The sequence below is a fragment of the Paenibacillus sp. FSL H7-0714 genome (assembly GCF_038003765.1).
GTDB lineage: Bacteria > Bacillota > Bacilli > Paenibacillales > Paenibacillaceae > Paenibacillus_AQ.
In genome coordinates this window covers 4094329-4151999 of sequence record NZ_JBBOPT010000001.1, presented here as the reverse complement: position 1 = coordinate 4151999, position 57671 = coordinate 4094329, and the positions used below count along the sequence as shown (strand labels likewise).

46 protein-coding genes and 2 pseudogenes (2 of these 48 only partly in view) are annotated in these 57671 nt (G+C 42.7%); 38 read left to right on the top strand and 10 right to left on the bottom strand.

The window, feature by feature from the left end:
• A protein-coding gene (locus NST34_RS18505) for a glycoside hydrolase family 2 protein (RefSeq protein ID WP_341128507.1) crosses the window boundary here: on the top strand, positions 1–104 show its 3' end. 2650 nt of this gene lie to the left of the window's left edge; the window shows 104 of its 2754 coding nt (coding positions 2651–2754); its start codon lies off the left edge, out of view; its stop codon occupies positions 102–104.
• A gap of 96 nt (positions 105–200) precedes the next feature.
• On the opposite strand, the gene NST34_RS18500 is transcribed toward NST34_RS18505, so the two are convergent.
• Positions 201–1895, bottom strand: coding sequence for a M3 family oligoendopeptidase (locus NST34_RS18500; RefSeq protein WP_341128506.1), 1695 nt, complete (start codon positions 1893–1895; stop codon positions 201–203).
• A gap of 299 nt (positions 1896–2194) precedes the next feature.
• Here NST34_RS18500 and NST34_RS18495 point away from each other — a divergent pair, with 299 nt between their 5' ends.
• From NST34_RS18495 to NST34_RS18460, 8 genes and pseudogenes are all read left to right on the top strand, one after another.
• Positions 2195–2617 carry a VOC family protein gene (locus NST34_RS18495; RefSeq protein ID WP_341128505.1) on the top strand — a complete coding sequence of 141 codons (423 nt, stop codon included), beginning with the start codon at positions 2195–2197 and terminating at the stop codon, positions 2615–2617.
• Between the two features lie 226 nt (positions 2618–2843).
• Positions 2844–4028, top strand: a complete 1185-nt coding sequence (locus NST34_RS18490) for a GntR family transcriptional regulator (RefSeq protein WP_341128504.1) — start codon at positions 2844–2846, stop codon at positions 4026–4028.
• A gap of 234 nt (positions 4029–4262) precedes the next feature.
• Positions 4263–5478, top strand: a pseudogene (locus tag NST34_RS18485) (glycoside hydrolase family 125 protein).
• Between the two features lie 43 nt (positions 5479–5521).
• Positions 5522–6826, top strand: a complete 1305-nt coding sequence (locus tag NST34_RS18480) for an ABC transporter substrate-binding protein (RefSeq protein WP_341128503.1) — start codon at positions 5522–5524, stop codon at positions 6824–6826.
• A 65-nt stretch (positions 6827–6891) separates the two neighbouring features.
• Complete coding sequence (locus tag NST34_RS18475; protein WP_076283453.1) at positions 6892–7779, top strand: carbohydrate ABC transporter permease; 888 nt, start codon at positions 6892–6894, stop codon at positions 7777–7779.
• Positions 7780–7812: 33 nt separating this feature from the next.
• The gene (locus tag NST34_RS18470) at positions 7813–8700 is read left to right on the top strand and encodes a carbohydrate ABC transporter permease (RefSeq protein WP_341128502.1); all 888 of its coding nucleotides are present in this window, start codon (positions 7813–7815) and stop codon (positions 8698–8700) included.
• A gap of 33 nt (positions 8701–8733) precedes the next feature.
• The gene (locus NST34_RS18465) at positions 8734–9789 is read left to right on the top strand and encodes a glycoside hydrolase family 76 protein (RefSeq protein ID WP_341128501.1); all 1056 of its coding nucleotides are present in this window, start codon (positions 8734–8736) and stop codon (positions 9787–9789) included.
• A 12-nt stretch (positions 9790–9801) separates the two neighbouring features.
• Positions 9802–10863 (top strand): glycoside hydrolase family 76 protein, encoded by a 1062-nt coding sequence (locus NST34_RS18460; protein ID WP_341128500.1) that lies wholly within the window; start codon positions 9802–9804, stop codon positions 10861–10863.
• A gap of 103 nt (positions 10864–10966) precedes the next feature.
• Here NST34_RS18460 and NST34_RS18455 read toward each other — a convergent pair.
• The 4 genes and pseudogenes from NST34_RS18455 to NST34_RS18440 all read right to left on the bottom strand — a co-directional run.
• Positions 10967–11749: pseudogene (locus tag NST34_RS18455) on the bottom strand (glycoside hydrolase family 88 protein); the annotation flags it as partial.
• Between the two features lie 18 nt (positions 11750–11767).
• Positions 11768–12325, bottom strand: coding sequence for an AraC family ligand binding domain-containing protein (locus NST34_RS18450; protein ID WP_076298814.1), 558 nt, complete (start codon positions 12323–12325; stop codon positions 11768–11770).
• 365 nt (positions 12326–12690) lie between these two features.
• Positions 12691–13083 carry a hypothetical protein gene (locus NST34_RS18445; RefSeq protein WP_305953475.1) on the bottom strand — a complete coding sequence of 131 codons (393 nt, stop codon included), beginning with the start codon at positions 13081–13083 and terminating at the stop codon, positions 12691–12693.
• A gap of 38 nt (positions 13084–13121) precedes the next feature.
• A complete protein-coding gene (locus NST34_RS18440; RefSeq protein ID WP_305953476.1) occupies positions 13122–13358 on the bottom strand; it encodes a hypothetical protein in 237 nt (78 codons plus the stop codon).
• Positions 13359–13653: 295 nt separating this feature from the next.
• Here NST34_RS18440 and NST34_RS18435 point away from each other — a divergent pair, with 295 nt between their 5' ends.
• Positions 13654–14031, top strand: coding sequence for a DUF1304 domain-containing protein (locus tag NST34_RS18435; RefSeq protein ID WP_042188986.1), 378 nt, complete (start codon positions 13654–13656; stop codon positions 14029–14031).
• Between the two features lie 145 nt (positions 14032–14176).
• On the opposite strand, the gene NST34_RS18430 is transcribed toward NST34_RS18435, so the two are convergent.
• Positions 14177–15064: a fructose bisphosphate aldolase gene (locus NST34_RS18430; protein ID WP_076298815.1), complete on the bottom strand. Its 888-nt coding sequence runs from the start codon at positions 15062–15064 to the stop codon at positions 14177–14179.
• 771 nt (positions 15065–15835) lie between these two features.
• Between NST34_RS18430 and zwf the strand changes: the two genes are divergently transcribed.
• The 3 genes from zwf to NST34_RS18415 all read left to right on the top strand — a co-directional run bounded on the left by zwf (position 15836) and on the right by NST34_RS18415 (position 19148).
• Positions 15836–17371, top strand: a complete 1536-nt coding sequence (gene zwf / locus NST34_RS18425) for a glucose-6-phosphate dehydrogenase (RefSeq protein WP_339796281.1) — start codon at positions 15836–15838, stop codon at positions 17369–17371.
• A 72-nt stretch (positions 17372–17443) separates the two neighbouring features.
• Positions 17444–18337 (top strand): phosphogluconate dehydrogenase (NAD(+)-dependent, decarboxylating), encoded by an 894-nt coding sequence (gene gnd / locus NST34_RS18420; protein ID WP_042188983.1) that lies wholly within the window; start codon positions 17444–17446, stop codon positions 18335–18337.
• Between the two features lie 166 nt (positions 18338–18503).
• Positions 18504–19148 (top strand): class I SAM-dependent methyltransferase, encoded by a 645-nt coding sequence (locus NST34_RS18415; protein WP_076298818.1) that lies wholly within the window; start codon positions 18504–18506, stop codon positions 19146–19148.
• 86 nt (positions 19149–19234) lie between these two features.
• Here the strand turns inward: NST34_RS18415 and NST34_RS18410 are convergent, their stop codons facing one another.
• Positions 19235–19990, bottom strand: a complete 756-nt coding sequence (locus tag NST34_RS18410) for a DeoR/GlpR family DNA-binding transcription regulator (RefSeq protein WP_042194054.1) — start codon at positions 19988–19990, stop codon at positions 19235–19237.
• Between the two features lie 319 nt (positions 19991–20309).
• Here NST34_RS18410 and NST34_RS18405 point away from each other — a divergent pair, with 319 nt between their 5' ends.
• From NST34_RS18405 to NST34_RS18330, 16 genes are all read left to right on the top strand, one after another.
• Positions 20310–21461: an iron-containing alcohol dehydrogenase gene (locus tag NST34_RS18405; protein WP_076298819.1), complete on the top strand. Its 1152-nt coding sequence runs from the start codon at positions 20310–20312 to the stop codon at positions 21459–21461.
• Positions 21462–21488: 27 nt separating this feature from the next.
• On the top strand, positions 21489–22955 hold the full coding sequence (gene rhaB / locus NST34_RS18400; RefSeq protein WP_341128499.1) for a rhamnulokinase: 1467 nt from the start codon (positions 21489–21491) through the stop codon (positions 22953–22955).
• A gap of 38 nt (positions 22956–22993) precedes the next feature.
• Positions 22994–24250 (top strand): L-rhamnose isomerase, encoded by a 1257-nt coding sequence (gene rhaA / locus NST34_RS18395; protein ID WP_076298821.1) that lies wholly within the window; start codon positions 22994–22996, stop codon positions 24248–24250.
• A gap of 49 nt (positions 24251–24299) precedes the next feature.
• Positions 24300–25145, top strand: coding sequence for a rhamnulose-1-phosphate aldolase (rhaD, locus tag NST34_RS18390; protein WP_341061037.1), 846 nt, complete (start codon positions 24300–24302; stop codon positions 25143–25145).
• 163 nt (positions 25146–25308) lie between these two features.
• Positions 25309–26403 carry an NADH:flavin oxidoreductase gene (locus NST34_RS18385; RefSeq protein WP_042188971.1) on the top strand — a complete coding sequence of 365 codons (1095 nt, stop codon included), beginning with the start codon at positions 25309–25311 and terminating at the stop codon, positions 26401–26403.
• 107 nt (positions 26404–26510) lie between these two features.
• Complete coding sequence (locus tag NST34_RS18380) at positions 26511–27950, top strand: SWIM zinc finger family protein (RefSeq protein WP_341061036.1); 1440 nt, start codon at positions 26511–26513, stop codon at positions 27948–27950.
• 48 nt (positions 27951–27998) lie between these two features.
• Positions 27999–29876, top strand: coding sequence for a HEAT repeat domain-containing protein (locus NST34_RS18375; RefSeq protein ID WP_341061035.1), 1878 nt, complete (start codon positions 27999–28001; stop codon positions 29874–29876).
• Positions 29877–29882: 6 nt separating this feature from the next.
• Positions 29883–30977 carry an ATP-binding protein gene (locus tag NST34_RS18370; protein WP_341061034.1) on the top strand — a complete coding sequence of 365 codons (1095 nt, stop codon included), beginning with the start codon at positions 29883–29885 and terminating at the stop codon, positions 30975–30977.
• Positions 30977–33316, top strand: a complete 2340-nt coding sequence (locus NST34_RS18365; protein WP_341128498.1) for a DUF5682 family protein — start codon at positions 30977–30979, stop codon at positions 33314–33316. Before NST34_RS18370 ends, NST34_RS18365 begins: the two co-directional genes overlap by 1 nt.
• Before the next feature lie 2 nt (positions 33317–33318).
• Positions 33319–34539 carry a VWA domain-containing protein gene (locus NST34_RS18360; protein ID WP_341128497.1) on the top strand — a complete coding sequence of 407 codons (1221 nt, stop codon included), beginning with the start codon at positions 33319–33321 and terminating at the stop codon, positions 34537–34539.
• A gap of 403 nt (positions 34540–34942) precedes the next feature.
• The gene (miaB, locus tag NST34_RS18355) at positions 34943–36529 is read left to right on the top strand and encodes a tRNA (N6-isopentenyl adenosine(37)-C2)-methylthiotransferase MiaB (RefSeq protein ID WP_042188958.1); all 1587 of its coding nucleotides are present in this window, start codon (positions 34943–34945) and stop codon (positions 36527–36529) included.
• Between the two features lie 13 nt (positions 36530–36542).
• Positions 36543–37007, top strand: a complete 465-nt coding sequence (locus NST34_RS18350; RefSeq protein ID WP_445667671.1) for a RicAFT regulatory complex protein RicA family protein — start codon at positions 36543–36545, stop codon at positions 37005–37007.
• Between the two features lie 165 nt (positions 37008–37172).
• Entirely contained in the window at positions 37173–37943 is a 771-nt protein-coding gene (locus NST34_RS18345; RefSeq protein ID WP_042128449.1) for an NUDIX domain-containing protein, read from the top strand.
• Positions 37944–37973: 30 nt separating this feature from the next.
• Positions 37974–38513: a cysteine hydrolase family protein gene (locus NST34_RS18340; protein WP_341061031.1), complete on the top strand. Its 540-nt coding sequence runs from the start codon at positions 37974–37976 to the stop codon at positions 38511–38513.
• Between the two features lie 52 nt (positions 38514–38565).
• Positions 38566–40017 (top strand): nicotinate phosphoribosyltransferase, encoded by a 1452-nt coding sequence (locus NST34_RS18335; protein WP_076283476.1) that lies wholly within the window; start codon positions 38566–38568, stop codon positions 40015–40017.
• A gap of 101 nt (positions 40018–40118) precedes the next feature.
• On the top strand, positions 40119–40808 hold the full coding sequence (locus NST34_RS18330; RefSeq protein WP_341128496.1) for a DUF6273 domain-containing protein: 690 nt from the start codon (positions 40119–40121) through the stop codon (positions 40806–40808).
• 104 nt (positions 40809–40912) lie between these two features.
• On the opposite strand, the gene NST34_RS18325 is transcribed toward NST34_RS18330, so the two are convergent.
• Positions 40913–42256 (bottom strand): amino acid permease, encoded by a 1344-nt coding sequence (locus tag NST34_RS18325; RefSeq protein ID WP_076283478.1) that lies wholly within the window; start codon positions 42254–42256, stop codon positions 40913–40915.
• A gap of 322 nt (positions 42257–42578) precedes the next feature.
• Here NST34_RS18325 and NST34_RS18320 point away from each other — a divergent pair, with 322 nt between their 5' ends.
• The 9 genes from NST34_RS18320 (at position 42579) to NST34_RS18280 (ending at position 55955) form a co-directional block, all read left to right on the top strand.
• Positions 42579–43589 (top strand): 2-oxoacid:acceptor oxidoreductase family protein, encoded by a 1011-nt coding sequence (locus tag NST34_RS18320; RefSeq protein WP_341128495.1) that lies wholly within the window; start codon positions 42579–42581, stop codon positions 43587–43589.
• A 25-nt stretch (positions 43590–43614) separates the two neighbouring features.
• A complete protein-coding gene (locus NST34_RS18315; protein ID WP_341128494.1) occupies positions 43615–45921 on the top strand; it encodes a thiamine pyrophosphate-dependent enzyme in 2307 nt (768 codons plus the stop codon).
• A 78-nt stretch (positions 45922–45999) separates the two neighbouring features.
• Positions 46000–46704: a hypothetical protein gene (locus tag NST34_RS18310; RefSeq protein WP_341128493.1), complete on the top strand. Its 705-nt coding sequence runs from the start codon at positions 46000–46002 to the stop codon at positions 46702–46704.
• Between the two features lie 787 nt (positions 46705–47491).
• Positions 47492–48232 (top strand): LytR/AlgR family response regulator transcription factor, encoded by a 741-nt coding sequence (locus tag NST34_RS18305; RefSeq protein WP_076283482.1) that lies wholly within the window; start codon positions 47492–47494, stop codon positions 48230–48232.
• 1 nt (position 48233) lies between these two features.
• Entirely contained in the window at positions 48234–49520 is a 1287-nt protein-coding gene (locus NST34_RS18300; RefSeq protein ID WP_076283483.1) for an ATP-binding protein, read from the top strand.
• 121 nt (positions 49521–49641) lie between these two features.
• Positions 49642–51696: a serine hydrolase domain-containing protein gene (locus tag NST34_RS18295; protein WP_341128492.1), complete on the top strand. Its 2055-nt coding sequence runs from the start codon at positions 49642–49644 to the stop codon at positions 51694–51696.
• A gap of 76 nt (positions 51697–51772) precedes the next feature.
• Entirely contained in the window at positions 51773–52942 is a 1170-nt protein-coding gene (locus NST34_RS18290; RefSeq protein ID WP_341128491.1) for a serine hydrolase domain-containing protein, read from the top strand.
• Positions 52943–53060: 118 nt separating this feature from the next.
• Positions 53061–53615: a DUF1700 domain-containing protein gene (locus NST34_RS18285; RefSeq protein WP_340970423.1), complete on the top strand. Its 555-nt coding sequence runs from the start codon at positions 53061–53063 to the stop codon at positions 53613–53615.
• A 270-nt stretch (positions 53616–53885) separates the two neighbouring features.
• A complete protein-coding gene (locus NST34_RS18280; RefSeq protein WP_341128490.1) occupies positions 53886–55955 on the top strand; it encodes a serine hydrolase in 2070 nt (689 codons plus the stop codon).
• 1050 nt (positions 55956–57005) lie between these two features.
• Here NST34_RS18280 and NST34_RS18275 read toward each other — a convergent pair.
• Positions 57006–57218, bottom strand: coding sequence for a hypothetical protein (locus tag NST34_RS18275; RefSeq protein ID WP_076283489.1), 213 nt, complete (start codon positions 57216–57218; stop codon positions 57006–57008).
• A 99-nt stretch (positions 57219–57317) separates the two neighbouring features.
• Positions 57318–57671: the 3' portion of a MogA/MoaB family molybdenum cofactor biosynthesis protein gene (locus NST34_RS18270; protein ID WP_081393012.1), read on the bottom strand. Its footprint extends 159 nt past the window's final position; the window shows 354 of its 513 coding nt (coding positions 160–513); its start codon lies off the right edge, out of view; its stop codon occupies positions 57318–57320.

The following is a 57671-nucleotide window of genomic DNA, read 5'->3' as shown; positions in this document are numbered from 1 at the left end:
ATCGTACTTTCCGTTTGGAGCTTCAAGCAGAGGGTGGAGGCTTAGCCTTATATGGTCGCAATGCGGGTCGTTACCCTATAGATTTATTGATTCGTTATCGATAACATACATGGGTGAAGTTGGATCATTCAATTTTAAAAAGCAATCCAAGCCATAAGGCAAGGATTGCTTTTTTTGTGATGAGCTTATCAGAGTATGGATTAAAGCTCTTTATCATTAATGCTGTTCAGCCAACCTTCAATATCCCCAATAACGGAGCTAATGCAGCCATCTTCAAATGGTGAAGTCAGACCCGCTAGTTCAACCAGTTTAATAAAGGACTTGCTTCCACCAGCTTGGCATAGCTCCAAATAATCGCTCCAAGCAGATTTGAAATCTTCGTTCGAACGTTTCCAGAATTGGAAGGCACATAGCTGTGCTAGTGTGTAGTCAATGTAGTAGAACGGTGAGGCAAAGATGTGGCCTTGTTTATGCCAGAAGCCCCCTTGTTCCAGATAAGTGTTACCTTCATAATTACGATGTGGTAAGTATTTCTTCTCGATGTCTCTCCAAGCTTGCTTGCGTTCAGCAGGAGTTGCTTCAGGGTTGCTATAAACAAAATGTTGGAATTCATCGACAGATACCCCGTAAGGAATAAACTGAAGGCTATCAGATAAGTGATTAAAGCGGTATTTATCTGCATCTTCTTCAAAGAACAAATTCATCCAAGGCCAAGCGAAAAATTCCATACTCATGGAATGAATCTCACATGCTTCATAGGTTGGAAAGGCATATTCTGGCACATTAATATTGCGGCTTTCATAAACCTGGAACGCATGACCCACTTCGTGAGTTAAGACATCAATATCCCCAGAGGTTCCGTTGAAATTTGAGAAAATAAAAGGGGCTTGGTATTGGCTGAAATAGGTGCAATATCCGCCGCCTTGTTTTCCTTTTTTGCTTACTAAATCCACCAGATTATTGCCCAGCATGAAGCTGAAAAATTCATCCGTTTCAGGGGAGAGTTCTTTGTACATCTTCTTACCGTTAGCTACAATCCAGTCTGGATCCCCTTTAGGGGTAGCGTTCCCGGTCTTAAAGCTAAAGTTCTCGTCGTAATATTTCAATTCGTCTAGACCCAGTCGTTCAGTCTGACGTTTCTTTAACTGCTGGGAGACAGGTACGATATATTCAAGAACTTGTTTGCGGAAATTAGCAACCATTTCAGCATTATAGTCGGTACGCATCATACGGTCATAACCTAGCTGAACAAAGTTACTGTACCCAAGCTTTTTAGCTATGCGGTCACGGACCTTTACGAGCTCGTCATAAATGCGGTCAAATTCAGTCTCGTGTTTGGACATAAAACCAAAACGAGCTTCAGAAGCACTTTTACGCATATCACGGTCTGTAGACAATTCGAAAGGTGCGAGTTGAGGCAGTGTACGCTCTTCACCTTCGAAAAGAATCTTGGCAGATGCGATAAGCTGGGAGTATTCAGTTGATAGTTTGTTCTCCAATTGTAAATCTTCAATGATTTCCGGACTAAACGTCCGCAGCGATATTTCAGCAAGCTGGAGTAACTGCGCACCCCATTCCTTTTCAAACTCGGCTCTATATTTGGAATGTACGAGTGCTTTGTAGTAGTCAGTTATGTATTCCTGAACGACAGGCCCGATTTCGTCCATGAATTCTTGTTCGGCTTTGTAAAATTCATCTGTCGTGTTGATAGAATGACGAACGCTAACCAATGTCTGCATCGTGTCAAACTCATTGCGAAGCTTGTTAATGGCAGTGACGGAAGCTTTTTGCACCTCTAGTGGTGATGTGTCGTTGAGATCTTTCAGCAGGGCGTTAAAGTCTTGCTTGAATTTCTCTACATCCGGTCGCTCATAGCGGTAATCATCAAATTTCATAAAAAAATCAACTTCCTTTCTATACCAGATAGTCTCTATTATATAATCTGAACAGCCATTTACGATAGACCTGTGTAAGCTTTTTATGGTCGAAAAAAGAACAAATGTACAAAAGTGTAAAAACTTGTTAAGCGGAATGTGGTTTGATATTATCTATGAATATAGTAGATCTTATCAAGAAAAAATGGTCCATCCGGATATGCGAGAGCAGATGAAGATGCATTGGGAAGAAGTACTGAACACAATTAATGAGCGCACTCGTACAATTTAACGAAGCGAAAATAGGAGGCTTGATATAGATGAAACCCCGAATTACAGTAATAACACTAGGCGTGGATAATTTGGAGAGAGCTTTGGTTTTTTACAGGGATGGATTAGGATTTCCCACCGAAGGGATCATTGGCAAAGAATTTGAACATGGAGCGGTTGCCTTCTTTGATTTGCAGGCAGGCTTGAAGCTGGCACTTTGGAATCGGAAAGATATGGCCTATGAGGCAAAGGTTCCATTATCCCCAGCCAGTTCAACAGAAATAACGATTGGCCACAATGTAGGAAGTAAAAAGGAAGCAGATCAGGTTATGGAGCTAGCTCAAAAGGCTGGTGCGAAGATCGTTGACCCTTTACATGATACCTTTTGGGGAGGGTATTCCGGTCACTTTATGGACCCCGATGGGCATTTGTGGGAAGTCGCATGGAATCCCGACTGGGAGCTCGAGAATTAAAGGAGTCCATTCAGAGCTTTGTTACTTAGCCTCTCTTAAACCGTATTCTCAGAATACGGTTTATCTCTGTTTCCATACGAATCTTAGAATTTTTTCGCTTTACACTCTAAACCCTTCCTCCCTCTTTTTTCAACTGCTTCAGTACAAATGTCGACAAACTTAATATATCATGATATATTATTATGTATAAAGATGAAAAAATTAGAGTCAGGAGATAACGAAAGTTATGAATGAGACAACGTCATCCAAACCGATGTATGAAAAAATATTTGATGAAGTGAAGCAGCTTATTGTAAATAAATCCTATGGACAAGGGGAGCGAGTTCCTTCAGAAAAAGAACTGGCCGAAACCTATAATGTAAGTCGGATTACGAGTAAAAAAGCTCTGGAAATGCTAGCCGCCGAGCATTTGATTGTGAGAAAACCGGGAAGAGGTTCGTTTGTGACTGATCCGGCAGTTGACTACATAGATTCAGCTATGTCTCCTGAGACGACCTCCGACGGGACTGTTTTTATTTCCTTTAACCATGAGGAAAAGACGATTGGTCTGATTATTACCGACTTTGGCAACAGTTATGGAACAGGCTTGATTTATGGGATGGAACAGGCTTCCCGTGATAATGATTGCTTCCTCGTTCTACGAAGAACATTTGGCGTACCAGAGAACGAAGAACAGTCTATTCAGAAGTTGCTTAGCTTGGGTGTAGATGGTCTGATTGTTTTTCCAGCTCAAGGCGAATTTTTTAATGCTGAGATTCTAAAATTGGTGATCGGGCGTTTCCCATTAGTTCTGGTAGATCGCCATCTGAAAGGAGTAGCGGCTGCTTCGATCGGCACGGATAACTTAAAGGCTGCACTTAAAGGGACGGAGTACTTATTTGATCTCGGGCATACTCATATCTCTTTCCTCTCTCCACCTCCAGCGGATACGACGGCTCTTGAGGAGCGGGTGGAGGGATTTATACAAGCACATGCGGAGCGGGGGATAGCAGTAGATAAGGGGTTGTGGGTTAGTGATTTAACCTCAACATTACCAAATTCCTTTAATGATGAGAATATTGAACACGATATCTCACGGCTAGTTTCTCATTTACAAGAGAATCCAACAATAACGGCGCTTTTTGCCGTGGAATATAATATTGCCCTGCTGGCAAGAACTGCGGTTGAACGACTTGGGCTGCGGATTCCAGAGGATATTTCGATCATTTGCTTTGATAGTCCACCTACTCCACTCGGATCGGGTTATGCGTTCACTCATTTGCGGCAGAATGAAGAAGAAATGGGGCGACTGGCAGTTGAGAATGTCCTGCAAATTATGAACGGCCAGACTGTATCGAATAAGATAATGTTGGAAGCTGAGTTGATTTCTGGTGAATCTACGGGTTCTGCTAAACCATCTAATTCTAATTAATTTTATGCGATTATCCATAAATTAGTTGTTATAAAAACCTATCTCTTTGGATGGGTTTTTTTGTTTGTTTTAGATAGATGTTTAACATTATAGAAGTATTGATATATCATTATCAATAAATAAACATATTGACATACTAACCACATGACAATATACTAATTTGTGAAAGCGCTTCAAAGGAAAAAGAAAAAGGGGGTATTATAACTGAAAGCAACCAGAGAAATCCCTGAATCAATGAAGATACTGGCATCTAATGTAAAAGCACAGCTGAGTGATCGTCCAAAATTAGCCGAAATGTTCGAGAAATGTATGGCTAACACCTGGAATACAACCTTAAAAAGAATGACGAATGGCACTACTTTTGTCATTACCGGAGATATTCCAGCGATGTGGTTGCGGGACTCGGCCGCTCAGGTTAGACCCTTTCTGATCCTTGCCTCCGAGGATGAAGAAATTGCGGACATGATTGAGGGAATTGTACAAAGACAATTCGCCTGCATCCAGCTTGACCCTTATGCGAATGCTTTCAATGAAGAAGTTAATGGAAATGGCCATCAGGAGGATCTTACAGAGATGAGCCCAGGAGTATGGGAAAGAAAATATGAGATTGATTCATTATGCTATCCGATCCAACTGGGTTATCTGCTCTGGAAGAATTCGGGCCGAACTAGTCAGTTTAATGATTCATTTGTTAAGGGTGTAGAAAGAATTATTGCATTATGGACTACTGAACAGAAACATGAGAGCGATTCCAATTATCTTTTTCAACGGATGAACTGTCCACCTACGGATACATTAGCGCGTGAAGGCAAAGGAACGTTGACAGCATATACAGGAATGACTTGGTCTGGATTTCGTCCTAGCGATGATGCCTGTGAATACGGGTATTTGGTTCCTGCAAATATGTTCGCTGTGGTTGTTTTAGAGTATGTGTGTGAAATTGCCCGAGAAATCCTAAGGGATCAGGAACTGGAATTGAAAGCTAGAAGACTTTCTGAACAGATTAATGAGGGAATACGCCAGTATGGAATCGTAGATCACCCAGAGTTTGGGTCAGTCTATGCATATGAAGTAGATGGCCGTGGACAGGTGAATTTGATGGATGATGCAAATGTGCCGAGTCTGCTCTCAATCCCTTATTTGGGTTATGTGTGTACCGAGGATCCTATCTACAAAAATACCCGAAAGCTTATTCTAAGTAGCAATAATCCTTATTTCTTCGCTGGAAAGGAGGCTTCTGGTATTGGTAGTCCACATACGCCTAGTCGTTATATCTGGCCTATAGCTTTAGCGATCCAGGGTATGACATCTACCAGCAATGAGGAACAGGAATCCTTGCTTAATCTGCTGGAGAAGACGCGAATTTACACGTCCATGGTTCTCATGGGCAAATATGATGTTCTGCGAGCTGGTGCTTATGTGCTGCGGGTTACAAGTTAAGCGAGGTTAATGTCTACAAGTTTTTTTAATCGACTCTAAAGGGGATAGAGAACATGAAAAAATGGCTGGTTACCACACTTGCTTTGGTTATGACAGCTTCACTTGCATCGGGCTGTGGTGGCAATAATGGGTCTACCGGTAAAGAGTCCGGAACTGCAAGTAAACCTGGAAGCAGTGATGGGAAAAAGACGGAGCTTACCTTCTGGGGGGATTGGGGCGGTGAGGGGCAGAAGCAATTTGAGACCATGGTTGATGCCTTTAATAAATCGCAGGATAAGATTCATGTAAAGTATGTGCTGCAGCAGGATATGATCACAAAGTTCCTGACTTCCGCAACCAATGGCGGCACTCCTGATGTGCTGTTTTGGGATCGCTGGAGAACTTCATTGTATGCTCCAAAAAACGTCCTGCATCCGGTTGACGAATACTTAACACGGGACGGTATTTCCAAAGATGACTTCTACAGCGAATCCCTTCGTGAGCTTTCATACGATGACAAATTATATGGGCTGCCGCTTACCGTAGATGCTCGTGCTCTTTTCTATAATAAGAAGCTGCTCGCAGATGCAGGACTTCAGCCTCCAACAACATGGGATGAGCTAGAGACGGCTGCTACGAAGCTCACCAAATGGAACGGCAATAAATTGGAAACTGCAGGTTTTTCAATGGGGGATTTGGGGCTTTTTAATATGTATCTTCAACAGGCTGGCGGTACCATGCTTACGGAGGATGGAAAGACCAATTTTAATAATGATAAAGGCAAACAGGTGCTAGAGTTCTGGGATCGCCTGATGAACAAAGATAAGGTGTATAAAGTAGGGTTTGAGCTTGGACTTGGGGAAGGGCAAGATGCTTTTGTCACAGGCAAGGTTGCAATGTTGTATTCCGGTCCGTGGATGCTCAGCACTTATAACAAATATGGTAAAGATCTAGATTATGGAATCGTTCCCCCTCCAGCTGGACCAAACGGGGATAAAGGCAGTGTTATGGGCGGATTTGGTCTGGTGATTCCAGAAGGCTCCAAACATAAGGAAGAGGCGTGGGAGTTCATTAAATGGTGGACAGCAAACAAGAATAACGCATTGCTCTGGGCCAAGACCAGTCTGAATCTGCCTGGCTATAAGCCGTCTATGGAAGATCCATTCTTCAAAGATGATCCCAAGTGGCAGCCGTTTCTAGAAACACTGGAGTTCGCTAAGGTTCGTCCAAACCACCCTGGTTATTCCGTGATGGAAACCGACGCGTTGGCACCCAATTTGCAGCTAAACCAGCAGAACAAGCTGAGTATTGACGAAACCTTAAAGAAATCACAAGAAGAAGGCGACAAAATGCTTAAGGATAATGAGGTCGTGAAGTAATAAGTAAGACATTTGAAGTAAGGGGGAGGTCTTGCCTCCCTTTTGCTTAGGAGGGGGTAGCTGAAATGGCTTCCATCAGAAAGCTAGAGAAACATCAGGCGCGGACGGCTTATCTGTTTATTACACCCACGATATTGTTGTTTACAGTATTCACGGTCATCCCCGTGGTAATGGCGTTGTATTTAAGCTTTACCAATTACGATGTACTTAGTAGAAATGATTGGATCGGTTTTGATAACTATCGCCGTTTGATAGAAGATAGTTTGTTATGGAAAACATTCCGAAATGTATTTTTTTATTCGATCATTTTCGTTCCGCTAAATATCCTGATTTCGCTGCTCCTCGCGATTCTACTTTGTCGAAGCTGGCGTGGGGTGAAGCTGTTCCGCACTCTGAATTATCTGCCAACTCTTACATCCGCCGTTGCTGCTGCTACCGTTTGGATCTGGCTTTTGCATCCTGAATTTGGTTTGGTTAACGGATTGTTGTCCTATGTTGGGATTACAGGTCCAGCTTGGTTATCCGAGACCCGAACGGCGATGTTGTCCATTATTATGCTTACCCTCTGGCAGTCGGTAGGTTCTAATATGATTATCTACTTGGCAGGTCTGCAAGGTGTGCCTGACTATTTGTATGAATCCGCAAGGCTGGACGGTGCCAATAAACTGGATTGTTTCCGGTATATTACTTGGCCGCAGCTACGTCCTACGACCTTTCTAGTCAGCACGATGGCAATCATTGGTGCGTTACAGTTGTTTGACCAAGCTTTTGTGCTGACGCAGGGTGGTCCAGCGAATATGACGAAAACTCCAGTTTATCTGATCTATCAACAGGGCTTTAATCAATTGCAAATGGGGTATGCGTCTGCACAAGCTTTTGTGCTTGCTGTGGCGATTCTTATATTTTCACTTATAAACATGCGGATCACAAAGGCGGAGGAGTCCATTGTATAAGCCGGGCTTGTCATGCAGAAAGGGGATAGAGGTATGGATATTAGTGGAAGTTCGTTATTAAAAAGAAGCTTAAGTAAATCTATTTATTATATAGTGTGCATTGTTATTGCAATCGTAATGTTTTTACCTTTCTATTGGAGTGTTCTTACATCTTTGAAGCCTGACGAAGAGATATTCGCCATGCCCATTCGGTGGTTTCCTTCACATTTGACCTTAGAGCATTATCGTAAGGCGTTTACAACGGTTCCATTTGCCCTCTTTTTCTGGAATTCACTTGTGCTTGCTGTAGCGGGTGTACTGGCGAATCTGTTTTTTGGTTCGATCAGTGGCTACGCATTCGCTAAGTTGAATTTTAAGCTCAATAAGCCAATATTCCGCGTGCTGCTAGCGGCGATGATGATACCGGGTATAGTGACGATGATCCCTACAGTTTATGTCATGCGTCATATTCCATTTTTCGGTGGTAACGATATTTTTGGCAGTGGTGGGAACGGGTTGATGAACTCCTTCTGGGGGATTATTCTTCCGGGAGCTTCAGGAACTTTTGCTGTGTTCTTTATGCGGCAATTCTTTCTTACCCTACCTAGTGACATGATGGAAATGGCCCGCATCGAAGGCTGTGGAGAGTTTAAGATATTTTGGCGCATTTATTTGCCGCTGACCAAACCAGCGCTGGCGACTTTAAGCATCTTTACTTTTCAAGCGGGCTGGAACAGCTTCCTATGGCCCATGATTGTACTGAATGACCCGGATAAAGCAACGATCCAGATGGGACTTCAAGCCTTCTCCTATAATTTCCAAACGGATTATGGTCCAATGATGGCTGGTGCGCTTGTTGCGATTCTGCCGATATTGGTGCTCTTTCTGGCACTTCAGCGTTATTTTGTGCAGGGGATTGCATTCAGTGGCATAAAAGGTTAATTCTATAAAAATCGAATCAGGGAGAGAGTTTATATGAACCAATTGGAGATCGGGATTTGGGAGGAACGGGCGAATCAAGCACAAGCTGCGCTGGATTCATTATTCTGGAATGACGCGATCAAAATGTACAATATAGAAACACCTTGTCCAAACGGTGAATGTAATACCATTTTTCATTATTGGTGGATGGCTCATGCTGTGGATGTATTGGTAGATGGATTACAGCGAACTAGAGAGGAATGGTATGCCGAACGGCTTTCCGCGCTTCATGAAGGTCTTTTGCGACGAAATGGGGGAGTGTGGCCCAACGAGTTGTATGATGATATGGAATGGATGGCTCTCGCGTGGCTCCGTGCCTATCAAGCAACAGGAGAGGAAGTTTATAAAGATACAGCCCTTCTTTTATGGGAAGACATTCAGACAGGCTGGAACGAGCATATGGGTGGTGGGATCGCTTGGCAGAAGTCACAGTTGGATTATAAAAACACACCTGCCAATGCACCGGCAGCTATACTGGCGGCTCGTTTGTATCAAGCCTTCGGTGAAGCTGAGAATCTAGAATGGGCGCTAAAAATTTATAGATGGCAAAAAGAGCATCTGGTAGACCCGACGACGGGTTTTGTATGGGATGGCATGAATCGCACGGGCAATGGCCAGATCGATAAGGATTGGAGATACTCCTATAACCAAGGTATCTATATTGGCGTAGCTGTAGAACTCTATCGTATCACTAAGGACCCATCCTATTTGGAGGATGCTCGATTAACTTTTTCCGCTGCTGCTCATGAGCTTGCTGAGGCTAAAGGCGGTGTACTTCCAGACGAAGGAAATGGAGATGCTGGATTGTTCAAAGGAATCCTGATTCGGTATACGGCAGAATGGGTCAAAGCTGATGTCGCAGCTGTTGAAGCTGTCGATTTTCTGCGTAGGAATGCTGAATCTCTCTGGGAGCAAGGAAAGTCAGAGGACGAAGCTTTGTTTGGCACAGATTGGACTTTGTCATCTACTGGTGTAATTCAGCTCAGCTCCCAACTTAGTGCAATGAAGTTATTGGAGAAGATGGCTGAATTAACTAAGGATCAGATTTGAGGTGAACTTTTAATGACACAAGCTAAAGAAGCCCTGGAAGCGCTTAACTGGCAGGGAAGGTCGGAGTGGTTCCAACAATGTCTAGAACGTAATTATTATAATGCGGAGACGGGGATCATGAATCAATGGTATCCCAGAGAGTATAACGTTGCAGGTGAGAATTTTTATTACTGGTGGCAGGCTCATGTCATTGATATTCTAGTGGATGGCTACGAGCGTAGCGGAGATCCTGTATATTCACTGAGAATCAAGGAATTGAGTGAACATCTCCAAGCTTATAACGGTGGGACTTTCAGGCATAATTACTATGACGATATGGAATGGACGGCATTGGCGCTGCTACGAGCTTATCGGGCAACTGGATATGAAGCCTACTTAGACGCTGTGCTAGATCTATGGGAGGATATAAAATCAGCTTGGAATGAACATTTTGGAGGCGGTTTGGCCTGGAAGAAGGATCAGCTCGATTATAAAAACACACCTGCCAATGCACCAGCCGTCATTCTAGCAGCTAGGTTATATGAACTTTTTCAAAAGCAGGAGGATCTGGAGTGGGCACTCCGTATCTATGAATGGAACAAAACATATTTAGTGGATCCTGCGACTGGTTTTGTGTGGGATGGAATGAACAGACTCGGGGATGGCCAGATCGATTTCGATTGGGAATTTACTTATTGTCAGGGAGTGTTTCTAGGTGCGGGCTTAGAGCTGTATAAGAATACGGGGGATGTCCATTACTTAGAAGATGCGAATCGAACTGCTAATACATGTATTGATCGTCTATGCGATCCGATGAATATGATGTTGCCTGATGAAGGCATCGATGATACTGGATTATTCAAAGGGATTCTGATTCGTTATCTGGTTCAACTTTGTGGAGAGGTTCCTGAGGCTAGCAGGATTCGTGAGGTAATCATGGCCAATGCTCAGCAGTTATGGGAACAAGGTCTGGATAAACAGTTGGGTCTTTGTAGTCCATCGTGGGAATTGAAACCGGAGCTTCCGGTTCAACTGAGCATTCAACTCAGTGGCTTGATGTTGCTGGAAGGGGCCGCTGTACTCATGGAGAAGTAACTTAAAGGCGTATAAAGAAGCTTCTCTTTTTAAATGGTGCATTGATCTTCCGTTTAAAAAAGAGAGGCTTCTTTTTTGTTATTTTAAATTAGTCGTTTATCTGTTAGAAAATCCGATGTTTCCAACCATTCAATTTAGCGACAGCTTCAATATAATAGTAGTCTCCATAGATTAGCGATACATCGATAAAGGAAGTGCCGCTGCCCGTTCCATGTAATAAAATCGCTTCATGCTCTGGCAGCTCCCAAGTCGCGTAATTTTCGGTCAGTGAGCGGAGAATTCGATCCACTGCATTAGCGTAGAGACTTTTTTCGCCTACAGGTACGATCGCTGCAAGCTCTAACAAACCTGAAGCGGCGATAGATGCCGCAGAGCTATCTTTGAACATCCGTTCGTCATCCGCTAGACGGAAATCCCAATAAGGAACTTGATCCTCAGGTAAAGCCGAGATGAAATAATGGGCAATCCGCTTAGCGGTGTTCAAGAACCGTTCATCTCCACTGTGGCGATAAGTATTGATAAAGCCGTACAGCCCCCAAGCCGTTCCACGGCTCCATGAGGATTCAGCCGAATAACCTTGACCGCCAAAATTCTCAATATATGCCCCGGTCTCCGCATCGAAAGATAGAATATGTTTGGTTGATCCATCCTCGCGAATACCATATTGCATCGTCGTCTCTGCATGGCTAATAGGAATATGCTTATACCGTGGATCACCAGTTACTTTGCTGGCCCAGAACAGTAGCGAGATATTCAACATACAGTCGATAATTACCCAGCCATATTTATCTTCATTCCATGCGCGGATGAATTTGCCTACAGGATTATAGCGGGCAGCGAGGAAATTCGCCGCTTCAATCCCCCTACGCAGGGCATCTTCGTCACCCGTAAGCTCATGATTTTTTCAGAATAGCGCAAGGTCCGCCGTTCTCCTGATTGGAATATCTGCTGATCTCCAGTCTTGATACTGCTCAATAATTGAAGGATTAACATCGAAATGTCTTCGGTATTTTCGCTTGGATTGCTTTTTTTTATTGTGATCATATTGCTCCAGAGTCCACTCCACAATCTCAACACGATCTTCAAGATTAATGGCGCAATGCGTATTTTCCCCTCGCCAAAGTGTTGTGAATAAAGCTTTTCTTTTCGAAAAGCCCACTAGCAGGTTCTCCGCAACATGTGGATCAATATAGAAGATGGATCTTTCAAAAGGACAAGCGGGAGAGACCTCAGAATAGATCCGGTGCAGCTGATAGGGCTGGAAAAAGAATAACATCCCCCTGCGGATATCGTACATCTGCTGATTGACAACAACATTTCCCTGACCGCCATGCACGAACATGATTTCACAGCATTGATGCCAGTGATAATAACCTTTGTAATAGTCGTCTGTATATATTTTGTAATCCCAAACTAAGGGCTTATGTTCTACAAAAACAACGGGTTCGAATAGCTGCTTCATAGGCCCTCCAAGATGACAAAATACAAACATTTTTTTATTCCATTATAACTTTAAGGGTTATGAAAGCGATACAATAAAATGAATTGAGTAATTCTATCGGGAGACAGGTCGCCATGTTAGATTACATAAACAGAAGGCCAGAATCCAGAATTCAAAATCTTAAAGCTGAACTCGACTTAAAAACTGCAAAAGTGCAGTTTTTATCAGTTAATTAGGTGTTGGTTAAGGATATTGCTGCAAATATACAGGAATATGACTCTAAATTAACCTTGGTTATCTATAAAATTAGTGAAAAACTGTATTTATGCAGGAAAACTCCTCCGTGGATGAATAAAGGACTTAAAAGATGTAAAATTGCAGGATTTCTACAAGCGGTTCATCGCGTTGGGCTGGAGTTCATACTTTACTACATATTTGCCTTCTGGTCCGGTTACAGGTGAGAGCACCCCTTTGGTGCAGAGGGAATGCAGCATTCGAACGGCTGATCGATGATTGATATTTAAATGAATCTCTACATCAATTGGGCGTAATGGGCGAGCAAGCGTATAGGCAAGTCGGATGATTTCCCGTTCCGCCACACTCTCCAGACTAACTGGAGAAGATTCTGACTGATATCGGCTAAGCAGCATTCGCAACAGTGTCATGCAAATCTCGGGACGACTAGCGACGTCGTCGTATGCAAATGAAATAACTTGAAATCCCATTGCAGATAAGAAGGTTTCTCTGTTCAATTCATTACAGTATTTATTTCTATCCATATCTCGAACATGTGGACCAAAACCTTTGATTTCGATGACTAGCTCACATACCGAGTGATGTATGCAAAGTCACAGAAATAGGATTGACCCCGCCAATCGAGCACTTCGAATTCTGGATGTAGATCGTCAAAATTCAATCGAAGAGACCACCAAACGTTGCGGCAAAATTGCTTCTCCGCTTCCCGATGTCCACGTTCCAAGCGACCTTTGCGTTCCCCTGATCTTTTTTGTAAATGGTATTGAATAAATGAAGCATGCGCCGTTTCGAAGTTCATCTTTAATCATTCCCCCTTAATCAACAAAAGAACGTCCCGATCCATTCAAAAAGGAATGAATCGGGACGTTCTTCGTCTCGTACATTTAATTATAGTTAAGATTCTATTAGTTGACCAGACGAATAGGACTTTAAAACTTCATAAATCAGTAGCTTGATTTCCGCATTCTTTTGTTGATTACTAAGAAGGGGATTTGAGTGGCTTTAATATGAAAATGATGATGGAATGTACAACTTTTATTTAATATGTGATACAATTAAATTGCACACAAATTAAATTAAGGGGAGTTAATTAAATGATCATAGCAGGTAATATCATGGTAGGTCTCGTTGCGTTAATACATATTTATATTGTCTATCTGGAAATGTTCGCTTGGTCAAAGCCCAAAGGGCTTCGAGTTTTTGGAATGACGCAGGAAGTTGCGGATGCTTCTAAAACTCTAGCAGCGAATCAAGGGTTGTATAATGGATTTTTAGCAGCTGGTTTAATTTGGGGACTGGTTCATCCGAATGTGAATTTCGGCCACCAAGTTGTAATCTTTTTCCTCTGCACTGTTATAGTGGCGGCGATTTATGGTGCACTGACGGTGAAAAAATCTATTTTGTTTATGCAAGGCCTTCCAGCTTTCATCGCTTTAATACTAGTAGTTTCGACTTATTTTCCTGTGACTTAAGCAGAAGTGGCAACTAACTGTTTGCGAGCAATACCCTTAAAAAAAGTTAATCCAAATTAAAAAAAAGGCTGTTTCCCGGCAGGTAATTACCTGTCAGGGAAACAGCCCTTTTTATGTCTTACGTCTTCACGAGGGGAAGAGCTACTTATTGAATAGAGGCAGCATAAATCGCTTCGACAGATTTGGAGAGGAGTGCGTTAAACTCTTCGTCTGACTGCCCGGAACTTAATCCTTGCGATAAAGCACGTGAGAAGCTGGCGATTAATCCTTGATTATGGGCGAGCTTATCGTTGGCCTCAGCTTGAGTGTAACCGCCGGACAAAGCGACAATTCTTAAAACGTGAGGATCGTCCATTAACTCGCGGTAGAAGTTATTCTCCGTGGGTATGGAGAGCTTAAGCATGACCTTTACGTCTTGGCCCAGCTTAGACAATTGAACTGAAAGTTCTTCTTTTAACAGCTTTTCCGACGCTGTTTTATCAGCAGAATGGATATCAACCTCAGGCTCGATAATCGGAACCAGTCCCGCTTCTAAAATTTGCTTGCCGACTTCAAACTGCTGTTCAACCACTTTTTTGATGCCGGAAGGATTGGCTTCTTTAATCACCGAGCGCATTTTCGTTCCAAAGATATTCCGTTCGTTGGCCCGCTTCAGAAGATCACTTAAGCCGGGAATTGGCTTCATGAGCTGTACCCCGTTTTCTGGCTCGGCAAGTCCTTTATCGATTTTCAGAAATGGGACAATGCCTTTTTCCTCCCACAGATAATCAGCAGTATATTTTCCGTCGATGAGACGGTCCATTGTGTTCTCAAATAAGATTGCACCCAGTATATTCTTCGAATCAAATGCAGGGCTTTTGATAATGCGCGTTCGCATCTCGTGAACCATTGCATACATTTGATCTTCATTGGAGTAGCTGTCCTCTTTAATGCCATATTGCAGCAGCGCTTTAGGTGTACTTCCACCACTTTGGTCCAAGGCAGCTATAAATCCCTGTCCCGTCCGAATTCGATCCCATTGCTTCATATTCATGAAAAAATCTCCTTCCTTTCGTAAACTGAATGGAAATTCATGCGTTCTTTAATTATAACACTTAAAATACTGGCCTTAAACAAGAGGCAGGGTGAACAAGGAGGTAACCGTCCTACATGAAGTGGTAGCAAGCAAAGAATTAAGGACTTCTGAGTCCGTTTCAACCAAGGAGATCAGCGCGAGTTGACGTAAAGGACTGCATTGCAGCTATTTGTTTAGTTGGCGCATTTTTGAGAGAAATCGGACTGTATAGCTCTTATCATCTCTCCGAAGCGTACTCTGATAATCTTCCTCGAAGATGACCTTTTTTATGCTTAAAAATCTAAGTTGAGATTAAAAGCAAGATCGATTTGTAATATTTTATGGACGTAGTCCATTTCAAAATGATCAATTACTTGAAGTTAGTTTGAAGATACGAGCGAGCACGAGTAAAGGTGACGACTGGAAATTTTATTCTTGTTACAAAGTGGCTGTTGTGATGATTTTCTAATCGGAGGGTGTGGATGGGATTTGGCTAAAGCCGTACTGGGATTGAGATTTTTCTTTAATCAACGTGAATATCCGAGTAATTTAATGCGAATGATCCAATACTATTTTCTTTGTGACATTAATCATAATTACCAATTCATAGCTTTGTGAAAATAATAACTTTTCGTAAATGTCGAAATGAGGTTGACGTATGAAAATATCAGTCGTATGATTGATTCTACTGAGTATGTTAGTAATTAAAAGTAAGTATATAAATAATGTATAACAACAGGAGGAATGAAAGTGGAATCATCAACATTTGTGCTATTCGGCGCTACAGGAGATTTGGCAAAACGTAAAATCTATCCTGCACTATATAACCTCTTTTTAGATGGTCAAATTTCAGGTCCTCTTTCTGTGATTGGATTAGGGAGAAGAGAAGTTTCGAACGAAGCCTTCCGTAAGCAAGTACTGCAATCCTTACAGACTTTTTCTAGACAACCAGCCGTTGACTCACCGCAATTGCAGGTGTTCTTGGAGGCTTTTGAATATAGCGTACTAGACGTAGGGAATACCGAAGATTACTCCAAGCTGCTGGAGCATGTTAAACGTCGCGAGCAGTTGTTCAATATTCCGGAGAATCGGATGTTCTATTTGTCTGTGGGTCCTGAGTTCTTCAAGGAAATCGCAGCTAATATTCACTCAAGCGGTCTGGGTTCCACGAAAGGCTGGAAGCGTCTGATTATTGAGAAGCCTTTTGGCACAGATTTGAAATCAGCAAGAGAGCTGAATGATAGCTTGAATGCCGTATTTACTGAAGAAGAAATCTTCCGGATTGACCACTTCCTAGGTAAACCGATGGTGCAAAATTTAGAAGTTCTGAAGTATTCTAATCCAGTGCTAAGAGCGCTGTGGAAAAATAGATATATCGCGAATGTTCAAATTACGGCGAGTGAGACTGTCGGCGTTGAAGAGCGGGCAGGCTATTATGATAAAGCTGGCGCACTTCGTGATATGTTCCAGAACCATATGCTGCAGTTGATGATGATGATGGCAATGCAGCTTCCTAAAGGCAGTACACCTGAAGAAATCCGTGGGAAGAAAATATACGTCATGGAGCATCTTATTCCAATTAGCAAAGATGAGGTTAATAAACATGTTGTCCGTGGACAATATACAGAAGGTGAAATCAAAGGGAACCCTGTTGCAGGTTATTTGAATGAGCCAGGCATTAACCAATCCTCGCAAAATGAGACGTTTATCGCAGCGCGTTTATTTATAGATGATCCGCTCTGGAATGATGTACCTTTCTATGTTCGTACTGGGAAGAGAATGAAGGAGAAATCCACACGTATTGTTATTGAGTTTAAAGAACCGTTTAATGATAGTAATAACTTGAACAAAGGAAATGACGTACCCAATTTACTGATTATCGAGATTGGACCGAATGAAGCCATAACGCTACAACTTAACACGAAAGATCAGCTGCAAAAAGGAAAGCTTGAGCCTGTCCGCGCTACTTATGAAGCGGGTACTTCAGATGTTCCGGAAGCCTACGAGAATCTAATCTTCGATGCACTTCGTGGAGATGCTACCTTCTTCGCACACTGGAGAGAAGTAGAACTGTCTTGGCAGTGGGTTACACCTATTCAGGAAGCGATGGAAGAGGGGCTTATGCCACTTCACACTTATGCTTCAGGTTCATATGGTCCAGATGCGGCTATGGAGCTATTGGGTGAGGATCGCTGGTGGTTCGATGAGGCAGATCAGGAGACAGAAGTTCTCTCTGCTCAGGCAGAAGTTGCAGCAACAGAGGAATCTATACGGCCAGGGGCGTAAGCCCCTGCCTGTTTTTTTTACCAATTTTGGAGAAATTACATCATAAGAGTCTATATATCGGAGGGGAATTACATGAAAGTAGGATTAGTTGGATTAGGAAAAATGGGCTTCAATTTGGGCCAGAATTTGCTGGATCATGGACATGAGGTTGTTGCATTTGATTTGAATGCACCTGCTGTAGAGGAAATGAAAGCTAAAGGTGCCAGTGGAGCAGTAACGCTCCCTGAGTTGGTACAACAATTGGAAACGCCTAGAATCATTTGGATTATGGTTCCACATCAGGTTGTGGACTCTGTCATTGCTGAGATCACACCTTTGTTATCAAAAGGAGATATCGTCATTGAAGCTGGGAATTCGCACTATAAGGAATCGATTCGCCGATATGAGCAATTGAAGGAACATGGAATCAGCTTCATGGACGCAGGTACGTCCGGAGGGATGGAAGGAGCGCGTAACGGCGCTTGTTACATGGTTGGTGGAGATCCTGAAGCTTGGGAGGTTGTGGAGCCCATCTTCCGTGATACGGCTGTGGAAAGCGGCTTTTTATATGCCGGCAAAGCTGGTAGTGGCCATTTTCTAAAAATGGTTCATAACGGTATCGAATACGGCATGATGGCTGCCATCGGTGAAGGCTTTGAGGTGCTGGAAAAGAGTGAGTTTGATTATAACTTTGAGGAAGTCGCCCGGGTGTGGAATCATGGTTCTGTCATCCGTTCTTGGCTGATGGAACTGGTTGAACGTGCGTTCTCGAAAGATGCTAAATTGGATGAGATCAAAGGGATTATGCACTCCTCCGGAGAAGGCAGATGGACGCTCGAAACCGCATTTGATCTGCAAGCTGCAACTCCAGTGATCGCGATGGCGTTATTAATGCGCTACCGTTCACTTGAGACAGATACCTTCACTGGTAAAGTAGTGGCTGCACTTCGGAATGAATTTGGTGGACATGCCGTTGAAACGAAGTAATTAATGTTAATCATTAGCCCGAATTTCCTCGCAATTCATTCTGCGGTGAGATTTGGGCTTTTGTTTTGCAAAAATTAATAAATGGAGAGAATAGATCGAGTACGACTTTAACCTTTTTAACATATTTTAGAGTTAGATGGGGAAATTACGATAAGGGGGAGTTGACATGCAAAGCGGAATTCGAGAAAGACTTCATTTTCTGTATAAATTTCTGCATGCGCCCCGACAATTAGGAAGCGTTACTCCCAGTTCGCGCTGGCTGGCAAAAACGATGCTCGACATCATTCCGTGGCAACAAATGCATAATATAGCTGAGCTGGGTGCAGGTACTGGAGCCATCACAAGATTTATTCCAAGCGGGGAAGAGACCGGGATGAATGTGCTCCTGTTTGAGAAGGATCCTGATTTTCGTCATCAACTAAGACTTAAATTCCCTGACCGTATTTTTTTTAACGATTGCCTGCGGCTACGGCTTGCGCTTCATAATAGAAGGTTGGAGAAGTTAGATTGCATTGTGAGCAGTTTGTCTTTTAGGAATTTCTCAGCCTCAGATCGGATGCTTTACATTGAGCAAATCATATCTTCTTTAAAAGAGGGCGGCTGGTTCATCACTTTTGAATATTTTCCTCAAATGAAGAAGGAATTAATGCAGTATTTTGATATTGTGAGTGTTAAATGGGTGCTGTTAAATTTCCCGCCAGCGCTTGTTTATATTTGCAGGAAGAAGGCTTCTACACAAGTAAAGCAATCAGATTATATTCATTCTTCCATAGATGTAAAATCAATTTCTCGGGTTTCTACGGAGAGATAAGGATGAAAAATACAACAAATGCCGTCACCCATAGCTCACTGGGGAACGGCATTTTTAAAATTAGGCTCAGTATGTTATTACCTCTGTCAATAGAGAACCTCAATATTGTCCTCGTTCAGACGTTTTAGCCAAGCTTCAGAAGGCTTACGGTCAGTGATCAAGAAATCAATATGGCCAAGCTCAACCAACTTTGTAAAAGCAGTTTTATCGAATTTGGTGTGATCCGCCAGGAGTATGACCTTATTGGCTTGTCGTAGCATGTACTTCTTGAGCTCACACTCCGGTTCGTTGGAATCTGTGATGCCTCGTTCCATATCCATTCCTTTGCAACTGATTACCGCTGTATCCACATTGTATCTTTGAATGGTGTCATGGGCTACCGGTCCCACTAGCGACAACGATCGGTAACGAAGTGAACCGCCAGTAGAGATGATATCCATCCCTGAATTCGAGAACTCATGCAAAATATTAATAGAATTTGTGATGATGGTTAGATTGTTTTTGTTTCCCAGCAATTTTAGAAACTCAAAGGCTGTAGAGCTTGGATCTACCATTAATGTATCTCCATCATTGATTAAATCGAGCGCCTTCAAGGCGATTCCCCGTTTTATATCTGTATTCAAGGCATTACGTGTAACAAAAGGCAGATCCTCATTCGTATGGCGATTCAGCATAGCACCTCCATAGGTACGACTAAGGATGCCATCCTTCTCTAGCTTCTCCAAATCTCTGCGTATCGTTTCTTCAGTGACCTCAAACATTTTACTTAGATCGGAGACTAGAACGCGTTTATCTTGATGGACGAGATCTATTATTTTTTTGCGTCTTTCGGCTGCAAGCATAGGAATCACCTTTCCAAAGCTATATTTTACAATCATAGCGCTTAATATCTGTGTTTTGCAATAAAAACAACTTAAAAATCTCTGTACTTTCCAATAATATTCACAAAACAGATATAAAACAAACAAAAACAACATAATTAATATTTAAAATGTTGACAACAAAGATTTAGGAGCATACGATGAAGAAGGAAATAATTCCCTTAGAGATTAATCGAGTTAGTGTGATGCAAGGCCGGCCCAGCTGCTATTCAGAGGCCAGCCTGAGGCGCAGCAGACGGAATACAACGATTATTGAACTCATTAGGAGGCTGGTCAAGCAATGAGCACGCATGTGTATTATGTTCCATCGATCAATATTATGGGCAAGGGATGCTTACAGGAGATTGGTCCTTACATTCAAGAACTTAATTTGAAGAAGGCACTTGTAGTTACAGACAAATTTCTTATGAAGAGCGGCATTGCCGGTAAATTGCTGGCGGTATTGGACGAAGCGGGGATTGAATATGCCATTTATGATGAAGTGAAGCCCAATCCGACCTGTAAAAATGTCCATGATGGCGTAGATTATCTCAAAGCGCAGAATTGTGATTCTCTGATTTCCATCGGCGGTGGGTCGCCACAGGATACTGCCAAAGCCATTGGTATCCTTGCCACAAATGGCGGTCACATCAAAGAATATGAGGGCGTACACAAGTCGAAACATAAATCGCTGCCGATCGTTGCTGTGAATACCACCGCAGGGACATCAGCTGAAGTCACTATTAATTATGTAATCACAGACGAAGAACGCAAAGTGAAGATGGTAATGGTGGATAAGAACAGTATTGCTACGATCTCAGTTAACGATCCAGAGCTTATGGTTGATAAACCCGCTGCACTTACGGCAGCAACAGGAATGGACGCTTTGACACATGCAATTGAGGCACTGGTAACGCCAGGGGCTTATCCGGTAACTGACGCTACGGCACTAGCCGCAGTGGAGATTATTTTCGCTAACTTGGCCCGTACTGTGAAGAATGGCCATGATATTGAGGCTCGTGAGCAAATGGTGTATGCGATTTTCCTAGGCGGACTTGCTTTCAATAATGCAGGGCTTGGTTATGTGCACGCGATGGCGCATCAGCTTGGCGGTGTATATGATCTGCCACATGGCGTATGTAACGCAATGCTACTCCCATATGTGGAAGAACAGAATGCCAAATATGTGCCTGAGAAATTCAGGGCTATTGCTAAAGCGATAGGGTTAAACGTTGAGAGTCAAACTGATAAGGAATGCGCGGACTTCGTAATTGAGTCGATCAAGGCGTTGTCTAAAGAAGTAGGCATTCCATCTAAACTATCCGAGCTTGGAGTAGATGAGGTCGATCTTGATCTTTTAGCAGAGAACTCCATGAAGGACGCTTGTGCACCGGGTAATCCTTTTATTCCTACGAAGGAAGAAGTCATTGCACTATTCAAAAAAATACTATAACTCATCCCTTACTTTAGGAGATTCTTTATGAATAATCATATCGCCGTTGATATTGGTGCCTCTAGTGGGCGGTTAGTACGCGGAATACTGCAAGAGGGCGTCCTCACCTTAGAGGAGCTTCATCGGTTTAGCAATCGTTTTATAGAACAAGAGGATTCTTGTTTCTGGGACATAGATTATTTATTCGAGCAGATTATTATAGGGCTTCAGAAAGCCAAGGGGCAAGGCATTACAGCGTGTACGCTGGGTATAGATACATGGGCTGTAGATTATGTTCTTGTGGATGCAGAGGGAACCCGTATTCAAGAGGTTTACGCTTATCGTGATCGTAGAACTGATAAGGCTATGGATGAGGTAGCTAAGCATATTTCTCCTCTAACTATATATGAAAAGACTGGTATTCAACAGTTGTCATTTAATACGTTGTATCAGCTTTATGTTCACAGTGAAGAAGAAATAGCCCAAGCGGATCAAATCTTACTCGTGCCTGATTATCTGTATTACAGATTAACGGGTCGCAAGATCAATGAGGTTACTAACGCATCTTCAACTCAGCTATTGAATCTAGAGAGTCGAGATTTCGACGATGACCTGTTGGATTTTCTGAATATTAAAAGAGATCAATTCGCTACATTGACTGAACCTGGAGTAATTATTGGCCCCCTCGATGAAGCACTAATTCAGGAATATGATCTTCCGGATTGCCAACTGATCTGTGTAGCCACACATGATACAGCTTCTGCAGTGCTTGGTGCTCCTCTTCAAAGAGACTCCGCGTATATCAGCAGTGGAACATGGTCATTGCTCGGTGTTGAACGAACTCAGCCACTCAATTCTATGATGGCCATGAAGGCCAATTACACCAATGAATGGGGCGCATACGGAACCTATAGATTCCTCAAAAATGTTATGGGCCTTTGGCTCATCCAAGAGGTTCGCAGGCTAATGGACGATCGTTGTAGCTTTGCGGAACTAGCAGAGCTTGCACATGGAGAAGAAGGCTTCCGGAGCCTGATCTCCTGTAATGATCCAAGATTTCTCAATCCTTCAAATATGATAGAAGAGATTCGTAATGCCTGCGCAGAGAGCGGGCAGCCTGTTCCTGAGACGCCAGGTCAGTTGGCTCGCTGTATTTTTGACAGCTTGGCATTATCGTACCGTACTTACTTGGAAGAACTAGAAGAACTAATAGAAAGCCGAATCGAGGTTCTGCAGATTGTGGGTGGAGGTGCTAACAACAGTCTGTTATGCCAACTGACTGCTGATGTTATAGGCAGAGAAGTTAAGGCTGGCCCAACGGAATCCACAGCACTTGGTAATATAGTGGTGCAGATGATTAGCACGGGAAGCATAACTGATATTAATGAAGCAAGAGATATTATCGCTGAATCATTTGAGATAAAGTCGTATACACCGCGCCCGACCGCTCATCTTGAAGACATTCTAAATCGCTGGAAAGAGCTTCAGTTGTCCAAAATACAACATCAAATCTAATTAAACTTATGCTATATGATTTTAGGAGGAACTACAGCATGAATCAGAGTATTATCACTAGCTATAATGAAGCCAAAAAATTATACGCAGCCCATGGGATTGATGTGGAGAAAGTGCTGGAGCGGCTCGCGCAAATTAAGATTTCCATCCATTGCTGGCAGGGCGATGATGTACAAGGGTTTCTTTTTAAAGATAAAGAACTAAGCGGGGGAATAGCAGTAACAGGAAGTTATCCCGGTCGAGCTGGCACGCCAGATCAATTGCGCCAAGATTTAGAAAAGGCATTATCCCTCATTCCAGGCAAGCACAAAGTAAATTTACATGCGATCTATGCAGATACAGATGAAAAAGTTGATTTAGATGAATTGGAGCCACGCCATTTCCAATCTTGGGTAGACTGGGCGAAGGAGCGGGGGCTGGGACTTGATTTTAACCCTACTTGTTTCTCACATCCTAAAGCTGCAGACGGTTTTACGCTAAGTCACTCGGACGATGAGATTCGTAACTTCTGGATTAAGCATTGTAAGGCTTCTCGGACGATTGCCGAGCATTTTGGTAAAGAACTGGGTCAACCTTGCGTGACTAATTTTTGGGTACCAGACGGATATAAGGATACACCAGTCGATCGTTTAGCTCCAAGAGTGCGGTTAAAAGAGTCACTGGATGAGATTTTTAGTGTGGAAATAGATCCTCTCTATAATATTGATGCTGTAGAAAGTAAATTGTTCGGAATCGGTTCTGAGAGTTATGTGGTTGGTTCACATGAGTTCTATATGGGCTATGGTTTAACTCGCGGCAAAGCTATCTGTTTGGATGCCGGACATTTCCATCCTACTGAGATGATCTCAAATAAGCTATCTTCGATTCTTATGTTTAGTGAGCAGCTGCTGCTGCATGTAAGCAGACCCGTCCGTTGGGACAGTGACCACGTTGTAACTATGGATGACGAGTTGCTAGAAATCGCTCGTGAGTTGGTGCGAGGAGATTTACTCTCCCGTACGAATATCGGACTTGATTTCTTTGATGGCAGTATTAATCATATCGCTGCTTGGGTGATTGGTACACGCAATACCATTAAGGCGTTACTTCGCGCAATGCTCGAACCGGTGGAAAAATTGAAGCAAATCGAGCGGATAGGTGATTACACTTCACGACTAGCGTTGGTGGAAGAATTCAAATCGTATCCGTTTGGAGCCGTGTGGGATTACTATTGTGCATCACAAGATACACCCGTTAGGGAGCAATGGCTGGCTGAAGTAAAGCGTTATGAGCAGGAAGTTCTGTCTGCAAGATAGAGTGTTAGAGTGGATGTGGAGAGCAACATATACAAAGGAGAGATTGACAATGAGTACATCTGTATTAGAATCCAAAGGGTATATTGCCAGTAGTGAGGCTCCATTTATTCAGGAAATGTCAGAGATTACCCGTCATATGTGGGAGCTTGGCTGGGATGAGCTGAATGGCGGTAATGTCAGCTATCTGCTGGATGAGAATGAGGTTGCTAAATATATTAACGTTCTAGAGCCACTACGCACCATTAAACTTACCTTCCCTGTAAAAGAATTAGCCGGCAAATACTTCATCGTGACAGGTTCTGGCAAGTATTTTAGAAATGTGATCAAAGACCCGGAAGCCAATCTCGGTGTGCTTCGTGTTAGTGCCAATGGTGAAAGCGTAGAAGTGTTATGGGGATTACGGAACGGTGCTGTACCTACTAGTGAATTGGCTTCCCATTTCATGAGCCATATTGAGCGACTGAAGGTGGACCCTACGCACCGTATCGTACTGCATACACATGCTACGAATGTTATCGCGATGACCTTCACGCATGATCTGGATGAATTGAAGTTTACGAAGACGCTTTGGGAAATGTGCACAGAGTGCCTTGTTGTTTTCCCAGATGGTGTTAGTGTCATTCCATGGATTGTTCCTGGCAGCAGCGAAATTGGCCGCGAAACCGCGAAGAAAATGAAGGATCACCGCCTAGTGATCTGGCCGCAGCACGGGATTTTCGGCACTGGCTCCACTATGGATGCCACCTTTGGTCTAGTAGAGACTGTAGAAAAGGCTGCTACGATCTACAACCTAATTGGTGGAAGAGAAATTAAGCAAAAGATCACAGATCAGCAACTGTGGGATTTAGCTAAGGCGTTCGGAGTAACTCCAAAGGCTGGTATTCTTAAGGTTTAGGAAGTTCGTAATGGGATGAAAACCGGGCGTTCGCAGATTTTGCGGGGTCCGGTTTTCTATGATTTTCCCTACATAAAGATCTTAAAAATTTGCATTTTCCATCTTCTGGGGAGATAATTAGCCTTACTTAAAGTAATCAAATAATCAATTGGAGGTAATATGTATGAACACAGAGCTATTATTTTCACCTATTCAAGTGGGAAATCTTTCGCTGTCAAACCGAATCGTCATGGCGCCGATGACTCGTGTATACTCACCGGATGGTGTACCAGGAAGTAATGTTGCCGCATATTACCGTAGACGGGCAGAAGGTGGAGTAGGATTGATCGTTACCGAGGGTACAGCTATTAATCATCCTTCGGCAGTCAGCCACGCCAATATTCCCAATATACATGAAGAAGCAGCTTTAGAGGGCTGGAAGCAGGTAGTAGAAGAAGTTCACGCAGCTGGAGGTAAGATCATACCCCAATTATGGCATGTGGGAATGGCGCGAACTATAGGGGAAGGTCCAAATGTTGAAGCCCTTCCTATTGGCCCTTCTGGTCTGAATTTAGCAGGAGAACCTGTGACAGAGCCACTTACTACAGCTGAAGTTGAAAGCTTAGTCTCAGCATTTGCTCAAGCAGCAGCGAACGCGAAAAAAGTGGGTTTTGATGGTATCGAGATTCATGGTGCACATGGTTATCTGATAGACCAGTTCTTCTGGGAAGGAACGAACAAACGTACCGATCGTTACGGTGGCGATTTGGTTGGTAGAACTACATTTGCAGTAGAGGTTATTGAAGCGTGCCGTAAAGCGGTTGGGCCAGATTTTCCGATCGTGCTACGCTTCTCTCAATGGAAATTGGGTGCCTATGATGAGAAGCTGGCAAAAAATGCAGATGAGCTCGAAAGATTCCTTACTCCACTTAGCGATGCTGGCGTTGATATTTTCCACTGCTCCACTCGTCGCTTCAGCCAACCTGAATTTGAGGGATCTGAGCTTAATCTCGCAGGGTGGACCAAGAAAATCACGGGGAAACCATCAATTACGGTGGGTTCTATCGGTCTTCACAGTGATTTTTTTGCAGAAGACTCAGCTCAGAAGACAGAAGATAACATTAATGAATTACTAGAAAGAATGGACCGTGAGGAATTTGATTTGGTTGCTGTTGGCAGAGCATTAATTAGCGATCCGGCTTGGCCTGCCAAAGTTCAAAGTGGAGCAATAGACGAGATCATTCCATTCACGGCTGAATCGACAAAAACTCTATACTAAAGGGAAAGAACAGCGGGTTATGGACAGCTCTGTTTTTAGAATATTTTTCATTAAGGGCTAATATTATCATAGATATTAAAAAGCGTAATAGGTAAGGAGGATATGGGTTGATAGATATCACAGAAGTCTTCATAGATACTCTAGCACCGAACAGTGCAGCAATTAAGAACGGGCAAGGACTAGTTAAGAAGAGACGATTCGTACATTTGAATCAGTCGGAAGACGGCGTGGTTCTGTTTGGTGAATGTGGTGGTAGCGGTAGCAGCAACTATTATCCTTCTGCTGATTTTGTTGTTTCTGACAAACCGGTGATGCGTTGTACTTGTCCAAGTAGGCAGATTCCTTGCAAGCATGTCCTCGGATTGCTATATGCCTATGTAGGCAAGGAGACTTTCGTATCTGCAACGATACCTGAAGATCTTGCTGTTAAACGAGAGAAGATGAGTAAGCGTGAAGAACGAAAATCTGAGCTTGCTGCGGAAGGGGCTAATGTTAAGCCCAAGAAAGTGAACAAGTCCGCACTTAAGAAAAAGATTGGAGCTCAACTGGAGGGCTTGGCTGTACTGGAGAAATTGACCCAATCGCTTATACGTGCAGGACTTGGAACAATAGACGCCAAAGGTGTAAAGGATATTCAGATGCACGTGAAGATGATGGGCAATTATTATTTAACTGGTGCACAAATTGAATTAAGACGATTAGCTTTATTGCTCTCTTCTTCTGACAATCGTGAGAAAACTTATTCATTAGCAATAGAGCAGCTAACCCGAATTCATGCGTTCATTAAGAAAGGGCGCGCTCATCTAACAATGAAGCTGGAAGATCCGGATATGTCTTTGAATCATGAATCTACGATTGAAGAATGGCTTGGTCATGCTTGGCAGCTAACGGAGCTTAAGGAATGCGGTCTGATGAGCTCGGATGTAGAGCTGATCCAGCTTTCATTCCTCAGCTATGATGATGAAGCTAGACAGGAATATGTAGACCTCGGCTACTGGATAGAAAAATCTACAGGTGATATACATCGTACGCTCCAATATCGTCCTTATAAAGCAGCTAAATATATTCATGAAGAAGATAGCTTCACTGATGTTGCACTTATTCCTTCCTTCTATCGTTATCCTGGTGACTGGAACCGGAGAGTTCGTTTCGAGAATATGTCAACACGGCCTCTGACTAATCAGGATGTAGAGTGGATCGCTTCTAAGGCAGTTCATTCTTATTCCGACAGCTTCAAGCAGATAAAAAATCAGTTGAAGAATCCGCTAGCGGACAAGAATCCTGTGTTGCTGCTGCATGTGAATAAGATTAGCAAATCTCAGCAAGATCAGTTCGTCATTATGGACGAATCGGGCCAGCATTTGGTGTTAGACCAAATAGTAGCACTCGAGCAGGATACACTTGCACTGTTACAATACTTTACACTCGAAGAATTATCGGATACTACGATGCTGCTTATGTTTGAACATCAACTCGATACAGGACGATTGAAAGCACAACCGTTAACCCTTATCAAAGGGATGGAGATGATCCGTCTCTTATATTAAAAAAATTAAGAAAACATAAGATTCACATAAACTTTGGGAGGAATATCCATGAGTACAGCTTTACTACAAGAGCTTCATCAAGAAGTAAACCGGCTGTATATAGCTGGAAGTGAGCTCGCTGCTGAGGATTTCCGCTTAAAGCGGCTATTGCCACAGTTTCAACAGTTAGGTGAACGTGCGCCCATATTCAAAAGGTTAGGAGAGGGAATCGTTGCGGTCATTGAACCAGATCATTCCGAGGGATCTTCCTCTGCTCAGAACCTACAGGAGCTCAGCGTGCTGCTTAGCTCGGTGCTATATACACAGGGGGCGACTTCGCCTGATGGTGAACTGCTTGAGGTGGAAGTCCATCCGGTGAGATTGCCTACTCAGTTCTCATATCGTAAGCTGTCAGCGGTACAGACGGCATTAAAGACTCGTGGGGGAGGACGATATGAGATTATCAAGGAAGCTTTTGAGACAGGATTGTTTCAAGATCTTCGAATGATTCATCCCGCGTTAGCAGCCCTCCAAGATCCATATGTTGAGATCGCCGAGCTTGTGATGAAGCAGATCCTGCCAGCTTATGGGCCTCAGATTATTCCGATCCTTATCGATCAATTTGATCCTGCTGGAGGAATAGTAGAGACGAGAAAGCTGTACGTGATCGCAGTATTAGGTGGTGATAGCGTTCAGGATCTGATCTATCAAGCTGCAGATTCAGGATCAGAAGATGTTCGAGCCATGGCTATTTCTCTGCTCGCAGGTCAGGGACAATATGAAATCGAATTACTGGCTTGGAGTACAGATAAGAAGAAAAAGATTCGCGAAGCTGCCTATAATGCGCTGGCTAAGAGCGACTCGGTAAATGTGGTGAATCGGCTGCATGAGGCGTTTACGGGAAAAGATAGTGAACTTGTAGTTCCTGCATTGAGACAATGTCAAGCCCAAGAGCTCACAAAACGACTTGTTGTAGAGTTATCAGATATGCTTCAAACTGTCTCAGAGATTATGGGCGATACGAAGAAAAAAGACGGATTATGGAATAAGGTAGTCCAGTATCTTCGGGTTTTATCTTACAAACGCAGTCCTGAACTAGAGAAACTATATTTTAATGTTCTCGAGCAGTATCCATTATATATGAATCAGCTAAAGTGGAATTCATTGATCGAGGAAGCAAACTCCTATTTTAGACAGATAGATTCTATCGAAGCGAGACGTATATTACAGCAAACACTTGAGCGTGATCTTGTCTACTATAGAAACAATAGAAGATATGTGAATGATGTTTTTAAAGATGCGTATCTCTACTTGTCACCAGAGCGTGTGTATGAACAATATGTTGAAGTTCTAAAGCATTATGCGCCATCTTCAACTAGCCATGCTTCTTCAATGGCGCAGCAACTGCTACGCACCATATCTGAAGTTGTAGTTCAACGATATCATGGGACTTATGATGCAGTTTGGAATTCACCTGTAGACCAGATTCAATATATGTATAAGGTCGAAATGCAGCCGCCCGAGGTACTGGCTGTTCAATGGGATTCACGGTGGCTTGATGCTTTTATAGAGCTGGATCAATACGAACTGGTAAGTGCCTTTGCAAGGCCGGGACATGCCGAAGCAATGCAGTATTTGCTTCGTAAATTGACCGATAATCCTGAATTCCGCCATCGGTTTTCCAATATTCTCTTGATGGGCTTAGCACGTACAGGGATAAATAAACAACGTTTGCAAGAAGCTCTCCTAGTGGCTTTGGAAGATGATAGAAATACAGAATGTCGATTAATTGAACCGTATACATTTGAACAGCTATGTCAGCTTCCAGCGAGTTTTGCGAGTCGAATAATAACTGTTCTACCTCGATTTAGTGAGGTTGCAGAAGAACAACTTGAGTATGTCATTCGTCTCATGCAAGGACCATCAAACCCAAAAGAAGAGGTGTAGCTAACGATGAGTCAAGAACTATTACAAGATATTATGAGGCTTCCAGCAGAAAGACTGTATGAGCATGAGTTGGAAGCGCTTCGTAAAGCGGACACTGGTAAGGTTCCAGCAGGATGGCAGATGTCGCCCCAATCAGTACTGAAGTTTATCGTTGGTGGTAAAGCAGGGAGTACCGAGATTACACCTAAGTACATTGGTAATAAACGATTAATAGAGATGGCGATAGCCACACTGGTAACTGATCGTGCACTGCTATTAATCGGTGAGCCGGGTACAGCAAAGTCATGGTTATCTGAGAATTTATCAGCTGCTATATATGGACAATCAGGACTTGTCGTACAAGGTACTGCGGGTACGAGTGAAGAGCAGGTGCGCTATTCGTGGAACTACGCAATGCTGCTTGCACAAGGCCCTACGGCGGAAGCGCTAGTGAAAAGCCCCATTATGCGAGCGATGGAGGATGGGGGCATTGCACGTTTTGAGGAGATATCTCGTTGTGCATCTGAGGTACAGGATGCGTTGATATCCATCTTATCGGAGAAGACGATATCCGTTCCTGAGCTAGGTAAGGAGATGAGTGCGCGCAAAGGCTTCTCGATCATTGCAACAGCTAATACGAGAGACCGTGGTGTAAATGACATGTCAACTGCCTTGAAGAGACGGTTTAATATTATCGTCCTTCCAGCCCCTGCAGATTTGTATACTGAAGTTGAGATTGTGAAGAAACGGGTTCGTGAAATTGCCTCTTCCTACGATTTGCAAGCGGCGCTCCCTGCAGACGAAGCTTTACATAAGGTCGTGACCATCTTCCGTGAGTTACGTAGCGGGATGACATTGGATAAGAAGGAGAAAGTGAAGTCTCCAGGAGGTGTGATTTCCACAGCTGAAGCGATCTCGCTCTTAACGAATAGTATGGCGCTGGCCGCAAGCTTTGGTAATGGAGAACTGACGGACGAAGATCTGGCCGCAGGGCTGCAAGGTGCCATTGTGAAAGATGATGATAAGGATCAACTTGTCTGGAGAGAGTATCTCGACAATATTATGAAGAAACGTGGCGCAGATTGGCGGGGGTTATATACGGCTTGTAAGGAGATGAACTAGTGGAGAGCGAAACTACTGGAGCAGGCGTGCATATTTTTGGGGTGCGGCATTTGTCTCCTGGTGGTGCGCAGCATCTATTGAGCTTCCTTCATGAAATAGAGCCCACAGCTGTGTTAATTGAGGGTCCATCGGATGCCACACCTGTGATTCGCCATGTCATCAACATGACAACCAAACCTCCTATTGCCATTCTAGCTTTTACGGAGGAAGTTCCTGTGCGTACAGCCCTTTGGCCGCTTGCGCTATATTCCCCCGAATATCAAGCGATGAGATGGGCGGAGCAGCAAGGGGCTTATACAGCTTTTATAGATTTACCTTCATCAGTGGTCATCGCGTTACAGGATATACGAACCAAAAGTAGAGATTCTGTTGAACAGAGCGATGAATCTGAAGTTAATAATACAGGTGAGAAGGCTCCTGAAGAAGTATCTCTATATGATAGAGTAGCTGAGCTGGCTGGTGAGCTTGATTATGATATGTATTGGGAGCGCAATTTCGAACACAACAATAACAAGGGTGCATATCAGGAAGCAATTATTTCCTTCTCATCCCAAATGCGTCAGATTTCTGAAGAAAATGAGAGACATAACAACGTAATAGAATATGCACACAATACTATACGTGAAGCTTATATGCGTCGTCAGGTTCAGGATACAATCGCTGCTGGCCATCAACCAAATAAGATCGTTGTTGTATGTGGAGCATACCATGCAGCGGCGCTTGCTGATCTGGCATCTGGTATGTCAGATGAGGAAATAGATGCTCTTCCTTCTCTAAATTCGAAACTAACACTTATGCCCTACACGTACTATAAGTTATCTTCTTTGTCTGGCTACGGAGCAGGTAACCTCGCTCCTCATTATTATCAAATGATGTGGGAACGTATGATGAATGGCTCACTTGAAGACTTGCCGAATCATTATCTGTCTACCGTAGCCAGATACTTGCGTAATACAGGGACACACCGTTCCACAGCGGAAATTATCGAAGCCGTTCGCTTAGCTGAATCATTAGCTGCCCTTCACGGTGGAAGTGCTCCGACGTTAAGAGATCTAAGAGATGCTGCGCTGACTTTACTGGGGCGTGGAGAGCTAAGTGTGATCGCAGAAGCGCTTGCTCGTACAGATATCGGTACTGCTATTGGTGAGTTGGCAGAGGGGATTAGTCAGACGCCGATTCAAGATGATCTGAATCGGCAATTAAAGCGCTTGAAGCTTGAGAAATATAAAACCCCAGTGGCAAATGATCTTGAACTAGATCTCCGAGAGAACCGAAGAGTGTCTTCTGAGGAAGCAGCTTATTTAGACTTAAATCGTTCCTTTCTTTTTCATAGGCTCAGATTACTTGGGATCGATCTAGTGAACATAAGAGCAAGTGGTCAGACTGGCGCAACGTGGGCAGAGCATTGGGTAATGAAGTGGTCTCCTGAAGTTGAGATCCAGGTCGTTGAATCTACGCTACTTGGGGAAACAATTGAGATTGCTTCAGCTTATGTATTGCAACAAAAATTAGATGGCAGCAGTACCATTGCGGAAGCGTCAGCACTTATTCGAACGGCTTATGAGTGTGGAATGATACACCAGATGGAAGCGGGACGGCAGACGCTTCAGCGTCTAGCTGTTGATACTCGAGATGTGGTGCAGATTGCTGCTTCCATTCATGAGTTATCTCTTCTGATTCAATATGGCGATGTTCGACGGATCGATACCAAGCCGCTCATTCCTTTGCTTGAACAACTGTTCAGACGAGCCTGTCTGTTCTTGCTGGATGCGAGCCAATGTAACGATGAGGCTTCAGGTGAGATGCTTAAAGCTATGAACATACTGAATCAGGCAGCTATTGCGCATAGTGAGGAATTAGATGAGCTGTTGTGGATACAAGAGCTGAAACACTTGTCAGAGAGGGATGACTGCAATCCGCGTTTATCTGGAGTGGCGTGTTCCATTTTATTGGAGCGTAATGCGATGACTGCACAGCAATGTTCAGAAGAAGTATCGAGGCGCCTGTCGCCAGGTATACCCGCAGAACTTGGAGCAGGCTGGTTCGAAGGGATGTCTATGCGTAATCGATATGTACTGTTGTCTCGATTAAGTCTGTGGGAACAATTGAATGAGTATATTAATTCATTAGATGATGAAGAATTTGTACGTGCATTAGTATTTTTACGGCGTGCTTTCAGCACCTTTGAACGAAGAGAAAAGACGATGATTGCCGAACTTCTAGGGGAGTTGTGGGGTGTGAACACCGAGCAGGCTGCTGAGATTCTGACGGGTGAGCTGAAGGAGGCCGAAGCGAAGATGATTGAGGATTTGAATGAATTTGACTTTGGAGATATATGACGATGAGTACATCCGTGGATTCAAGTGTTGTAGCTCGGTGGCGCCTTATTCTTGGTCAGTCTGCAGAAGCGCAATTGACGGTTTCTAGCGGAAACGCAAGTATTCACCTGTCTGAAGATGAACTCATCATGGACCAAGCACTGGCTGCTATCTATGATGAGACGAGCGATATCGTAAATAGTGGTGCTGCTAACTCTTCGGCTACGGGACAAAGAGGAGCGGGATCAGGTAAATCTGCACCCCGGTTGGCAAAATGGTTAGGAGATGTTCGCAATTTCTTCCCAGAGGATATCGTATCGGTTATTCAACATGATGCGATGGAGCGGAAGGGCTGGAAGCAATTATTGTTTGAGCCGGAAGTTCTGGCAACAGTGAAGCCTGATATACAGCTAGTAGGTACACTACTTTCGCTAAAAGGGAAAATTCCTGAGAAGACAAAAGATACGGCTCGCCTGTTAGTGAAGGCAGTTGTGGATGATCTTGTAAAGCGTATGGAGGAAGATATGCGTCGGGCGGTGACGGGTGCACTGAATCGCAGAGAGCATTCTCCATTACCGTCACTTAGTGGTATAGACTGGACACGGACGATAAAACGCAATCTGAAGCATTATGATGCAGAGCGACAACAGATTATCCCTGAGAGATTCTACTTTTATGATCGGGCAAGACGCAGTAAGGAATGGACAGTCATTGTGGATATCGATCAGAGTGGTTCTATGGCAGAATCAATTATTTGGGCTTCAGTAGTTGGTTCTATTTTTGCAAGCATCCCATCGCTTAGTACCCGAGTAGTTGTATTTGATACAGAGGTCGTTGATCTGACAGAGCAATGTGCGAACGATCCTGTTGACATGTTATTCGGGATTCAGTTAGGTGGCGGTACAGATATACAAAAGTCTGTTGCTTATTGCGAACAGTTTATTGATCAACCGAAGAAGACATTATTTATCGTGATTTCGGATCTTTATGAAGGTGGGAACCAGGCAGGCTTAATCCGTCGTATGCGTCATCTGAAGGAATCTGGAGTTAGAACGATGTGCTTGCTGGCTTTATCTGATGAAGGCAAACCTTTCTATGATGAGCATGTGGCGAGATCTTTGACTCGCGATGGAACACCCTGTTTTGCGTGTACACCTGCACTGCTGCCACAGTTAGTAGAAGGTGCACTAAAAGGACAGGATCTTACTGAATTAGCAAAGAAACTTGGTACAAAAGGGATTTAACAAGAGTCGTGCTATTACAAGTTTCATTAAAAGCGATATTCAGACAAGAACTGTGATTCATTACAGTTTTTGTGGCGTATATAAATATCATACCCCCCTTTATAGAATATAATTTGGCCCTGTCGCTCGTCGGCAGGGTATTTTTTTTATGAAAGTCTTTAGAAAAGCAATTATCCTGACCTATTAAAATTTTCATTTAGAGTATGCTCTGCTCTCACGCTGTGGTAAAATAGACCTGATTTTTCAAAAAAATACGCAAGTTAAGTTTTTGCTTGATAAGCCTAAATCAGTGCATAATGGGATTGACATCTAAGATGGATGTAATGTTATAGAATGTGCTATAATTTTATATTAGGTTAAAACATCAATAAGCTACATTTTAGATAGAGGACGTGAAAACAGCATGACTAAGGGGAACCATAACTCACCGGACTTAAAATCCGGCAAGGGTTCGAAAGATTATTCGAAATATTTTGATTTTAGCGATGCGAAGGTAATTAGTGAAGAAGAAGGTAAGATTACTTATCGGATTAAAGGAAGAAACGTTCAAATTAATAGCCAGCCTGATTATAAAGAAGGAAAACGGCGTGGCAAGGAAGAAATAGAAGTGCATTATGATTTCGAGATTCCTGAAGAGATGCAGAATTTCGGAGTAGACAAATATTATCATATAACGACTTATGGCTGCCAAATGAATGAGCATGACACGGAAACGATGAAGGGCCTGTTGGAACAGATGGGCTACAAAAGCGTCGATGATCGGAATCATGCGGATCTCATTCTGCTCAATACTTGTGCGATTCGCGAGAATGCCGAGGATAAGGTGTTTGGAGAGCTTGGTCACCTTAAGAACTTGAAGATTGAGAAGCCAGGTCTTTTGCTGGGCGTGTGTGGCTGCATGTCGCAGGAGGAAGGCGTAGTTAATCGAATTATGTCTAAGCATGGATTCGTGGATATGATCTTCGGTACGCATAATATTCACCGTCTGCCACACCTCATTAAAGAAGCTGTATTCAGTAAAGAGCTTGTGGTGGAGGTATGGTCTAAAGAGGGCGATATTATTGAGAACTTACCGAAAAAACGTGAAGGTATGCGGGCTTGGGTAAACATTATGTATGGCTGTGATAAGTTCTGTACGTACTGTATCGTACCTTTTACACGAGGAAAAGAACGCAGCCGCCGTCCGGAGGACGTCATTGCTGAAGTAAGAGAGCTAGCGCGTCAAGGATTCAAGGAAGTGACTTTGCTGGGGCAGAACGTAAACGCATACGGTAAGGATTTTACAGACATCGATTACACCTTTGGTGACCTAATGGATGATATGCGTTTAATTGATATCCCGCGCATCCGCTTCATGACATCGCATCCACGTGATTTTGACGATAAATTGATTGAAGTACTCGGCAAAGGCGGCAACCTGGTGGAGCATATCCATCTGCCGGTTCAATCGGGAAGTACTGCCGTACTTAAGAAAATGAGTCGTAAATATACTCGTGAAGCTTATCTGGAGTTAGTTCGTAAGATCAAGATAAGTGTGCCTAATGCGGTATTAAGTACCGATATTATCGTTGGTTTCCCTGGTGAGACGGATGAGCAATTCGAAGATACTCTTTCGCTAGTGCGCGAGGTTGGGTATGATATGGCATATACGTTCATTTATTCACCTCGTGAAGGTACCCCTGCAGCTGCTATGGAGGACAATGTACCGATGTCAGTGAAGAGCGAACGTCTGCAAAGACTCAATGATCTCATTAAAGAGAATAGCCGGATCATTAATGACCGTATGCTAGGTGAAGTCGTCGAGGTACTGGTAGAAGGCGAGAGTAAGAATAACTCGGAAGTCCTTTCTGGCCGTTCCCGTGCGAACAAGCTGGTCCATTTTGAAGGTTCGAAGGAGCTTATTGGCACATTTGTAAAAGTGAGAATTACAGATACCAAAACATGGTACATCAAAGGGGATATTGTGGCAGAAGCTGCTGCTGTTCATTAATCATCACATACGAATGGGGAGATGGCTTGTGAGTACAGAGGAACAACGTTTGAATAAATATGGAATGAAGACTTATAATACCCGTGACTTGATCGTACGCGAGGATATTATGGGTAAAGCCAAAGAACTGGCTACATTGATCTCGACAAGTGAAGAAGTAAAGCATTTTCAGCAGGCTGAGCAAAAAATCCTGAACCACGAGCGTGTACAAGGTCTGATTGCAACGATTAAGAAAAAGCAGAAGGAGATTGTCGCCTTCGAAAGCTTTAAAAATAAAGATATGGTAGCCAAGATCGAGCGTGAAATTGAAGTGTTGCAGGATGAAATTGACGGCATTCCAGTCGTGAACGAATTTCAGCAGAGCCAGAGTGACATCAATTATCTACTCCAGCTTGTCATTTCCGTGATTAGAGATACCGTTTCGGAAAAAATAAATGTGGAAGCCGGCACCGAGGCGCCTCCGACCACATGCGGATAACCCACACTCAGTTTAGGGGGCGGATGCAGATCCGCCCCTTTAAGTTTCACACTATACATAATCCTAATCTTTCTATGTCCAGTTGTTGATTTTAGAAGTTAAGGTTTGGTACATTTAAAGATACGATTTAGTAAAATTATAGCTTCGGAAAAGGATGGGGCAAATATGAGCGAAAATGGGGAACAAACCTATAACGCCAAAAAATATCGTACACCGGACGGAGTTCCGGCCGACATCGTAATGTTTACACTGACCAAACGCGAACGTAAGACGGTCACGAAGACGCTTCCCTTACGTGAGCTTAAGGTAATGTTAATTAGACGAAAGAAATGGCCATGTGCTGGAATGTGGGCTCTCCCAGGCGGATTCTGTCAGGAGGATGAGTCCATTTATGCTGCGGCTACACGTGAACTCAAAGAAGAGACTGGTGTAGATGGTGGTCATTTGGAATATCTGGGCGTTTACAGTACACCAGGTCGCGACCCTCGCGGATGGATTATCAGTCATGCTTTTTTTGCCCTTGTAGAAGAATGGATGTTGGAGCAAAGACAAGCTTCGGATGATGCTGGCGAGGTAGGTTTATTTACGTTGCAGGAAGCACTTGAAGAGCTGGAGCTCGCTTTTGACCACCATGATATCATCAAGGATGCATACTTGCGTATTCAACAACAAATGCTTCAGACTACGATCGCAAGACAGTTTTTACCTAGACATTTTACCCTTAGTGAGCTCTATCAAGTCATTCAAACGGTAGTGCCGGAATTTAAGGAACCGAATTTTATTCGTAAAATCACTTCAACACGTAGTCGTCAGGGTATATTAAAAGAAGTAAGAGATGAAGAGGGGAATGCGCTTAGTTCAAATCAATACTCCCAGCGTCCCGCACAGCTCTATATGTTCACAGATCATGAGCCTTTGTTATCCATCTACACGTAGTGGCTTAAATCAGGAGAGGGGATTAATCTCATGAGAGCACTAATAGTGATCGACTTTACGAATGATTTTGTTAACGGAAATCTGCCGGTTGGCCAGCCAGCCGTAGATATCGAGCCTAGAATCAGCCAATTAACGTCGGAGTTTGTCCAAAGTGGCGATTTTGTCGTTATGGCCGTGGATTTACATGAAGAGAATGACCCTTACCACCCGGAGAGCAAACTTTTTCCTCCTCATAATATACGCGGGAGTGAAGGACGTGAGTTGTTCGGAAGTTTGAAATCTGTGTATGAGCATAACCGCGATTCCATCTATTGGATGGACAAAACGCGTTATAGCGCTTTTTGTGGAACTGATCTGGAAATCAAGCTGCGGGAGCGTGGCATTACTGAACTTCATTTAATTGGGGTCTGCACCGATATTTGTGTACTGCACACAGCAGTGGATGCATATAACAAAGGGTTTGCAATTATTGTGCACGAAGATGCAGTTGCCAGCTTTAATCCAAATGGACATACTTGGGCGTTAGAACATTTCCGGGGAAGTTTAGGAGCAGACGTTGTTAAGGCATAATACTAGAACAGAACATACACATATAGCAGCGTAGATATTAGGAGATGAGGACTTGAGAAGAGAACTTGCGCTACATACGGATAAATATCAGATCAATATGATGTACGCTCACTGGGTGAATGGAACTCATAAACGGAAGGCTGTATTTGAGGCTTATTTCCGTAAGCTACCTTTCGGTAACGGCTATGCTGTGTTCGCAGGGTTAGAGCGTATTGTTGGTTATATCGGCGGCTTGCGGTTTACCGAAGATGATATCCGTTATTTGTCTGAGCAAGAAGAGAACTATGCACCCGCTTTTTTGGAGGAACTGTTGCAGTTTCATTTTCAGGGAACCGTTCATTCGATGAAAGAAGGCGCTTTGATTTTTCCAGATGAGCCATTAATCCGTGTGGAAGGGACAATTATGGAGGCTCAGCTGGTGGAGACAGCCATTCTGAACTTCATGAACTACCAGACGTTGATCGCTACTAAGGCTTCACGAATTAAGCAGGTGGCTCCGAATGACATCTTGCTGGAGTTTGGTACCCGGCGTGCGCAAGAAGCAGATGCAGCGGTGTGGGGGGCTAGAGCAGCCTATATTGGCGGCTTTGATGCTACTTCTAACATGCTCGCAGGCAAAATGTTTAGTATTCCGACCAAGGGAACACATGCACATTCCTGGGTTCAGAGCTTTGGCAGCGAGCAGGAGGCTTTTGATGCCTACGCTAAGGTGATGCCGGACGAAGTTACGCTATTGGTAGACACCTTTGATACACTCCGTAGTGGTGTGCCTAATGCAATCAATACAGCTAAGAAGCTTGAGGCACAAGGTAAAAAAATGGTCGGTATCCGTTTGGATAGCGGTGACTTGGCTTATCTATCCCGTCAAGCGCGTAAGATGTTGGATGATGCTGGCCTGGATTATGTGAAGATAGTCGCTTCCAACGATTTGGATGAGAACACGATCATGGATCTGAAGCTGCAAGGCGCAGCGATTGATACGTGGGGTGTGGGTACACAACTAATCACCGCCTCTGACCAGCCCTCTCTGGGTGGCGTCTATAAGCTGGTGGAAATTGAGTCCGCTACTGGAGAAATGATCCCGACGATCAAGATTTCTTCCAATCCTGAGAAAGTATCTACGCCTGGCAAGAAGGACGTATTCCGGATTATCGGTAAAAATGGCAAAGCGCTTGCGGATTATATCTGCTTTCCAGAAGAGGAAGCTCCACGTAACGGTGCGCGGTTGAAGCTGTTTAATCCGCTGCATCCATACATGCATAAGTATGTCGAGCGTTACGAGGCATTGCCTATGCTAGAACCGATATACGTTAACGGATTTCAAGTGTATACTTTGCCGGATTTGAATGAGGTTCGACGTTATCATCGGGAGCAAAAGGACCTATTCTGGCCGGAGTATCAACGTAAGCTGAATCCCGAAGTATATCGGGTGAATTTGAGTGAAAAGGTCTGGACTAGCAAGCAGCAATTAATCGCTGAGCATATACGACCGGATATTGAATAGATTTTGCAGGATTAATTCTGTCAACAGTGTTAACGCGGGAGAGGGATATACCCGCGTTTTTTTTGTTTTTTCAGAGGCTTGTAAATAAGGAGGAGAACTTAATGGAAAAGGGGAAGCTTGCTTTAGCGCCGAACAGGAACGTTAAGCCAGGCGAAATCATTACTTTCGGTAAGTATTCACAATCGAAGGATGGTAAAGAGCTGCCGATTGAATGGCGTGTTCTCCATAATTCAGATAGAGAACTGTTCGTTTTGAGCGAGTACATTTTGGAATGTAAGAGGTATCACGGCAAGAGCGCAGATATTAAATGGCGTGATTGCGTGGATATTACGTGGCACGACTGTGATTTGCGTGAGTGGCTGAACGATGAATTCTATAACAGCGCATTCAATGCTGCCGAGAAGGAATTAATAAAGACGACCCGTTGCTCAGATAACGGAGAGGGTACCCCAGATACAGAGGACAACGTTTTTTTGCTTAGCGTTGATGAGATAAAGGCATTCTCAGAGATACACGGAAAAGAACTACGGCGTGCAGTTGGCACGGAATTTGCTAAAATGAAAAAGCACGATGGATGCAGCTTATACGTATATGATAAAACGGATAAAGATAACTATATAATCAAAGACGGCGAAGAGGTTGGCTGCTCTTGGTGGTGGCTGCGAACACAGGGAAACAAACCTTCGCGTGCGTTTTTTGTCGGACCGAGTTACAGTATTCGCAGCTATGCGAATGTCAGTGTAGCCCGTGACGGCGTCCGTCCCGCTATGGTAATTAATCTTCCACGATAAAAAGACAAGCGGTTTAGAGTGGCAACAGTCAAGAGGCGTACCCCTATTCACATTAGTGAAGAGAGATACGCCTCTATTTAATAAATCGGTCCGAGCTAATACTTTTAATTCTTTTTCTTAAATTTCACGAAGGACCAAATCGTAAGCATCAACAGAACTGCTAGGCATGTTCCTATACTGATACGGTTCTGAACATCGAAGAGAAAAGAAACCGCGATAACAGTTAAACAAACCAGTGTAACAACGGTTATATAAGGGAATCCCCATACCTTAAAGGTTGGTTCTTTCGGATAAGATTTTCTCAGTTTAAGTTGTGACATACAAATGCTGATCCATACGAGAATAACCACAAAGCCTGGAACCGCCATTAGCAAACGGAACAATCCATCCTGGGCGAAGTACGCTAACAAGGAACCAATAACAAGAACAACGGCACAGAGCTTCAGACTGTTGATGGGTACACCTTTTGCAGAGGTTTTTGCCAAGCTGCGTGGTGCTTCGCCCTGTGACGCCATAGAGTGCAGCATCCGAGTGGCGCCATAAATACCAGAATTGGCCGCAGAGAGCACCGCTGTAATTAGAATAAAGTTCATGATGTGATCGGCACCCTTAAGTCCTGTTGCGGCTAATACCTGAACAAACGGGCTTGTATGCTCATTCAGTTGATTCCAGGGTATTAATCCACAGATGATTAGGATCGGTAAGGTATAGAACAGAATAACGCGCAGAATGAAGCTTTTGACAACCTTAGGTAAGACCTTCTCTGCATCCTGTGTCTCCGTCAAGGTTAGCCCAATCAACTCTGACCCACCGTAGGAGAACATGACGACAAGAAGGGCAGAGAAAATGGGGGCCCAGCCTCTCGGGAGAAATCCACCATAGTCTGTAAAGTTGTGTAAGTAAGGCGTAGCCTCAGACATAGGCAACAGTCCAAAAATTAATGAGCTTCCTAAGATAATGAAGATGATGATCATTGCGATTTTGATCCCGGCTAACCAAAACTCCGTTTCTCCATAACCACCTACACTCATCATGTTGATGCCGATAATTAAAGCGCCACTTGCAAGACTGAGCAGCCATAAAGGAACATCCGGTAACCAGTATTGCAAGAAGCTGCCTGCTGCCAGCACTTCAATCACACAAACGGTCAACCACATGAAGCAATATAACCAGCCCACGATAAAGGAGAGTCGTTCTCCAAAAGCCTCACGTATGAAGTCCTTCATATTCCTATTCGGGTACACCGTAGCCATTTCGGCTATTGCCCCCATGACCACTAAGAGTAGCAGGCCTGCTAATACATAAGTAAGAATAACCGCAGGTCCGGCAATGCTTATGGTCTCAGAACTTCCTTTAAAAATCCCCGTACCGATTACTCCGCCCATCGCCATAAAGCTGATATGCCGAGGAAGCAATTTCTTCTGTAATGATGCTTCGTTTGACTTCACAATTAATGCCTCCTAAGCTGTCTTCGAAAAATTACACCAAGCATCAGTTTATCCTGAAACGGACTAGTTGAAAAGTAAAAATAACACACATTTTTATGAAGAGGCGCGACTTTTCACTGGAGTGTGATATTTATCATGCAGAATGTGATGAATTTAACATCTTAATTTTTAATTTTATTGCTAAATAAAAGTAGCTAAATAAGCTTAGGTAACACATGGAAAATGCAAGATTTGTCACTTCGCGACTTGCAAAATCAAGATACAATCGTTGAAAAAGTCAAAAGGATATTATACTGATGACATTCTGAAAGGGGCTATGTCGGTGGTACAGATACCAAAAGTGAACGAACTCGGATTTTTTGAGATTCGTCTGGAATCAATTGGAGGGCTAGGCGCGAACTTAGCTGGTAAAATGCTTGCAGAAGCAGGCGTTGTCGGTGCTGGAATGAATGGAGTGAGCTTTTCATCCTATGGTTCTGAGAAAAAGGGATCAGCGGTAAAGGCACATATCCGTTTTTGTGATTTGAACACACATATTCGTGACACTTCACCGGTAGAACGACCTCACGTCGTAGGCATATTCCATGAAGCGTTGGCAAAGACCGTCAACGTGACTAGCGGAATTTATGATCATAGCACGGTGCTAGTGAACTCGGCTAAGTCGCCAGAAGAATTGAAGTCCTCCCTGAACATGATGGCAGGAACTATAGCTGTCGTTGATGCTACATCGATCGCATTAGATGAGAAGAACCGCGTAAACATGGCAATGTTAGGTGCGTTGTTCCGGATGTGTGATTTCTTGGATCCTGAAATTATGAAGGGTGTTATCGAGAAATCACTTGGCAAAAAATATCCACAGGCTGTTCAGTCAGCACTAACTACTTTCGAACGTGGATTTAATGAAGTTACCTTCATGCATTTCCCATTACCAGAAGGTGCGATTATGCCTGAGTTCGTTCGGTCCGATATTTCGGCCTTAGGTTATGAAACTCAGCCTATTGGTGGTACCATTACGAATCCTGGCAGCAGCTTTTTAAAGAATCTAAGCATTTCAAGATCCGGTTTATTGCCTCATTTTAAATTAGAGGATTGTATTCATTGTGCGCAGTGCGATACGGTATGTCCTGATTTATGTTTTGTTTGGGATGAGCAGCCTGATAAGAAGGGACGTCCGCAAATGTTCCTGCAAGGCATTGATTATCAATACTGCAAAGGCTGCTTAAAATGCGTAGAAGCTTGTCCTACAACGGCTTTGTCTGGCGAACGCGAGGAAGATGGCTACGCTGAGAGCCATACGGTCCGGCATATTTTTGATCTTGTTACTGAGGCTTAATTAACGGAGGAAAGGTGGAACACACGTGGCTATTGATTATGAAAAAGAAATAAGCTCTACGAAGGTTGAGCAGAAATTCCTATATGAATCCGGCAATGAAATGGCAGCTTATGCTGCCCATCAAATAAATTATCATGTCATGGGTTATTTTCCGATCTCCCCATCGACAGAAGTCGCTCAATTTCTAGATACCATGAAAGCGAACGGTCAGCATGATATTATGCTTATTCCATCAGATGGCGAACACAGTTCTGCAGGAATCTGTTATGGAGCTTCGACGGCTGGTGGACGTGTATTTAATGCTACCAGTGCTCAAGGTTATATGTTCATGCTAGAGCAATTGCCGGTACAAGCTGGTACACGGATGCCTATGGTAATGAATTTGATCTGCCGTTCGATATCCGGTCCGCTTAATATTCATGGTGACCATTCTGATTTGTATTTTGCGCTAAATACGGGCTGGCCGATTCTGATGTGCCGTGATCCACAATCCGTTTATGATATGAATCTGATGGCACTTAAGCTTGCTGAGCACGCCAAAGTGCGTCTTCCAGTAATGGTAGCATCAGATGGGTATTTTACTTCTCACCAGAAACGTCGAGTACAGGCATTTACTCACCGTGAGGATGTTCATAAATTCGTTGGCCCACAACCACCGGTAGGCTTCACAGATACACTAGACCGCAATAATCCAGTTACCGTAGGTCCTTACATGAACGAACCTGATTATATCAACAACCGTTATCAGCAGTCGGTAGCGATGTATAATGCGGGTGAAGTCTTCGAAGAAATTGCTAAGGAATTCGCTGAATTGACTGGACGCCACTATCCAATGATCGAAGAGTATCGGATGGAAGATGCGGAAGTAGCCGTATTCTTGATGAACTCTGCCTCAGAGATTATTAAAGATGTTGTGGATCAGCTTCGTTTGCAAGGGATCAAAGCAGGTGCAATTTCGCCGAATATGATTCGTCCTTTCCCGCAGAAGCAAATGGCTGAAGCGCTGAAAAATGTTAAGGCAATCACCGTAGGCGACCGTGCGGATTCGGTTGGTGGTCACGGCGGTAATATGGTAAATGAGATCAAGGCAGCCTTGTTCACCTATGGTAACACTACTACAAAGGTAATTAGCCGTATTTACGGGTTGGGCGGTAAGGACTTCTACGCAGAAGATGGTCATGCATTCTTCCAATTAGCATTGGATGCCGTTGCTGCAGACCGTGTTGAAGTTCCATTTGACTACTATGGTCACAATCCAGGTGCACCGGACAAAGCGCCACAGCGTCTATTGAAGCCGATGGACTTTGATTCGCTGAAGACAGGATTAATTACGGTTAAACAGGATGAAGCAACAGGGAAATTAAGTGTGCGGATACCCCCACTGCGCAGCTTGACGAAGAAACCTAAACGGCTTGCACCAGGTCATGGCGCTTGTCCAGGCTGTGGGATTTTCTCAGGACTGGAGACGTTCTTCAAAGGCATCGAAGGGGATATCGTAGCGCTTTATCACACGGGTTGTGCGATGGTAACAACTACGGGTTATCCATATTCTTCTCATAAATCTACGTTTATTCATAACCTGTTCCAAAATGGTGCAGCTACCTTATCCGGTGTCGTAGAAATGTTCTGGGAACGCAAACGCCGTGGTGAATTGGACGGACTTGGGCTTCAAGACGACTTCACATTTGTAATGGTAACTGGTGATGGCGGTATGGACATCGGAATGGGACCTGCAATTGGGGCTGCACTACGCGGTCACAAAATGATTATCGTAGAGTACGATAACGAAGGTTACATGAACACAGGTGCACAGCAGTCCTATTCCACACCACTGGGTCATCGTACATCTACATCCAGCATTGGTAAGAATCAGCAAGGTAAAGTTACACAGCATAAGGATACTGCGCAAATCATGGCAGCTACTAACATTCCATATGTCTTCACAGGTTCCGAAGCTTACCCGCAGGATCTTGTGAAGAAAGCGGCAAAAGCACAATGGTACGCTCAGAACGAAGGACTTGTGTACGGTAAAATCCTGATCGCATGCCCACTGAACTGGATGTCTGAGGATAAAGAGGGTACCAACATCGTTTCGCTGGCTGTTGAATCTTGCTTCTTCCCTCTATATGAAGTGGAGCACGGTTCTACGAATATTACGTACAATCCAGAGGATAAGGGCAAACGCGTTGAGCTCTCCGCTTGGTTGAAGACAATGGGCAAAACCCGTCATTTACTGAAGCCTGAGAATGAGCCGGCTTTACGCAGCTTCGAGGCAGAAGTGGAGCGTCGCTGGAATCGTCTGAAAGCGAAACATGAGCATCCTGATTTGTAAAATATAAATGATAAAACACCCGGCAGATTCGTCTGTCGGGTGTTTTGTATATAATGAAAGAAGGGAGGACTGATACTATTGAGCTGGATTTTATGGACCTGTTTTTTTGTTTCATTACTGTTGTCTTATTTGGATCAGCGAAAGATATTAAAGTTAAAAGACTGGGTGATCATAATTGCAGCTTTTTTACTTTGTGAATTGTATGTCGATTTATTTGGATTACTGATTCCTGTGGGTTTTATCATGGGCTTGATTTATATGAATAAAAAGAAAAAGTTTCTTTACGCAAAGGCGCTAATGTTTGGGTTGATTACCGTCTTCGTCATTTTCTATACCCCTAAGATTAGTTTTCAACAAATCAAAGCGCTTTCGGAGAGTAACAAATATACGGAGCAATTTAATCAGGTTAAAGCCGTTTCTAATTTTAAAATTGAATCAGATGTTAACAATGTACTTCAGAAGGCAGCAAATCATTTAAAAGATAAAAATCCAAACTCAGAAATACCTGTAGACGATCCTCATGTAGTCTTCAGTATATGGGTTCTCCAACACAGAAATGTAGCTCTTCAAGATTTAGATTGGTTATGGTACAAGGCGCCGTTAGAATTACATTATTATTGGCAAATTAATCGTCCCGATCCATTGGTTACTCTTGAATATGTTGTATTTAATGAGGTTGGGTACATGGGTGTTTTTGAAAGAGAGCATGAAAAAGAACCCTATCATCTCCGAACGATCTATGAGTTTGACCGCCTTAAAACATGGACTCCGATGATTCCCTGATTCTGAGTTTAACAAAGATAAATCGTGAGCACCGACTCACAACCTAGAATGGAATTTATTTCTCATAGTCATACAAACCTTTCGCTAGACAAAAGAAAACTGCAAATGTGCATCTTTTTGCGCAGATTTCTTCTTTTATTAGGTGGAAACCTGCGAATATACAGGAATATCCGTACTTATGACACGAAGACTTATTCTTAAGCAATAATTACTGTGAATTTGCAGGAATCTATACTTTAGTCCGCCACGTATCATTTAAAGATGTACTTTTGCAGGTTTATTCGACATTTCGTCATTTAAAGTGAGCGATTAGTCGACCCAGCGGTGGATTTGATTAACTGCGCTTATAAGCCGCTTAACAACGGTCTCTCGATTTGCCATAAGGACTCAATGAAAACGGACAGGATCTTCGTACACATAAAGATGCCATCATCTCTGTTAATTTTTCCTCTCCAGCGCTCAGAACTTCATCTGAGGTAGGGAACGTCAACAATGTTTTCAAAGATACAACAGAATGTAAACCCCCAAATAGACCCTTATATTCAGGAAATACCTGATCTAAAACAGCTTGGAATTGCAGCTTAACTCCATATGGATGTTATAAAAAAGACATTCACAATACCTCTGAAAATGGGTAAGATGCAGTCAAGGAAATATTCGTTCATGTGGTGTTGAGGGATTTTAATTTGCATTTCATCCAAAAGCTATCTATACAAAGTCAAAAGGTTGTATCATGTTTATATGGAGTTTTAGAATAAAGGTATAGAAAATGAGAGGTGTATTATTTTTGTATAGAGTGGCTATTTGCGATGATGAGGAAAAACAAAGAGAGCTTGTCAAAAGTATCCTGATTACTTTGTCGATAAAGACTAATATAGATTTTGAAATTGAATTATTCGGCTCGGGAGAGCAATTGGTATCCCATTATGAGCGCTTTGAAACTCCATTCCATATTTTAATTTTGGATATTGAAATGGGGGGGATAAACGGGATTCAAACAGCCCGAAAAATAAGAGAGTTAAATAACCTAGATGAACAAATTATTTTTCTGACAAGCTATCCTGAATATATGGTGGAAAGTTTTGATGTCATGACATTTCAGTATTTGATAAAACCCATTGCTCCTTCGATCTTGGAGGAGAAAATGATCAAGATATGCCAATACTTTCAAGCACTTGATAAAAAGTTTATGGTTATCAAGTCAACCTATGAAGAAATCGTTTTAAAATATGATGACCTCATTAGTATTCAAGCTGCCAAAAGCTTAACTATAAAAAGCAAACTACATTTTACGACCACTAATCAAACCTATGAAAGCAAAGGCATCATTTCAGATTATGCTTTGGCCTTAAAAGACTGTAACTTCTTGCAAATCCATCGTTCTATTATTATTAATCTGCTTCATGTGAAGAAATTTTCTAGCGGAGTTGTTCTAATGTCCAATGGGTTGGAATTACCCATAGGTCGTTCTAAAATTAATGAGGTTAAAGATACTTACACCAAATTTATGATTATGAAGGTCGATTGATATGATTCAAAATAATTTTCCTATTGTCTTTAGCATTGTACTTGTGATGGGTGTTCAAATTAATTTTTTCTTCAACTCGGTGTTTGATAAATCAGCTAAAAAACATAACCGATTTATTTATTTCATTATGTTTGGGTTGCTTGATTACATGTATCTGGTTATTCCCATCTCTCCTATTTTATCTTTGATTCTACCTTTGCTCATGATATTTAGTTTTGCACAATCTTATCAAGTAAAAATTAAAGACAAGATCATTTTTTCTATGTTTTACGGTGTTTTAATATCTCTCGTTAATTTTATATCCCTTTATATTTTTTATACCCTATATTCAATTGAGTTTAGCTTTGACCCTGTAAATGAATATGATCAAATAGCCTACACAAAAGCTATTTTACTCAGTTGCATGATCATGTTTGCTATCATTCAGATCATACGTCTACTTGCAAAACGTAGAAGTTACTCTTTGGATTATCGTTACTACATATTTTTTTCGGTTATTCCTATCGTAAGTATAAACCAACTGAATATTCTAACTTATAAGGACGCCTATTCTTTCATATCCGTCATTGTATTACTATTCTTAAACGTTATGATTTTCTATGTTTTTGATAATATCATTGATAAATTTCAATTCATGCATGAGAATGCTCAGCTGCAACAGCAGATGGACCATCAGGATGCGAATTACGAAAAAGTCGTTCACAGCTTTAAATCCATTAAAAGAATCATTCATGATACGAATCAACAGTTTTTGTATATTGAAGAGTGTATTGAGCGAAATGAGTTAGCAGCAGCAAGGGAACATATTAAGACTACATTAAATAAAGTTGAAGGGGCTTATCAACGGGTAAACACAGGGAATCTAGTTATAGATGCCCTTGTCACAAATACACTTAATATTGGACAAGCCAATGGCATAAGAATAGATACAAAGCTTAGCTTATGTTCACAAAAAGTCCATATTGACCGTTATGACTTATGTGTTGTCATTGGAAATATGCTAGATAACGCAATAGAGGCTTCTAAAAAGTTGAAGATCGCAGAAGATAGGTACATTCTTATAAAAATACATTCTACCGAGTCTACCCTTCTCATTCACATCATGAATCATATGGAGAATGAAGTTACCCACTTAAACAGCCAAAAATCAAACCCGGAATTTCATGGTATCGGATTAACGAACATAGCTAGAATCTGCGACAAGTACGGTGGTCATATGACCATTGAAACGAAACATAAAGTATTTAATAATATGGCACTAATACCATTATATACCAACAATCCCTAAACAACCTGTTGTTTAGGGATTGTTTTTTGCGTTTCAGGGCGATTTTCATTCTAACGGCGTTCTTCCTTGTATGATGATTTCAGTAAGTCACATCTAGAAGGAATACGAGGAGGGATTAATAATGAAGAAGATGGTTTCCGTAGTAATGACTGCAATACTTTTTGCAATACCAGTCACCCCTGCTTTTGCTCTAACGAATAATGATACTGTAAAAGAAAAGGCACAGGAGCTGGCTGCGAAGATTGTGTCCGATTATGGTGCAAGTGGATTACAGTATGCAATTATGGATCATGGATCCATTGTTTTATCGGATAGCGCTGGTGTCTACGATAAAGCGACCAAGAGTCCGATAACCAAAGAGACGATGTTTGGAATAGGCTCAGTAAGTAAAACGTATGTGTCTGCTGCAACGATGATGCTAGCTGATTTTAATCAAATTGATATTGATCAACCACTAACCACGTACATTAAGGACTTTAAAATGGCAGATGAACGATATAAAGAGATTACGCCACGCATGTTGATGAATCATTCTTCAGGAATTTACGGTAGTCACTATGGGAATAGTTTTTTGTTTGATGATAATGATACGAAAAATCATGATGAATTATTGGTCAAATTACAATCAGATAACTTAAAGTCAAACCCCGGCGAATTTTCGGTATATTGTAATGATGGTTTTCAACTGCTTGAAATCTTGGTTGAAAGAGTGAGCGGTTTAAGTTACAGCGAATTTCTTGAAACCCATATTAGCAAGCCTCTTCAATTAACCTCTACCCAAACACCACGTGATTCGTTTGATAGAGACAGACTCACAAAAACTTATTTTCCCGGGATCGATCAAGCTTTACCCACCGAGAATGCCAATCTCATTGGGACAGGAGGCATCTACTCCACGGCCGAAGAAGTAAGTAAGTTTGCTGAAGTATTAATCGGGAATCGAACGGATACTTTATCTGAGAAGTCAGCAATGGCTATGCAAAGTCATGAGTATAGAAAGGGAGTTTGGGTTTCTGAAGAGACAAACACCATTAATTATGGCCTGGGTTGGGATGCCGTCCGTTTAGCACCATTTAGTGATTACGGAATAACCGCATTATTCAAAGGTGGAGATACGTATATGTATCACGCTGCTTTGACTACCCTACCCGAACATGACATTTCTATAGCTGTACTTTCATCGGGAGGTAGTGGTATTTACAATAGTATATTTGCATCTAATATTTTATTAGAATATATAAGCGCCAAAGGCATCATTAAAGAAATCCTACCTAAAAAAACATTTGAACCTCCATTGAAAGTGGAAATGCCATCCGATTTGCTTGCTTACTCTGGATTATACGGTACCGTAGGTAAAACGGTAAATCTGGAGATAAAGAACGGAGAGATTGATTTACCCGATCTAGGATTTGGATCGATACCGCCTCAAAAATATGTATATACGGGCAAAGGACAATTTAAAAACAACGATGGGAATGCAACCATAAGCTTTGACCACCAGAAGAATGGAACAACCTATTTAAAACTTAACGCTTATACGGATACTCCAGGATTAGGTCAAACAGTTGCGGTAACCTACGAATATCAAAAATTAGATTCCAATCCTCTAAGTCAGTCAACTAAAACGATATGGGAACATAGAAATGGAAAAAACTACTACTCTTTGGATGAAAAGATAACTTCAATGTTGTACTTGAGCAAATCGCTTTTGGCAAAAAATATATCCGTTGATATCAACCATGGATACGCAACCGGCACTAAAATTGTTGACGAGAACAAAGCAGTAAATGTAATTGAGATTCCTACTTTGAACGGAAGAGATGCTTTCGATTTGAATTTCTATAATGAGAACCATAAAGAGTATTTAAAGATCGACGGACAATCCTATATTAGTGAAGATGCTATTCAACCCATTTATGAAGGGAACGACTCGTTTTGCATCATACCATCGGGTGGTCAGGCTGTATGGTATAAAATTGATGATCAATCAGCCAATCGAGTCATGAACGTTGAAACTCCAGTGAGTGGAGGGTTTGCCGTTTATGACGCAGATGGAATCGTTGTGAACTTTTCAAAGGCAACGAGCACTCATTCGGTAGTTCTACCTGAAGGTGGGATGATCGTTTTTGGTGGTAATGAGGGCAATATATTTAAAATTAATTTGATGAATAAATAGACGACTCAACTTTGTAAAACAACAATTAGGAAGATGATTACAAACTTACAATATTAATTGAGAAGAGGAATGCCTTATGAAAATACGTAGTCAAATTACATTTGCAAGTCTGGCCCTTTTAATAACTGGAAGTTCCCTGCTATACACATCGCCAAGCTCAATTGTAAAAGCAGAACCCACTCAAAATGTATCTAGTTCGTTACAAACAACCACTCAACGAGATCATAATTCCGTCAAGCAAGCAATGCGGGATACATTGCTACTTGGATTCCCAGGGATACTTGCTAAAACTTCTGAGGGTGGAAAAACGTGGGGTTATGCCGCTGGGGTAGCGAATCTGAGCACCAAGAAACCAATGGAAACAGATTTTCGATTTCGCATTGGCAGCGTGACGAAGACGTTCACCGCAACGGTTGTACTTCAATTAGCTGGAGAGAACCTCTTGAATCTAGATGACTCCATCGAAAAATGGTTGCCTGGTTTCATTCAAGGAAACGGATATAATGGTAAACAAATTACCATCCGGCAGATATTGAACCATACAAGTGGTATCGCTGAATACTCAAGATTCAAAGGCGCAGATTTTATGGATACGAAAAAATCGTATACGGCTGAAGAAATAGTGAAGATGGGGATTTCTCTGCCCCCAGACTTTGTCCCAGGAAAGGGATGGTCTTATTCAAACACAGGATACGTATTACTGGGTATTCTTATTGAAAAAGTAACCGGAAACAGCTACGCGGAAGAGATTGAGAATCGGATTATTGAACCGCTTGAATTATCGGATACATTCCTACCTGGCAATTCAAGCGTTATTCCAGGCACCAAGCATGCTCGGGGATATTCCCAACCAGACGAAGCAAGTGAGATAAAAGACGTTACTTATTATAATCCAAGTGCAGGTAGCTCGGCTGGAGATATGATTTCTACTGCTGATAACTTAAATAAATTCTTCTCTTCCTTGCTTGGTGGCAAATTACTCAAGAAACAGCAACTAAAACAAATGCTTACTACAGTTCCTACAGGAAGAGCAGGAATCGATGGATATGGTCTTGGAATCTTTGAAACTAAGCTTCCAAACGGTGTCTCGATATGGGGACACACAGGTGGCATTCTAGGGTTTTCTACGATTGCTGGAGGTACACTTGGAGGCAATCATACGTTGGTCGTCAGTTTGAACAGTTTGGGTAGAGATAACAGTCCTAATCCGTTTAAAAGTATTTTACTTGCTGAATTTAGCAAGTAGGAAAAATGAAAAATGGAAAATACGGATAAATTCTGCGCAATACAAGGGGTTGGCCCCATATTTGAAGATTATGATAATTTATTAACAGCTATATCAGTAATCAAAGGAGAGTTAAATTATGGATAAAATTATGAATGATTATCTAATGAAAATTGACAATCATTTGAAATCGATGACCGATTCCGAGCGTATTGACATTTTAAAAGAAATCAAAAGTGTAATACTTGAATTGCAAAATAATGGTGTATCTACTGAGCAAATCATCGAACGGTTAGGAAACCCAAAAGAATTAGCGAAAGTATACTTAGGTAAAGCCATTTCAATGAACAGTAAATTTAGTTGGCGTAAATTTGGTGCAATATTTGCTCTTTGTAACAGTTTTGTAGGTGTCAGTGGTATCTTACTCTTGCCGTTCATCAGTACTCTTTCCATTGCTTTAATGATTGGTGGAGTTATTACGCCGATAGGCGGAATTCTTAAATTTGTCGGACAACATATGGGATTTGATATTGGGGGAATAACAATCGAAATGGGAGCATTTACACCAAGCCCAATGTATTCCTTGCCAATTTCTATTGTGATTGGAGTGTTAATGTTTTGGTTTGGGAAAGTCTTATGGAAGCTTACTATTAAATATATTCAGGCAATTAGTCAGAAAAAGAAATTAATATAATGAACCGGGCGCGACGGTCATTCATAGACCAACCGTACCCCGATTTCTGGCTGGCCTATTTTTTTGTAGGCATATATCGTCAATCGCAATCGAAACAATCGAAAGGCACACCGTAGCCATCGGAGTTAGCTGCAGAGGTCTGACCTTTTTTTGCTTGACCTTAGGCTAGGTGATGAACTATTCGGAAGACTGTGCGGGGAAATAATTCATCATATTACACTGAGAGGGTACTTCCAGCCTATACTAATTTCATTGACGGAGGATTTTCTAATGCGTAAAAAAAGAGTTTCAAAAGTGCTTGCTGTAACGCTAAGCACGTCTCTAGCTGTGACTTACTTAATTGCTTTGGTCGGAGGGTATAGTGTCAGTGCGGAACAGCTCCCTCTTAAGGGACAAACAATCACAGCGATTCAGACTGCAGCTGTTCCTGCTGCTCCAAGCGGTCCGGTTGACCCCAAAGAAGTGGAGGCCTTCGCGGACAATTACTTTGGGAAAAGCCTGAAGAAGTTCAATGTTCCGGGTGCCATGTTCGTCGTCGTTCAGGACGGACAAGTGGTTTTATCCAAAGGATACGGGTATGCAAACAAAGAAAGCAAAACCCCAGTAGATTCCAATACCGTTTTTCGCATCGGTTCCATTTCTAAGACGCTTACAGCTGCGGCTGTGCTGCAGCTTGCAGACAAAGGGAAGATCAAACTGGATCAGGACATCCAATCATATCTCGGAGGTATCACAATACCAAATTCGACAGGTAAACAGCTAACTTTGGAAAATATGCTGACCCACATGACTGGGTTCGATTTCCCATATGAAAAAGACGATGACGCCTCGCCCGATCTTCTCAATCAAGAGAATTCTCTTCGAGATTTCTTAATGGATCGAATGCCAACCATCGTCCGGACGCCGGGGGAAGCCTACCAGTATGACGATTATGCTTTTGCTTTGGCGGGATATGCCGTGGAACAAGTTACTGGGCTCCCTTTTCATGAATACATGGATAAAAACATCTTTCAACCACTCGGCATGAATTCTTCCCATGATCTTGTAACCCCAGAGCTTAAAGCCCGAATGGCTGCAGCTTACGATCCGGAAGGCACGCCATATCCGGAGTATGGCCTTTATCCTACGGACATGCCTCAGGGCGGAATGTTGTCCTCCGGAAGCGATATGGCTAAATTCATGATCATGCTTCTACAAAAAGGAAAGGCCGGAGATCGGCAAATGTTAAGTGAACAAAGTGTTCAACGAATGATCAAGTTTTCCGTTTTCGCTCATCCGGCCATACCTATAACAAGCTATGGATTTGAAAGCATTTTTAATGAACTGTCGAATGGTCAGTATGTCGTCAGCAAAGGTGGGAACATCCCCGGACATGCCTCTTTTACATGGCTACTGCCTGAGCGCAAAACGGGGATGTTCGTCATTTATAATAATGATTCCGAATTGCGCTCGGATTTGTATGCTGCTTTTATGGACCATTATTATCCGAAGAGCACTGAGATGCCTGAATCGGTATCACCTCTTACAGAACAGCAAGCCGCGCGTTATATCGGATTATACAAAGACCTGCATACCCCGTCATTTGTGACTAGAATTACGTACAATAACGGACAACTTGTAGCGGAAGACAGATACAAATTGGGGAATGGCAAGACTACTTTGAAAAAGATAGATCCCTTGTTGTTTATGGATGACCACGGGAAGAAAATAGCATTTCTTGAACAAAAGGATGGAGGTATTGCTTATATGTATAGACCCTCCAAGTCCCCGATAGCCTATTCGCCCAAAATACAGGATAAAGCGTTGTTTTCCGATGTCTCGAAAGAAAGCCCCTACCAACCGTCTATAGAAAAGCTCCATTCGCTTGATATCATTAATGGAAGAGATGGGCGCAGCTTTGACCCGAAGGCGTCCGTGACCCGTGCGGAATTCATCACAATGCTGCTGCATGCTTTCGGCTATCCACCCTCCAAATCGAAATCCGGTTATACGGATATCGAACACCATTTTGCCTTCAAAGAGATACAGGCAGCGGTCGAGCAGCATTGGTTGGAGGAGGAGACCGGAGACCGATTTGAACCGGATCGCACAATAACTCGGGAAGAAATGGCCGTCATCTTAACGCGCATTCCTCTTCCATGGCCGCTTGGCGATGAGGTCCGATTGGCAGGGAAAACCGATGATTCGGCTATCAAGGCCGTAAGCAAGCTTGTTGCTGCCGGAGTTACGGATCCGGTCACAATAATCAATTCTGACGGTTCAGTCGATTTCCACTCCAAAGAACCTTTGCTTCGCCAAGAAGCCTCCTATTTCATTGACAAGATTCTATTTGTTCCTTAATCGCTTATCGGCCGTTACAGCCGCATTCGCGCCGTGACGGAATCTCCAACCATGACTAACTTGTTGTTTCTTTCCAGTTTTATTTTTCACTACCTTAGCGCTTAGCACATTCTATTCGTGAGGGATGGGACACTATTGTTCAATAAAATATCGACAGGCTATAATCTATGGTTTTCGTATTTTATTATTTGGTCGATCTAAACCTTTACTTTCCCTTTCCTTAAACAGCAACAAGTTTTTTTAGAAAAAGCTTAAAAATGAATGTAAATATGGGGCAATAGAAGGGGATTGAAAGAATCTGCCTACGCTATTGCCCCTTTACAATGATTAGGATATAATCACCTCATTACGAAACACATTTATTTTCTCCGCTGTCTTATGTTCAGCTGGAGAAGGAGCTGTTGTCTTAATTGACAACTTATAGAATATGCCTTGAGGTTGAAAAAGTGTGGCCATTTTTTGGTTATGCCTTTTTTTCATTTCAAGGCTTTTTTTATGTCCAAAAACATGAAAAGGGGGAGATAAAGATGGACTATATGAAGAAATACTGGCCTATAGAGCTGGAATGCATAAGAAAAGGCGTAAATCATCTTGATGATTACGTCACTATGATTTGTCCACATTAATCAAGTGCTCGCTTACTCGAAACAGTATCGGGAGCAGATAACAATCACTCAATTTGAACCAGTTCAAGATATTAAGAACCGGGGAGTGTTGTGATCGCAATAGACAGGCAACTACGGCGGATCAAACTGCAAATAGAATATGACTATGATTGGATTAAGATCGATGATGTGGTTAAGGTAACTACATAAAAAACGCCCCGGAAACTTTCCCCGGGGCATAACTACTATTCCTCGAATAACTCATCCATTAAACTATGGATTTCCTCTTTTTGGGAAACCGTAGCCTCAATATCGAATTTAGTTTAGAGTATGAATTTGAATTTGAATTGTTTTTTGACAGAAAAAAGCGAGAGAAGTCCCAATGCATTTAGCACGAGTCTGTCTCTCACATATAGGGGACTTTTAATAGTGTTGTGAAGTAGAGTTATCTTCCGCCTCTAGGCATCATGGAGTTATCCACAAATACATCTTTAACTGAATAGGTGTAGCAATGGCGAGGTACGGGTACACAGTGGTGACGTCTTACGATTTCAATTGGATGAATCACATTTACTACTTGTGGGTGGAAGTGATCTTGATAAACCACCTTAGGTGGGTCAGTAACCGTTTGGGCTGGGCATTTTGGACATTCAGACATTTCCTTCAGCTCCTTTTGTGTGTGGACTTACCGTATTATACGCACAGAACAAAAGCCTGCTTGGTTGTTTGTCTATTGTATTTAAAAATGGGTATTTGCTTAACGCTTGTAAATTTCACGCATAACATGGCGAAGTTCCGGGATAATTAGCCGTTCCATAGCCAGTTTTACGGCTCCAGTAGAGCCGGGCATAGAAAAGATAGCGGTCTTTCCCATGGTGCCTGCAATGGCTCGACTAAGAATAGCTGCCGAACCGATGTCCTCTGTGAAGCTTAGCATCCGAAAAATCTCACCGAAGCCAGGTAATGTTTTATCTAGCAAAGAGGCAACAGCTTCATACGTCGTATCCCGTGGAGAAATCCCTGTTCCACCAGTCAGAAGTACAGCTTCTATTCCGGCGTGGTCAACACATTTATATAATAGCTCACGAATATCTTGATAATTATCTTTCGT

What these genes read in the sequence shown, in the direction of transcription:
- NST34_RS18450 (WP_076298814.1), bottom strand. Translation starts at nt 12,325, where the DNA reads ATGAAGCAGCTATTCGAACCCGTTGTTTTTGTAGAACATAAGCCCTTA.
- rhaB (WP_341128499.1), top strand. Translation starts at nt 21,489, where the DNA reads ATGAATAATCATATCGCCGTTGATATTGGTGCCTCTAGTGGGCGGTTA.
- NST34_RS18405 (WP_076298819.1), top strand. Translation starts at nt 20,310, where the DNA reads ATGAGCACGCATGTGTATTATGTTCCATCGATCAATATTATGGGCAAG.
- NST34_RS18360 (WP_341128497.1), top strand. Translation starts at nt 33,319, where the DNA reads ATGAGTACATCCGTGGATTCAAGTGTTGTAGCTCGGTGGCGCCTTATT.
- NST34_RS18275 (WP_076283489.1), bottom strand. Translation starts at nt 57,218, where the DNA reads ATGTCTGAATGTCCAAAATGCCCAGCCCAAACGGTTACTGACCCACCT.
- NST34_RS18465 (WP_341128501.1), top strand. Translation starts at nt 8,734, where the DNA reads ATGAACCAATTGGAGATCGGGATTTGGGAGGAACGGGCGAATCAAGCA.
- NST34_RS18285 (WP_340970423.1), top strand. Translation starts at nt 53,061, where the DNA reads ATGGATAAAATTATGAATGATTATCTAATGAAAATTGACAATCATTTG.
- NST34_RS18415 (WP_076298818.1), top strand. Translation starts at nt 18,504, where the DNA reads ATGCAAAGCGGAATTCGAGAAAGACTTCATTTTCTGTATAAATTTCTG.
- NST34_RS18295 (WP_341128492.1), top strand. Translation starts at nt 49,642, where the DNA reads ATGAAGAAGATGGTTTCCGTAGTAATGACTGCAATACTTTTTGCAATA.
- NST34_RS18475 (WP_076283453.1), top strand. Translation starts at nt 6,892, where the DNA reads ATGGCTTCCATCAGAAAGCTAGAGAAACATCAGGCGCGGACGGCTTAT.
- NST34_RS18470 (WP_341128502.1), top strand. Translation starts at nt 7,813, where the DNA reads ATGGATATTAGTGGAAGTTCGTTATTAAAAAGAAGCTTAAGTAAATCT.
- NST34_RS18375 (WP_341061035.1), top strand. Translation starts at nt 27,999, where the DNA reads ATGAGTACAGCTTTACTACAAGAGCTTCATCAAGAAGTAAACCGGCTG.
- NST34_RS18500 (WP_341128506.1), bottom strand. Translation starts at nt 1,895, where the DNA reads ATGAAATTTGATGATTACCGCTATGAGCGACCGGATGTAGAGAAATTC.
- NST34_RS18445 (WP_305953475.1), bottom strand. Translation starts at nt 13,083, where the DNA reads ATGGATAGAAATAAATACTGTAATGAATTGAACAGAGAAACCTTCTTA.
- gnd (WP_042188983.1), top strand. Translation starts at nt 17,444, where the DNA reads ATGAAAGTAGGATTAGTTGGATTAGGAAAAATGGGCTTCAATTTGGGC.
- NST34_RS18280 (WP_341128490.1), top strand. Translation starts at nt 53,886, where the DNA reads ATGCGTAAAAAAAGAGTTTCAAAAGTGCTTGCTGTAACGCTAAGCACG.
- NST34_RS18490 (WP_341128504.1), top strand. Translation starts at nt 2,844, where the DNA reads ATGAATGAGACAACGTCATCCAAACCGATGTATGAAAAAATATTTGAT.
- NST34_RS18495 (WP_341128505.1), top strand. Translation starts at nt 2,195, where the DNA reads ATGAAACCCCGAATTACAGTAATAACACTAGGCGTGGATAATTTGGAG.
- rhaD (WP_341061037.1), top strand. Translation starts at nt 24,300, where the DNA reads ATGAGTACATCTGTATTAGAATCCAAAGGGTATATTGCCAGTAGTGAG.
- NST34_RS18430 (WP_076298815.1), bottom strand. Translation starts at nt 15,064, where the DNA reads ATGAATATGAAGCAATGGGATCGAATTCGGACGGGACAGGGATTTATA.
- NST34_RS18330 (WP_341128496.1), top strand. Translation starts at nt 40,119, where the DNA reads ATGGAAAAGGGGAAGCTTGCTTTAGCGCCGAACAGGAACGTTAAGCCA.
- NST34_RS18385 (WP_042188971.1), top strand. Translation starts at nt 25,309, where the DNA reads ATGAACACAGAGCTATTATTTTCACCTATTCAAGTGGGAAATCTTTCG.
- NST34_RS18345 (WP_042128449.1), top strand. Translation starts at nt 37,173, where the DNA reads ATGAGCGAAAATGGGGAACAAACCTATAACGCCAAAAAATATCGTACA.
- NST34_RS18300 (WP_076283483.1), top strand. Translation starts at nt 48,234, where the DNA reads ATGATTCAAAATAATTTTCCTATTGTCTTTAGCATTGTACTTGTGATG.
- NST34_RS18340 (WP_341061031.1), top strand. Translation starts at nt 37,974, where the DNA reads ATGAGAGCACTAATAGTGATCGACTTTACGAATGATTTTGTTAACGGA.
- miaB (WP_042188958.1), top strand. Translation starts at nt 34,943, where the DNA reads ATGACTAAGGGGAACCATAACTCACCGGACTTAAAATCCGGCAAGGGT.
- NST34_RS18350 (WP_445667671.1), top strand. Translation starts at nt 36,543, where the DNA reads ATGGGGAGATGGCTTGTGAGTACAGAGGAACAACGTTTGAATAAATAT.
- NST34_RS18410 (WP_042194054.1), bottom strand. Translation starts at nt 19,990, where the DNA reads ATGCTTGCAGCCGAAAGACGCAAAAAAATAATAGATCTCGTCCATCAA.
- NST34_RS18440 (WP_305953476.1), bottom strand. Translation starts at nt 13,358, where the DNA reads ATGAACTTCGAAACGGCGCATGCTTCATTTATTCAATACCATTTACAA.
- NST34_RS18370 (WP_341061034.1), top strand. Translation starts at nt 29,883, where the DNA reads ATGAGTCAAGAACTATTACAAGATATTATGAGGCTTCCAGCAGAAAGA.
- NST34_RS18480 (WP_341128503.1), top strand. Translation starts at nt 5,522, where the DNA reads ATGAAAAAATGGCTGGTTACCACACTTGCTTTGGTTATGACAGCTTCA.
- NST34_RS18435 (WP_042188986.1), top strand. Translation starts at nt 13,654, where the DNA reads ATGATCATAGCAGGTAATATCATGGTAGGTCTCGTTGCGTTAATACAT.
- NST34_RS18460 (WP_341128500.1), top strand. Translation starts at nt 9,802, where the DNA reads ATGACACAAGCTAAAGAAGCCCTGGAAGCGCTTAACTGGCAGGGAAGG.
- rhaA (WP_076298821.1), top strand. Translation starts at nt 22,994, where the DNA reads ATGAATCAGAGTATTATCACTAGCTATAATGAAGCCAAAAAATTATAC.
- NST34_RS18290 (WP_341128491.1), top strand. Translation starts at nt 51,773, where the DNA reads ATGAAAATACGTAGTCAAATTACATTTGCAAGTCTGGCCCTTTTAATA.